At 59.7% G+C, this 57,188-nt stretch carries 53 protein-coding genes and 1 pseudogene (2 of these 54 only partly in view); 25 read left to right on the forward strand and 29 right to left on the reverse strand.

Features of this window, described 5'->3' with window-relative positions:
• Positions 1-290: the start of a sterol desaturase family protein gene (locus TU80_RS05645; protein ID WP_057003999.1), read on the reverse strand. The gene continues 946 nt to the left of window position 1, outside the view; the window shows 290 of its 1,236 coding nt (coding positions 1-290); the start codon lies at positions 288-290; the stop codon falls past the left edge of the window.
• A gap of 115 nt (positions 291-405) precedes the next feature.
• Here TU80_RS05645 and elbB point away from each other — a divergent pair, with 115 nt between their 5' ends.
• A complete protein-coding gene (gene elbB, locus TU80_RS05650; protein WP_057004000.1) occupies positions 406-1,071 on the forward strand; it encodes an isoprenoid biosynthesis glyoxalase ElbB in 666 nt (221 codons plus the stop codon).
• Here the strand turns inward: elbB and TU80_RS05655 are convergent.
• From TU80_RS05655 to TU80_RS05675, 5 genes are all read right to left on the reverse strand, one after another.
• Positions 1,068-1,523, reverse strand: coding sequence for a YaiI/YqxD family protein (locus TU80_RS05655; RefSeq protein WP_017845147.1), 456 nt, complete (start codon positions 1,521-1,523; stop codon positions 1,068-1,070). The genes elbB and TU80_RS05655 overlap by 4 nt on opposite strands.
• Positions 1,524-1,525: 2 nt before the next feature.
• On the reverse strand, positions 1,526-3,421 hold the full coding sequence (locus TU80_RS05660) for an FTR1 family protein (RefSeq protein ID WP_046381677.1): 1,896 nt from the start codon (positions 3,419-3,421) through the stop codon (positions 1,526-1,528).
• Positions 3,422-3,715: 294 nt separating this feature from the next.
• Complete coding sequence (locus TU80_RS05665) at positions 3,716-4,348, reverse strand: LysE family transporter (RefSeq protein WP_026139801.1); 633 nt, start codon at positions 4,346-4,348, stop codon at positions 3,716-3,718.
• An 88-nt stretch (positions 4,349-4,436) separates the two neighbouring features.
• Complete coding sequence (locus tag TU80_RS05670; protein ID WP_046381676.1) at positions 4,437-5,009, reverse strand: mechanosensitive ion channel family protein; 573 nt, start codon at positions 5,007-5,009, stop codon at positions 4,437-4,439.
• Entirely contained in the window at positions 5,009-6,919 is a 1,911-nt protein-coding gene (locus TU80_RS05675; protein ID WP_017845151.1) for an ATP-binding cassette domain-containing protein, read from the reverse strand. Before TU80_RS05675 ends, TU80_RS05670 begins: the two co-directional genes overlap by 1 nt.
• 50 nt (positions 6,920-6,969) lie before the next feature.
• Here TU80_RS05675 and TU80_RS05680 point away from each other — a divergent pair, with 50 nt between their 5' ends.
• A complete protein-coding gene (locus tag TU80_RS05680; protein ID WP_057004001.1) occupies positions 6,970-7,434 on the forward strand; it encodes a TIGR02444 family protein in 465 nt (154 codons plus the stop codon).
• On the opposite strand, the gene TU80_RS05685 is transcribed toward TU80_RS05680, so the two are convergent.
• The gene (locus TU80_RS05685) at positions 7,431-8,459 is read right to left on the reverse strand and encodes an AlgP family protein (protein ID WP_057004002.1); all 1,029 of its coding nucleotides are present in this window, start codon (positions 8,457-8,459) and stop codon (positions 7,431-7,433) included. The genes TU80_RS05680 and TU80_RS05685 overlap by 4 nt on opposite strands.
• A gap of 192 nt (positions 8,460-8,651) precedes the next feature.
• Between TU80_RS05685 and TU80_RS05690 the strand changes: the two genes are divergently transcribed.
• Positions 8,652-9,329 (forward strand): FKBP-type peptidyl-prolyl cis-trans isomerase, encoded by a 678-nt coding sequence (locus TU80_RS05690; RefSeq protein ID WP_046381674.1) that lies wholly within the window; start codon positions 8,652-8,654, stop codon positions 9,327-9,329.
• 54 nt (positions 9,330-9,383) lie between these two features.
• Here TU80_RS05690 and TU80_RS05695 read toward each other — a convergent pair whose 3' ends face one another.
• The 7 genes from TU80_RS05695 to TU80_RS05725 all read right to left on the reverse strand — a co-directional run bounded on the left by TU80_RS05695 (position 9,384) and on the right by TU80_RS05725 (position 15,773).
• The gene (locus TU80_RS05695) at positions 9,384-9,842 is read right to left on the reverse strand and encodes an Rsd/AlgQ family anti-sigma factor (RefSeq protein WP_017845155.1); all 459 of its coding nucleotides are present in this window, start codon (positions 9,840-9,842) and stop codon (positions 9,384-9,386) included.
• A gap of 209 nt (positions 9,843-10,051) precedes the next feature.
• Complete coding sequence (locus tag TU80_RS05700) at positions 10,052-10,573, reverse strand: disulfide bond formation protein B (RefSeq protein ID WP_046381673.1); 522 nt, start codon at positions 10,571-10,573, stop codon at positions 10,052-10,054.
• 237 nt (positions 10,574-10,810) lie between these two features.
• On the reverse strand, positions 10,811-12,052 hold the full coding sequence (locus tag TU80_RS05705; protein ID WP_017845157.1) for a heme biosynthesis protein HemY: 1,242 nt from the start codon (positions 12,050-12,052) through the stop codon (positions 10,811-10,813).
• A 5-nt stretch (positions 12,053-12,057) separates the two neighbouring features.
• Positions 12,058-13,173, reverse strand: a complete 1,116-nt coding sequence (locus TU80_RS33305; protein WP_046381672.1) for a uroporphyrinogen-III C-methyltransferase — start codon at positions 13,171-13,173, stop codon at positions 12,058-12,060.
• Between the two features lie 18 nt (positions 13,174-13,191).
• On the reverse strand, positions 13,192-13,950 hold the full coding sequence (locus tag TU80_RS33310) for a uroporphyrinogen-III synthase (protein WP_057004003.1): 759 nt from the start codon (positions 13,948-13,950) through the stop codon (positions 13,192-13,194).
• A complete protein-coding gene (hemC, locus tag TU80_RS05720; RefSeq protein WP_017845160.1) occupies positions 13,947-14,888 on the reverse strand; it encodes a hydroxymethylbilane synthase in 942 nt (313 codons plus the stop codon). Before hemC ends, TU80_RS33310 begins: the two co-directional genes overlap by 4 nt.
• 138 nt (positions 14,889-15,026) lie before the next feature.
• Positions 15,027-15,773, reverse strand: a complete 747-nt coding sequence (locus TU80_RS05725; RefSeq protein ID WP_046381670.1) for a LytR/AlgR family response regulator transcription factor — start codon at positions 15,771-15,773, stop codon at positions 15,027-15,029.
• A gap of 502 nt (positions 15,774-16,275) precedes the next feature.
• Here TU80_RS05725 and argH point away from each other — a divergent pair.
• Positions 16,276-17,670: an argininosuccinate lyase gene (gene argH, locus TU80_RS05730; RefSeq protein WP_046381669.1), complete on the forward strand. Its 1,395-nt coding sequence runs from the start codon at positions 16,276-16,278 to the stop codon at positions 17,668-17,670.
• Between the two features lie 40 nt (positions 17,671-17,710).
• Here the strand turns inward: argH and TU80_RS05735 are convergent, their stop codons facing one another.
• Positions 17,711-18,370, reverse strand: coding sequence for a glutathione S-transferase family protein (locus tag TU80_RS05735; protein ID WP_057004004.1), 660 nt, complete (start codon positions 18,368-18,370; stop codon positions 17,711-17,713).
• A 125-nt stretch (positions 18,371-18,495) separates the two neighbouring features.
• Here TU80_RS05735 and TU80_RS05740 point away from each other — a divergent pair, with 125 nt between their 5' ends.
• From TU80_RS05740 to TU80_RS05750, 3 genes are all read left to right on the forward strand, one after another.
• The gene (locus TU80_RS05740; protein WP_017845164.1) at positions 18,496-18,780 is read left to right on the forward strand and encodes a hypothetical protein; all 285 of its coding nucleotides are present in this window, start codon (positions 18,496-18,498) and stop codon (positions 18,778-18,780) included.
• Between the two features lie 152 nt (positions 18,781-18,932).
• Positions 18,933-19,187: a TIGR02647 family protein gene (locus tag TU80_RS05745; protein WP_017845165.1), complete on the forward strand. Its 255-nt coding sequence runs from the start codon at positions 18,933-18,935 to the stop codon at positions 19,185-19,187.
• 168 nt (positions 19,188-19,355) lie between these two features.
• Positions 19,356-22,196, forward strand: coding sequence for a class I adenylate cyclase (locus tag TU80_RS05750; protein ID WP_057004029.1), 2,841 nt, complete (start codon positions 19,356-19,358; stop codon positions 22,194-22,196).
• On the opposite strand, the gene rnk is transcribed toward TU80_RS05750, so the two are convergent.
• From rnk to cyaY, 3 genes are all read right to left on the reverse strand, one after another.
• Positions 22,193-22,603: a nucleoside diphosphate kinase regulator gene (gene rnk, locus TU80_RS05755; RefSeq protein WP_017845167.1), complete on the reverse strand. Its 411-nt coding sequence runs from the start codon at positions 22,601-22,603 to the stop codon at positions 22,193-22,195. The genes TU80_RS05750 and rnk overlap by 4 nt on opposite strands.
• 131 nt (positions 22,604-22,734) lie before the next feature.
• Complete coding sequence (locus TU80_RS05760; protein WP_026139803.1) at positions 22,735-22,953, reverse strand: DUF1289 domain-containing protein; 219 nt, start codon at positions 22,951-22,953, stop codon at positions 22,735-22,737.
• A gap of 2 nt (positions 22,954-22,955) precedes the next feature.
• Positions 22,956-23,303 carry an iron donor protein CyaY gene (cyaY, locus tag TU80_RS05765; RefSeq protein ID WP_017845168.1) on the reverse strand — a complete coding sequence of 116 codons (348 nt, stop codon included), beginning with the start codon at positions 23,301-23,303 and terminating at the stop codon, positions 22,956-22,958.
• Between the two features lie 238 nt (positions 23,304-23,541).
• Between cyaY and lptM the strand changes: the two genes are divergently transcribed.
• From lptM to TU80_RS05790, 6 genes are read left to right on the forward strand one after another with little or no spacing between them, the layout of a single operon-like run.
• The gene (lptM, locus tag TU80_RS31350; RefSeq protein ID WP_017845169.1) at positions 23,542-23,709 is read left to right on the forward strand and encodes an LPS translocon maturation chaperone LptM; all 168 of its coding nucleotides are present in this window, start codon (positions 23,542-23,544) and stop codon (positions 23,707-23,709) included.
• Positions 23,710-23,718: 9 nt separating this feature from the next.
• Entirely contained in the window at positions 23,719-24,966 is a 1,248-nt protein-coding gene (gene lysA, locus TU80_RS05770) for a diaminopimelate decarboxylase (protein ID WP_017845170.1), read from the forward strand.
• A gap of 3 nt (positions 24,967-24,969) precedes the next feature.
• On the forward strand, positions 24,970-25,800 hold the full coding sequence (gene dapF / locus TU80_RS05775) for a diaminopimelate epimerase (protein ID WP_046381666.1): 831 nt from the start codon (positions 24,970-24,972) through the stop codon (positions 25,798-25,800).
• A gap of 13 nt (positions 25,801-25,813) precedes the next feature.
• Positions 25,814-26,530, forward strand: coding sequence for a DUF484 family protein (locus TU80_RS05780; RefSeq protein WP_017845172.1), 717 nt, complete (start codon positions 25,814-25,816; stop codon positions 26,528-26,530).
• A 2-nt stretch (positions 26,531-26,532) separates the two neighbouring features.
• A complete protein-coding gene (gene xerC, locus TU80_RS05785; protein ID WP_046381665.1) occupies positions 26,533-27,432 on the forward strand; it encodes a tyrosine recombinase XerC in 900 nt (299 codons plus the stop codon).
• A complete protein-coding gene (locus TU80_RS05790; protein WP_017845174.1) occupies positions 27,429-28,124 on the forward strand; it encodes an HAD family hydrolase in 696 nt (231 codons plus the stop codon). Before xerC ends, TU80_RS05790 begins: the two co-directional genes overlap by 4 nt.
• A 114-nt stretch (positions 28,125-28,238) precedes the next feature.
• On the opposite strand, the gene sutA is transcribed toward TU80_RS05790, so the two are convergent.
• From sutA to glnK, 4 genes are all read right to left on the reverse strand, one after another.
• Entirely contained in the window at positions 28,239-28,565 is a 327-nt protein-coding gene (gene sutA / locus TU80_RS05795) for a transcriptional regulator SutA (RefSeq protein ID WP_017845175.1), read from the reverse strand.
• A 103-nt stretch (positions 28,566-28,668) separates the two neighbouring features.
• On the reverse strand, positions 28,669-29,094 hold the full coding sequence (locus TU80_RS05800) for a secondary thiamine-phosphate synthase enzyme YjbQ (protein ID WP_017845176.1): 426 nt from the start codon (positions 29,092-29,094) through the stop codon (positions 28,669-28,671).
• A gap of 212 nt (positions 29,095-29,306) precedes the next feature.
• Positions 29,307-30,644, reverse strand: coding sequence for an ammonium transporter (locus tag TU80_RS05805; RefSeq protein ID WP_057004005.1), 1,338 nt, complete (start codon positions 30,642-30,644; stop codon positions 29,307-29,309).
• 33 nt (positions 30,645-30,677) lie between these two features.
• Positions 30,678-31,016 carry a P-II family nitrogen regulator gene (gene glnK / locus TU80_RS05810; RefSeq protein WP_002555808.1) on the reverse strand — a complete coding sequence of 113 codons (339 nt, stop codon included), beginning with the start codon at positions 31,014-31,016 and terminating at the stop codon, positions 30,678-30,680.
• A gap of 422 nt (positions 31,017-31,438) precedes the next feature.
• On the opposite strand from glnK, the gene TU80_RS05815 reads away from it, so the two are divergent.
• From TU80_RS05815 to TU80_RS32605, 7 genes and pseudogenes are all read left to right on the forward strand, one after another.
• Positions 31,439-31,702 (forward strand): accessory factor UbiK family protein, encoded by a 264-nt coding sequence (locus tag TU80_RS05815; protein ID WP_017845178.1) that lies wholly within the window; start codon positions 31,439-31,441, stop codon positions 31,700-31,702.
• Between the two features lie 214 nt (positions 31,703-31,916).
• Positions 31,917-32,153: pseudogene (locus tag TU80_RS05820) on the forward strand (magnesium chelatase domain-containing protein); the annotation flags it as partial.
• Positions 32,154-32,288: 135 nt separating this feature from the next.
• Positions 32,289-33,575, forward strand: coding sequence for a site-specific integrase (locus TU80_RS05825; protein WP_057004007.1), 1,287 nt, complete (start codon positions 32,289-32,291; stop codon positions 33,573-33,575).
• Complete coding sequence (locus TU80_RS32600; protein ID WP_134939822.1) at positions 33,568-35,286, forward strand: site-specific integrase; 1,719 nt, start codon at positions 33,568-33,570, stop codon at positions 35,284-35,286. The genes TU80_RS05825 and TU80_RS32600 overlap by 8 nt, the downstream gene beginning before the upstream one ends.
• Positions 35,283-37,346, forward strand: coding sequence for a hypothetical protein (locus tag TU80_RS33315; RefSeq protein WP_186355009.1), 2,064 nt, complete (start codon positions 35,283-35,285; stop codon positions 37,344-37,346). Before TU80_RS32600 ends, TU80_RS33315 begins: the two co-directional genes overlap by 4 nt.
• Positions 37,327-37,779 carry a hypothetical protein gene (locus TU80_RS05835; RefSeq protein WP_057004009.1) on the forward strand — a complete coding sequence of 151 codons (453 nt, stop codon included), beginning with the start codon at positions 37,327-37,329 and terminating at the stop codon, positions 37,777-37,779. Before TU80_RS33315 ends, TU80_RS05835 begins: the two co-directional genes overlap by 20 nt.
• 61 nt (positions 37,780-37,840) lie before the next feature.
• On the forward strand, positions 37,841-38,044 hold the full coding sequence (locus TU80_RS32605) for a hypothetical protein (protein WP_131670690.1): 204 nt from the start codon (positions 37,841-37,843) through the stop codon (positions 38,042-38,044).
• Positions 38,045-38,194: 150 nt separating this feature from the next.
• Here the strand turns inward: TU80_RS32605 and TU80_RS05840 are convergent, their stop codons facing one another.
• Positions 38,195-41,260, reverse strand: coding sequence for an anti-phage protein (locus TU80_RS05840; RefSeq protein ID WP_057004010.1), 3,066 nt, complete (start codon positions 41,258-41,260; stop codon positions 38,195-38,197).
• 513 nt (positions 41,261-41,773) lie between these two features.
• Here TU80_RS05840 and TU80_RS05845 point away from each other — a divergent pair.
• Positions 41,774-43,063: a YifB family Mg chelatase-like AAA ATPase gene (locus TU80_RS05845; protein WP_057004011.1), complete on the forward strand. Its 1,290-nt coding sequence runs from the start codon at positions 41,774-41,776 to the stop codon at positions 43,061-43,063.
• A 10-nt stretch (positions 43,064-43,073) separates the two neighbouring features.
• Here the strand turns inward: TU80_RS05845 and glyA are convergent, their stop codons facing one another.
• Genes glyA through TU80_RS05860 form a run of 3 tightly spaced genes read right to left on the reverse strand, consistent with a single transcriptional unit; the run spans position 43,074 to position 46,418 of the window.
• Positions 43,074-44,339 (reverse strand): serine hydroxymethyltransferase, encoded by a 1,266-nt coding sequence (glyA, locus tag TU80_RS05850; RefSeq protein WP_046381661.1) that lies wholly within the window; start codon positions 44,337-44,339, stop codon positions 43,074-43,076.
• A 25-nt stretch (positions 44,340-44,364) separates the two neighbouring features.
• Positions 44,365-45,180 carry a YggS family pyridoxal phosphate-dependent enzyme gene (locus TU80_RS05855; protein ID WP_046381660.1) on the reverse strand — a complete coding sequence of 272 codons (816 nt, stop codon included), beginning with the start codon at positions 45,178-45,180 and terminating at the stop codon, positions 44,365-44,367.
• Positions 45,177-46,418, reverse strand: a complete 1,242-nt coding sequence (locus tag TU80_RS05860) for a benzoate/H(+) symporter BenE family transporter (RefSeq protein WP_057004012.1) — start codon at positions 46,416-46,418, stop codon at positions 45,177-45,179. The genes TU80_RS05855 and TU80_RS05860 overlap by 4 nt, the downstream gene beginning before the upstream one ends.
• A 142-nt stretch (positions 46,419-46,560) precedes the next feature.
• On the opposite strand from TU80_RS05860, the gene pdxR reads away from it, so the two are divergent.
• On the forward strand, positions 46,561-48,060 hold the full coding sequence (gene pdxR, locus TU80_RS05865) for a MocR-like pyridoxine biosynthesis transcription factor PdxR (RefSeq protein ID WP_057004013.1): 1,500 nt from the start codon (positions 46,561-46,563) through the stop codon (positions 48,058-48,060).
• 17 nt (positions 48,061-48,077) lie between these two features.
• Here the strand turns inward: pdxR and TU80_RS05870 are convergent, their stop codons facing one another.
• A complete protein-coding gene (locus TU80_RS05870; protein WP_046381657.1) occupies positions 48,078-50,054 on the reverse strand; it encodes a methyl-accepting chemotaxis protein in 1,977 nt (658 codons plus the stop codon).
• 177 nt (positions 50,055-50,231) lie between these two features.
• The gene (locus TU80_RS05875; RefSeq protein ID WP_026139908.1) at positions 50,232-51,152 is read right to left on the reverse strand and encodes a LysR substrate-binding domain-containing protein; all 921 of its coding nucleotides are present in this window, start codon (positions 51,150-51,152) and stop codon (positions 50,232-50,234) included.
• 152 nt (positions 51,153-51,304) lie between these two features.
• Between TU80_RS05875 and TU80_RS05880 the strand changes: the two genes are divergently transcribed.
• A complete protein-coding gene (locus TU80_RS05880; protein WP_017846029.1) occupies positions 51,305-52,708 on the forward strand; it encodes a NorM family multidrug efflux MATE transporter in 1,404 nt (467 codons plus the stop codon).
• Between the two features lie 50 nt (positions 52,709-52,758).
• Here TU80_RS05880 and TU80_RS05885 read toward each other — a convergent pair whose 3' ends face one another.
• Positions 52,759-54,423, reverse strand: coding sequence for a putative bifunctional diguanylate cyclase/phosphodiesterase (locus TU80_RS05885; RefSeq protein WP_017846030.1), 1,665 nt, complete (start codon positions 54,421-54,423; stop codon positions 52,759-52,761).
• Positions 54,424-54,678: 255 nt separating this feature from the next.
• On the opposite strand from TU80_RS05885, the gene rep reads away from it, so the two are divergent.
• Positions 54,679-56,688, forward strand: a complete 2,010-nt coding sequence (gene rep / locus TU80_RS05890) for a DNA helicase Rep (protein ID WP_046381655.1) — start codon at positions 54,679-54,681, stop codon at positions 56,686-56,688.
• A gap of 58 nt (positions 56,689-56,746) precedes the next feature.
• Positions 56,747-57,188, forward strand: the 5' portion of a protein-coding gene (locus TU80_RS05895) for a xanthine phosphoribosyltransferase (RefSeq protein ID WP_017846032.1). Its footprint extends 131 nt past the window's final position; the window shows 442 of its 573 coding nt (coding positions 1-442); its start codon is at positions 56,747-56,749; its stop codon lies off the right edge, out of view.

The raw sequence follows: 57,188 nt of genomic DNA on the forward strand, positions 1-57,188 counted from the left end.
CAGCGATGCAGCCAGTAATAGCAGAAGTCGTAGAACACAAAGGCGAACACCCAGGTCCAGACGCTCTCGGCCGACAGCTCGATCAGCGCCAGGTGCCTGAGGGCGAATGCGTAGGTCAGCAATCCCACGCCCTTGGTCAGCAGCCCGGTGGTGGTGGACAGCACGCCAGTGCTGAGGCTGTTGATGGCATCCGCCACCCGATAATTGCGCGCGCCGCGCCAACGGTCGACGAGCAGTTCAACCACGATCAAGGCGATGAAAAACGGTACCGCGTAAGGCACGAAGTCCATGGGCTAGTCCGGTCTGTTTTTATTGCATCAAGATTAGGGGCTGCGGCGAGAGTTCCCATTGGCAACAGATGACAAATTAGTAGACATTTAACGCCATGAATCAGGAGAAATGCCCATGAGCAAAAAGATTGCAGTGATCCTTTCCGGCTGTGGCGTGTACGACGGTGCAGAAATCCACGAAAGCGTGATCACCCTGCTGCGCCTGGATCAGCGCGGCGCTCAGGTCCAATGCTTTGCACCCGACATCGCGCAGTTGCACGTGATCAACCACCTCACGGGCGAAGAAATGCCCGAGTCGCGCAATGTGCTGGTGGAATCCGCCCGCATTGCCCGGGGCGACGTGAAAGACATTCGTGAAGCCAACGCCGAGGATTTCGACGCGCTGATCGTGCCTGGCGGGTTTGGCGCGGCGAAGAACCTGTCGAACTTTGCCAGCGAAGGCGCCGGTTGCAGCCTCAACCCGCAGGTATTGGCGCTGGCCGAAGCCTTTGTCGAAGCGGGCAAGCCGCTGGGACTGATCTGCATCTCGCCGGCCCTGGCCGCGAAGATCTATGGCCCGGGGGTGACCTGCACCATCGGCAACGATGCCGACACCGCCGCCGCGCTGGACAAGATGGGCGCCCACCACCAGGCATGCGCGGTGGAAGATATCGTCGAAGACACCGCGCGCAAGCTGGTCAGCACTCCCGCCTATATGCTCGGCAAGAACATCAGCGAAGTTGCGTCAGGCATCAACAAGCTGGTGGATCGGGTGCTGGAGTTGACCCACGAAAACGATTAACCGGCCCGCATCAAGCGTGTGAGCAGGCGGTCGAGTGCGTTGGCGAACGCTTGCTTGTCCTTTTCCCCATGGGGCGGTGGACCACCGCCCATCTGGCCTTGCTCGCGCAGATCGGTGAACAGGTTACGCACCGCCAGCCGCTCACTCATGTTCTGCGGGCTGAATTCCTTGCCGCGCGGGTCGAGAGCCGTCACGCCGTTCTTCACCAGGCGGTCAGCCAGGGGCACGTCGCTGCAGATCACCAGCTCACCGGGCACCGCGTGCTCCACCAGGTAGTCATCCGCCGCGTCCGGGCCGCTGGGCACCACGATCAGCTTAACGCAGGCGAAGGCCGGCTTGATCTGGCTCTGCCCGGCCACCAGCACCACCTCGAACTGACGCTTGAGGGCGAACTTCACCACCTGGTCCTTGGCCGCGCGCGGGCAAGCATCGGCGTCGATCCACACGCGCATGCTTATGCCGCCAGCCGGCGCTTGTCGGCGATCCGACTGCGGCCATACATCACCATAATCGCCAGGATCGCCACCACCTGCGCACTCAGCGAGTAGGCATCGGCGTGGATACCCAGCCAGTCGAAGTCAAAGAACGCCACCGGCCGCGTGCCGAAGATGCCGGCTTCCTGCAATGCCTTCACGCCGTGCCCGGCGAACACCACCGACAACGCACACAGCAGCGCCGCGTTGATCCCGAAGAACAGCGCCAATGGCAGCTTCGCCGAACCGCGCAGGATCACCCACGCCAGGCCCACCAACAGCACCAGCGCCGTGGCGCCACCCCCCAGCACGGCGTTGTGCCCGGCCGGGCCGGCTTGCAACCACAGGGTTTCGTAGAACAGGATCACTTCGAACAGCTCGCGGTACACCGAGAAGAACGCCAGCAGCGCGAAGCCGAAACGGCCACCGCCGCCCACCAGGCTGCTCTTGATGTAGTCCTGCCAGGCCGCTGCGTGGCGCCGGTCATGCATCCACACGCCGAGCCACAGCACCATCACACTGGCAAACAACGCCGTGCAACCTTCGAGCAATTCGCGCTGGGCGCCGCTCACATCGATCACATAGGCCGCCAACGCCCAGGTGGCCAAGCCGGCCAACAAGGCCAGGCCCCAGCCGACATGGACGCCGCGCACCGCCGATTCCTGGCCGGTGTTACGCAGGAAGGCGAGGACCGCCGCCAGCACCAGGATCGCTTCCAGACCTTCGCGCAGCAGGATCAGCAAGCCTGAGATAAAGCTCAACGACCAGCTCAGGCCATCGCCACCCAACAAGCCGGCAGATTCGGTGAGCTTGCCCTTGGCGGCATCCAGACGCTGCTGCACCTGTTCGAGCGGCAAGCCGTCCTGCAACGACTGCCGATAGGCCATCAAGGCCTTCTCGGTGTCTTTGCGCACGTTGGCGTTGACGTTGTCCAGGGAGCTTTCCACCAGCTCGAACCCTTCCAGATACGCCGCTACCGACAGGTCGTAGGCTTGCTCATGGTCACCGCTGCGGAACGCCGCAAGGCTCTTGTCGAGGGTCGCGGCGGTGTAGTCGAGCAACTGCGCCGGGCCGCGCTTGACCTGCGGCGGCTGAGCACGCTGGGCGCGGAACGTCGCAGCAGCGGCCGGGCCGTTGGCGGCCAACACTTCATTGGGGGTCTGGCGGGCCAGGTCGGCGAGGTTGAACGGTTGCGCGCTTTTCGCGGCAGCCGGGTCGGCCGTGAAGCCGGCGATGTAGGTGGCCAGGTCCCAGCGCTGGCGGTCGTCCAGTTGGTCGGCGAAGGACGGCATGTCCGTGCCTTCGACACCCAGGCCCAGCGTGTTGTAGATCGCATAGAGGCTCAGGCGGTCCAGGCGCTCCGCGTTCTGCAGGTTCGCTGGCGGCGGCGTCATGCCGACGCCCGCCGGGCCATCACCGGCGCCGGCCGTGCCGTGGCAGACCGAGCAGTGCTGGGCATACAGTGGTGCGCCGCGGGTCGGGTCGGGCGTAATCGCCGGGGCCTGGCTGACTTCATACGCCGCCGCCAGCTTGGCGCCCAACTGCCGGGACTGGCGGGCCACGCTGGCACCATCCTGACGAGCGGTCACGGCCGCGACCAATTCATCGACCCCTTTGACCAATTCCGCGCGCTCGGGCTTGGACGGCAGCTCAGCCACCAGGCCCTGCAATACCCCCAGAAATTCCACCTGCTCACGGTATTCCGATTCATCGACGACCTTGCCCGCCGCTACCGTCGGCGGATAGTCCGCGCCGATGTAGTCCAGCAAATGCAGGGCTTTCGTGGCGCCCTCGGCAGGCGCGGCCAACAGATTGAAGCTGCACGACATCAACGCCGGCAATAGCAGCCAGGCGAGAAAACGGAAGGGGGCAGTCATGAACGAATCTCAAAGGGAAATACGAAGTAACACATTGTTGAGCTTTATGAGATTTGACTCAAGGTGTAAGTGATTTGTATTTTGAGTAACAGAGCAGATTGAGCTGTAGCAATGACGCCACGCCCGACGATTCTGCGCTGCCCCCAACGCGCACAGGCAACGCAAAAACAATGTGGGAGCGGGCTTGCTCGCGATAGCAGTGGGTCAGCCGACTGACTCGGTGACTGACACTCCACTATCGCGAGCAAGCCCGCTCCCACATTGTCGATTCGGTTTCTTCAGCCCGGTCCGGGTTCAAGCCGTCGCGCGATGCAAGCTGGCGAGGAAGCCAGCAGCCCCCACGAACAACCCGGCAAACGTGCGGTTCATGCGTTTTTGCTGCTTGGGCGTGCGCAACAGGCGCAAGACTTTCGACGCCAGGCCGGTATAGCCCGCCATCACGATCATATCGACGCTGATCATCGTCGCGCCGAGGATCAGGTATTGGATCAGCAGCGGCGCCTGCGGGTTCACGAACTGCGGCAGCACCGCGAGCATGAACACCAACGCCTTGGGGTTGCTGGCGTTGACCAGAAAGCCACGGAACATCATCGCCATCGGCTTGCCGATCGGCCGTACTGCGGCGTCATCGGTCATGTCCATGGGCAGCGCGCGCCATTGCTTGACGGCCAGGTACACCAGGTACGCCACGCCAAACCATTTGATCGCATAGAACGCGGTGGACGACGCCGCCAGAATGGCTCCCAAGCCGCCCGCGACCACGGCGATCTGCATCGCCAGGCCGATTTGCAGGCCGATGGCGTTCCAGTAGCCGCGCAGGAAACCGTATTGCAGGCCACTGGACATCGAGGCGATGGCGCCTGCGCCAGGAGAAAGGGAAATGATCCAACTAGCGAGGAAAAAAGCCAGCCATGTGTCGAGTGCCATTGCACACCTCAGCAGCGAGTTTGCGGTTGTGCCTTAAGCTAACGCTGCCGACCGAAGGCTGGCTATAGTTTTTTGCAAGATGTGAACGCTAGCGCTGGCCCGGGAGGACAGCACTGTCGCGCCAGCGGCGCACCGAGCGTTGGAAGAACAGGCTATTGGGCACCTGCACCGTCACGCCGCCGGTCCCCGCCTCTTCGACTTCGATCAGCGTGGTGTAAAGCAGGTTGATCGCCACTACCCGGCCTTTGACGCCGGGCTTGTCGACGGTGTCCACCAGCTCGACCACATCACCGAGGCGGAACGGCCCGACGGTGAAGATCAGGATCGCGCACAACAGGTTGGACAACACCGACCACATGGCGAAAAACGCCACCGCCGCCACCGCGACAAACCCCGACAACGCGGTCCACAACACCGTGGCGGACACGCCCAGGCGCTCCAGCACGAAGATCAGCGCACTGCCCATGATCAGCCAGCGCAAGCCGCCACGCAGCGGCATCAACAGCTGCGGCGGGAAGGGGTAGTGCTCGCCGAGGCGGGTCAGGCCTTTGGCGACAAACCGCTGGGTCAGGTAGCCGGCCAGCAGGATCAGCAGGATTTGCACGCCGATCCACACGGGGGCGACCCATTGCGCCGGCAGCGGCAGTTGCAGCGCGTCCATCAGGACAGCGCCTCCAGCTCCGCTTGCAGGCTTTCGAGCAGTTCGAGGGCTTCCATCCAGCTTTCCTCCAACTGCCCTTCACGGACCTTGAGCTTGGCCTGCTCGGCCAGCAGATCGCGCAGTTCATCCTTGCGCGCGGCTTCGTACACGGCACTGTCGCCCAGGCTGGTTTCGATCTTGGCCAGGCGCTCGTGGACCTTGCCCAACTCGGCTTCCAGCTTGTCGGCTTCGCGCTTATGCGGCGCCAACTGCTGACGCAGGGCGGCAGCGGCCTGGCGCTGGGCCTTCTTGTCGGTTTTGTCCGGGTTGACCGGGGTGTTGCTGGTCGGCGCGTTGCGCAGGCGGTATTCCGTCAGCCAGCGCGCGTAGTCGTCGAGGTCGCCGTCGAACTCTTCGACTTTGCCGTCGGCCACCAGCAGGAAGTTGTCGGTGGTGCTCTTGAGCAAGTGGCGATCGTGAGACACCACCAGTACCGCACCGCTGAACTCCTGCAAGGCCATGGTCAGCGCCAGGCGCATTTCCAGGTCGAGGTGGTTGGTCGGCTCGTCGAGCAGCAACAGGTTCGGCCGGTCCCAGGCGATCAACGCCAGGGCCAGGCGGGCTTTTTCGCCGCCGGAGAAATTCAGCACCGGCTCATCGATGCGCGCGCCACGGAAGTCGAAGCCGCCGAGGAAGTCGCGCAGGGGCTGCTCGCGTTCGGTCGGCGCCAGGCGCTGCAGGTGCAGCAACGGGCTGGCCTTGGCGTCCAGGGAGTCCAACTGATGCTGGGCGAAGTAGCCGACCACCAGGTTCTCGCCACGGGTCAGGCGCCCGGCCAGGGGTTGCAGCTCGCCCGACAGGTTCTTGATCAGCGTCGACTTGCCCGCGCCGTTCGGCCCGAGCAGGCCAATGCGCGCGCCCGGCGTGAGTTGCAGCTTGACCTTCTCGAGGATGGTTTTCTCGCCATAGCCCAGGCGGGCATCGGACAGGTCGAGCAACGGGCTGGAGATCTTCACCGACTCGCGGAACACGAAATCGAAAGGCGAATCGACGTGGGCCGCCGACAGTTCTTCCATGCGCTCCAGCGCCTTGATCCGGCTCTGGGCCTGGCGGGCCTTGGTGGCCTGGGCCTTGAACCGGGCGATGTAGCTTTCCATGTGCGCGCGCTGCGCCTGCTGCTTCTCGAACGCCTGCTGTTGCTGGGCCAGGCGTTCGGCGCGGGCGCGTTCGAACGCGGTGTAGCCGCCACGGTAGAGGGTGATTTTCTTCTGTTCGACGTGGGCGATGTTGTCGACCACGGCGTCGAGGAAATCCCGGTCGTGGGAAATCAGCAGCAAGGTGCCCTGGTAGCTCTTGAGGAAATCCTCCAGCCACAGGATCGCATCGAGGTCCAAGTGGTTGGTCGGTTCGTCGAGCAGCAACAGGTCCGAGGGGCACATCAGTGCCTGGGCCAGGTTCAGGCGCATGCGCCAGCCGCCGGAGAAGTCGGCGACCGGGCGGTCCATCTGTTCGTTGGTAAAGCCAAGGCCGGCGAGCATCTTGCGCGCACGGGCGTCGGCGGTGTAGCCGTCAGCGCTGTCCAGTTCCGCGTGCAGGCGGGCTTGAGCGGCGCCGTCCTGGGCTTTCTCGGCCGCGGCCAGGTCGTGTTGCACCTGGCGCAGACGCAGGTCGCCATCGAGCACGTAGTCGATCGCGATGCGGTCCAGGGTGTCGATCTCCTGGCGCATATGGGCGATGCGCCAGTCGGCCGGCAGCAAGCAGTCCCCGGAGTCCGGGGTCAGCTCACCCAGCAACAGGGCGAACAACGTGGATTTGCCGGCGCCGTTGGCACCGATCAGGCCGGCTTTGTGACCGGCGTGCAGGGTCAGCTCGGCGTCTTCGAGAAGACGTTGCGGGCCACGCTGTAATGTTAGGCTTTGAAGTCGGATCATAATGGCGGCGGAGTCTACCAGCTTCGTTGGCCGCTGGCTTGGGTGTGAATATGTGCGCTGACCTGTGGAGCTTTGCCCTCTCGACTTACGCCCGCCCGGGCGTCGAGGCTGCGTGCCTGCGAGTGCAGGAACAAGGCGCGGATGTGTGCCTGTTGCTCTGCGGGGCGTGGCTGGAACAGCGGGGCGTGGCGCTGACGCGTGAACGCGCGCTGGCGCTGAGGCATATCGCCGAGCCCTGGCAATCGCAGGTGGTTGAACCGTTGCGACAGGTACGCCGGCAATGGCGGGCCGTGGCGCAGCAGGATGCGGCCTTGGCGGCGTTACGGGAGCGGGTCAAAGCCCTGGAGCTGGACGCGGAACGCGAGTTGCTGGCGCGCCTGGAAACGCTGGCAACGACATGGCTGACAGGCGAGGCGATGGGTCAACGATGGTTGGAAGGCCTGGCGGCTGAGGGAGCCGCCAACCTTGACCACGACGCGCTGCAGCAGCTGCGCGTCGCAGTCACCGGCACTTAGGAAGCGCTGGTTGGAGTGCTGTTGCTTGGCGCGACCGACGCAGGGGTGCTGGTCGATGCGCTTGGCGCTGCTGGGGTAGCAACCGATGCTGCCGGGGTGGCTGGCTTGGCCGGTGCTGGTTTTGCAGCAGCAGCTTTAGCCACTGGCTTGGCGGCTGGTTTTGCAGCAGCGGCTTTAACCACTGGCTTGGCAGCTGGTTTGGCAGCAGCGGCTTTAACCACTGGCTTGGCAGCTGGTTTGGCAGCAGCGGCTTTAGCCACTGGCTTGGCGGCCGGTTTTGCAGCAGCGGCTTTAGCAACTGGTTTGGCAGCGGGTTTTGCAGCAGCGGCTTTAGCCACTGGCTTGGCGGCTGGTTTGGCAGCGGCCGTTTTGGCAGCTGGCTTGGCAGCCGGTTTTACAGCAGCGGCTTTAGCGGCTGGCTTGGCGGCTGGTTTGGCAGCAACGGCTTTAGCCACTGGCTTGGCGGCTGGTTTTGCAGCAGCCGTTTTGGCAGCTGGCTTGGCGGCCGGTTTTGCAGCAGCGGTCTTGGCAACTGGCTTGGCAGCTGGTTTTGCAGCAACAGTCTTGGCAGCTGGCTTGGCGGCGGCCTTAGCCGGCGCTTTGGCGGCAACGGCTTTTGCCGGTGTACGAGCGCCCAGCACTTTCGATACAGCTTCCTTCACACGACCAACGCCCTGGGCCAGTTTCAGGCTTTCTTGAGCATCTTTTTTGAGTTGGGAAATGTAGGTGCGGGTTTCGGCTTGGCGATCCTTGAGGGCGTCCAGCAGGTCCTCAAGTTCTTTGACTGCGTCTTTGGCTTTGGCTTGAGCCTTGGCTTTGCCGGCAGTGGCGGCGTCTTGCAATTTGGTGCGGGACTTATGCAGTTTTTCTTGCGCTTTACCGCGTTGTTTTTCCAACTTGGCGAGCAGTTTTTCTGCATCAGCCAAGGCTTGGGAACACGCGCTTTCCAAATGTTCGAGCAGACTGCCCGAGAGTTGTTGGAGTAAGTGCAACGGGGTATTTACAGGCTTCTGTTTGGCCGACATGGTTTACCTCCTGGCTGACGTGGGTGCGGCTCATACTAGCCCTCTGCTCTTACCGCCGCTAGGGCATGTTGACAGTATCGTTTGCCTTGCGTTGCACCGTGCGAAAAATCTTATCGATATAACGAAAAACCACGCCACTTTTTACCCTCTCACACTGGCATAATCCGTCGCACTTTCGGCTGGAGAAGACCCATGTCGCGTTACCTTTTTCTTGCGCTTGGTTTGGCGATTTCCGTGGCCAATGCAAGCGAGCCAGCGTCATCCAAAACCACTGCCCCGGACGCGCACGACCTCGCGTACAGCCTGGGCGCCAGCCTCGGTGAGCGGCTGCGCCAGGAAGTCCCCGACCTGCAGATCCAGGCGTTGATCGAGGGTCTCAAGCAAGCCTATCAAGGTAAACCGCTGGCACTGGATAACGCGCGCATCGAACAACTCCTGGCGCAGCATGAAGCGCAGGACGAAGCCGATGCTCAGGTACCGCAAAGTGAAAAAGCACTGACGGCCGAACAGCAGTTTTTGACCCAGGAAAAAGCCGCGAGCGGCGTGCGCGAATTGGCCGATGGCGTTCTGCTCACGGAACTCACGCCCGGCAGCGGCAACAAGCCGTTGGCCAGTGATGAGGTTCAGGTGAAATACGTGGGGCGATTGCCCGATGGGACGGTGTTCGATCAAAGCACCCAGGCGCAATGGTTTCGTCTGGACAGTGTGATCAGCGGCTGGAGCAGTGCGCTGCAACAGATGCCGGTGGGCGCGAAGTGGCGCCTGGTGATTCCATCGGCACAGGCCTATGGCGCCGACGGTGCTGGCACGTTGATCCCGCCTTACACGCCTCTGGTATTCGAGATCGAATTGCTCGGCACCCGGCATTGATCCAATAAAAAACGGCGCGTCATACGCACCGTTTTTTTATCTCATCAGCAACGGTCAGGCCGGGGCGACAGCCACATCCCGGTGAGCATTGTGCAGCACTTCGATCAGGCAATCCTCCAACTCGAAACGCTCATGGAGCAGGCCGCCCAGCTCTTTGAATTTCTCGGCAACACACTTGCCGGCATCACACAGGTCATTGAACGCCAGCAGCTTCTCGGTGATCACATCGATGCGTGGGTAGAGGGTCTCGGCCAATTCAAGACCACGCTGATCGTCGAAGGCTTCCGCCTCCTTGGTCAACTGTTCGTAGACGCCGAAATGACCGGCAGACACGTAGTCCACCAAGACACCGCAAAACGCCTGCAGCGGCTTGCGATTCATCGCTAATGCTTCGGGCTTCTCGCCGAGAGCATCAAACGCCCGAACCAGTTCGTGGCGTGCCTTCAACCAGCTGTCGATCAGCTTGTGCACCCCACCCCAGCGTTCCTGAGCATTCTGACAACTTTCCAGCATGATGATCTCTCTTCCCTATAGGGGGCGCTGCCGCTGTGTGCCCGCGCAATACTTCAAAGATAAAGCGGCAGCCGGACAAAGCCGCATCTGACAACGGTTTCAATAACGCATGCGGGCCAGATTATGCCCGCATGACTATGGCTTCAAGGTACGCAGGAGAGAAAGTTCATACAAGTGTTTAATCCCGTCCTACAACTTGCGACCACTTTTCAGCGTGTCGACAGGCGCAAGCGTTGGCTGAATATCAGCCGTGAAAACTGCATGAAACCCAGGATCAACATCGCCACGAAAAACAACAGACTCCACTCCGGGAGGCTCAAATCGAACAGGGTCCAGGTGATTTCCACGCAGTCGACGGTACCGTTGAAGATCGAGCGCAGCGCCTGCGAGAACGACAGGTTTTCGAGCATGTACTGCAAACTGGGCCAACAATCGCCAGCCTGATCAGACGCAGTGTTCTGCAGCAACACCTGGCGCACTGCGGTAATTGCGCCTAGCGCGGCACAGCCCATGCTCACCAACCCGTACCCATAGATGCCGTAGCGCTTGGGGTTATGAACAGCCGCGACCAGGTTGATCAACGTAAAGGTGGCGAGGAATAGCCGCTGAACCTGGCACAGAAAGCAGGGCCGCAGCAGCGCGCCATATTCCAGGTAGAAAGACGCACCCAACGTCAGCGCACCGGCCATGAACGCCAGGAAAAACAAGGAGCGTGAGGGGGCCAAAGACATTGTTTATCCGTACCGCGAGAGATAGGCCGTTACGGTAGAGGAAAGGCCTGACCCCTTTCAATACGCGTTAGAGCAGACGATTCCGTTAAAACGTAGGGACATCCCGCCAGAGCTTGGAGGACATAACCTGACGCAACGTAGGAATGTATTACGAACCCAGTTAAATCGAGTCTTTACACAGAACCCAAGGGTTGGCTGTCGGATGCATCCGAGCCAACCCTCGTACCTGTTCCTGCTTCAACCCCGCACCGGCGCGGGCAACGGTGAGGCGAGCAGACGGTTGTCCAGCAGGCCCAGGCCTTCCTGGAACAGCTGGTTGCTGCGCTCGGTGTCACCCAACTGGGCCAGCAGGCGTGCCAGTTCGGCACACGCCTCGGGGTTACGCTGCACCTGCAGGCTGCTTTCCAGATAGTCCCGCGCCTTGCCCCACAGACTGTTTTGCAGGCACAGGCGCCCGAGGGTCAACAGCAAGCTGGCATCACCGGGATGATCCTTGAGCCAGCCTTCGGCAAACTTCAACTGACGGGCCGGGTCACTGCCGCGCAACAGGCCATACAGGCGGATCAGGTGGCTGTCATACGCACGCTTGAGCGCGCCGCGCAGCACCTCTTCGGCCTTGGCATCGGCGCCCAGCTGGCGCAGTTGCTCGGCGTAGGCCAGCACCAACGGCGGCTCCTGGCGCTGGGCGGACGTCAGTTGCTGCCAGGCGCGCTCAAGCGCCTGCAACCCCGCTTCGCCCTGCTCTTCACGCTGGGCGGCCAGGCTCAGGTTTTCACCCCAGGCGCGGCGCTCCAGCTCGGCCAATTCGCCGGCCGGCAATACTTTGTCCTTGCGCAGCTCAGGCAACAGACGAATCACCGACGACCAATCGCCCCGCTGCTGATGCAAGCGTTGCAACTGGCGCAGCACCTGGGCGTTATGCGGATGACGCTCGTGCATGGCCTGCAAGGTGGTCAGCGCGCCGTCGGTGTCGCCACGGTCCGTCTGCAATTGCGCATGGCTCAAGGCAATCGCCAGTTCGGCCTGGGGCTGTCGCTCGAGGGCGCGCTCCAGCAGTCCGTCGCACTCTTCATATCGCCCTTGCTCGTTTGCCGCCCGGGCCGCGCCAAGGTAATACAGCAGCGGCTGGCGTTCGGCTTCGGCGGCACGATGCAGGTGGCGTTCGGCACTGGCCCAGCGGCCTTCGGCGAGGTCCATCTGGCCGTGCTCGATCGCGATCTGCACGCGACGGCTGCGGTTACGCCGCGACCATGGGTTGACCACGCCGCCCGAGGTGCTCAACAGGCTCAACAGCACACGAATCAGGTAGATCGCCAGGCCGATGACAAATACCGCCACCAGGGTAGCCCACAGGCTCGACTCGTAATGCAGCAGATGGGGATAGGTAATCAACACGTAGCCGGTGTGTTTCGAAATGCCCACGGCCAGCGCCAGGGCGACCGCAATCGCCAGCACCAGGATCACATAGAAACGCTTCATCGGCTCTACTCCTGGCTCGCCGGCGTGCCGGCCGAAGCTTTGGCTTCTTCGGCAGGCAAGTGACGACGTTCAAGGTATGCCTGCACGGCGGCCAGGCTGGCGGCCAGGTCCGGAGTCACGACCGAGACGGCCTTGGGCTCAAGCTCGGCGATACGCGCGAGCATCGCTTTGCTCTGCGGGTTGTCCTGGTTGAAGTTGTCCTGCAACACGCTGCGCGCTTCACCCAGCGAACGGCTGTACACCGCCGCCTCGCCATTGAGCGCAGCCCATTGCGCCTGCTCGAGGGCCAGGCTCAGGGCCAGGCGAACCTGGTTCAGGCCTTGGCCGGCGAGCAGTGGGCGAATGTTGTCATCGGGGTTGAAGTCGATGCGGAAGTAACGCGAGAGCTGCTCCCACCATTGGCTCAAGCGGTTTTCCGTATCGGTGGTCGGACGCCCATGGGATGTCGGCTCCTGAAGCTGGTACTCCGGCGCAATCGCCGCCAGTTGCACGACTTGATCGCGCAAGGCCGCCAATTGCAGGTAGAGCCCGGTACGGTCCGGTTGTTCGGTACTGCGCAACGCGGCAAGGCTCTTGGCCAATTGCTCGCGCGCGGCGTAGGAACCCGGATCGCTCTGCTCGCGAAGAATCTCGTCGGCGCCCTGGACCAGCGACTGCGCGCTGTTGATGTCCTGCAGGGCAGACAAGCGCAGGCTCGCCAGACGAATCAAGTGTTCGGCTTCCGCCAGGCGCCAGTCCTTGCGGCTGGCCCCGAGCACGGTTTCCAGGCGTTGGCCCAAACGCTGCTGGTCGCCCTGCAACTGGGCCAGCAAGCGGCGGCGCTCCTCCAGCTCGTCCGCGCCCGGCAGTTGCGCCAGGCGTGCAGCCAACTGTTGCTGGCTTTGCTTGAGGGTCTGGGACTGGTCGTCGAGGCTCTTTACCTGGCTCAGCTGTTGCTGGTTGCTGGCTTGCAGGGTGCGGACCTGCCAGATCCCCCACCCGCCGGCGGCAACGCCCGCAGCACCCAGCAGCAAGGCGACGATTGCCAGGCCATTGCCACGGCGCGGCGCGGTGACCGGTGTCTGGCCCGGCGCATCGAGCGCGGGCTGAGCTTCATCTTTAGGCAAGGCTGTTTCGCTCACGTATCCATCCTTTGCGTATCAGAGAGTGGGAACGGAATGGCTCCGTAACGCCACTAACAAAGCCGCGGCACTCGCGCCGCGACAATCCACAACTTTTTCTGCGCCAGCCGCCCGCGCCATCTCATAGACTCGCGGGCTGGGCACGAACAACGGCAGCCGGGCCACCTGTGGCCAATCCGAACCGGCCAGGGCCTGCAGGTGCAAAAAACCCTGCCCACTGCTGACCACCAGGCCGTTCAAGCGTTCCAACTGGATGCGCTGCATCAGTACACCCGGGTCGTAGGCCGGAAGGAAACGGCGATACAACTCCAGATAGTCGACACTAGCACCTTGCTCGCGCAAACGCTCCGCCAGCAGCTCTCGCCCGCCCTCGCCGCGCAGGATCAGCACCCGCGCATCGGTGCGCGCAATGGCCTCGCGCAAGGCGGGCAAGGCCAGCAAGGCCTCGCTGTCGTCGCCGCTGGGCGGATAATGAACGTCCAGGCCCTGATCGGCCAGTACCTGGGCGGTGGCGGCACCCACGCTGAACCACGGCAACCGCGGCCAGTGTCGCTCCAGGCGTTGCACGCCAAGGCGCGCCGCCGGTTTGCTGACCACAATTACCGCGCAATAGCGGCCCAGGTCAGCCCAGACCGCCTGCTGCTCAGGCGTGACCGGCAAGGCTTCGATCTCCAGCAACGGCAGGCTGCTGCTGAAAATCCCGACATCCGACAACGACGCCGCCAACAGCGCAGACTCCTCGGCAGGCCGCGTCAGCAGCACACGCCAATCGGTCACTGCGGGCCGGCCTCGCCGTAGACTTTTTGCAGGATGGCACCGGCGCCCTGGTCCAGCAGCTCTTCGGCGACCTGGATCCCCAGCGCCGTCGCATCACGCTGCGGCCCGCGCACTTGCGCGGTGATCAAGTTGCCGCCTTCCGGGTCGCCCACCAGGCCACGCAACCACAGGTTTTCGCCTTCGAGCACCGCATAGCAGGCGATCGGCACCTGGCAGCCACCATTGAGGTGTTTGTTCAGGGCACGTTCGGCGGTGACACGGACGTCGGTGTCGTGGTGGTCGAGCGGTTTGAGCAAGGCGTGGATTTCACTGTCGGCGGTGCGACATTCGATGCCCACTGCGCCCTGCCCGCCGGCAGGCAAGCTGTCTTCGACGCTGATGACCGAGGTGATGCGGTCTTCGAAGCCGAGCCGGATCAAACCGGCCGCCGCGAGGATGATCGCGTCATATTCACCGGCATCGAGCTTGGCCAGACGCGTGTTGACGTTGCCGCGCAGGAAGCGGATCTGCAGATCCGGGCGACGCGTCAGCAACTGGGCCTGACGACGCAGGCTGGAAGTGCCGACGATGCTGCCCAACGGCAGCTCATCCAAGGACGCGTAGGTATTGGACACAAAGGCATCGCGCGGGTCTTCGCGCTCGCAGATGCAAAACAGGCCCAGGCCTTCGGGGAAGTCCATGGGCACGTCTTTCATCGAATGCACGGCGATGTCGGCTTCGTTTTCCAGCAGCGCGGTTTCCAGTTCCTTGACGAACAAACCCTTGCCGCCGATCTTCGACAGCGGCGAGTCGAGCAGCTTGTCGCCGCGACTGACCATGGGCACCAGGGATACCTGGAGCCCAGGGTGGGCCTGCTCGAGACGTGCTTTGACGTATTCGGCCTGCCACAAGGCCAGGGCGCTTTTACGGGTGGCGATGCGGATTTCGCGAGAGGACATGGATCAATCCGTACTGAATAGATACGGCAGATAATAACAGCTCAGGCAAATTCGCTTTGATTTGAATCAGCAAGTGCGGGGCCTCCCTGGCCACAGCGCACCGGGATCACGACGATAGAGCGCGCTGCAGCCCTTGGACTAAAGCTGCTGCATCATCTTGCGCACGCCGGCGACATGGCGGCGGCTGACGATCAAAGCATCGCCGTTAAGCCCTTTCAGGAACAACTGAAAGTGCCCCAGGGGCGTGCGTTGCAGGCGCTCGATGCGCTCGCGGGCCACCAGCGCGTTGCGGTGGATACGCACGAAACGGTCGCCGAATTCATCCTCAAGGGCCTTGAGCGGCTCATCGAGCAGCACTTCGCCAGACTCGTGACGCAGGGTCACGTACTTGTGATCGGCGATGAAGTAGATCACCTGGCTCAGCGGGATCAGTTCGATACCCTTACGGGTGCGCGCGCTGATATGGCTGCGCGGCCCGTTACCGCTCTGGGCGGCGGGCTGGGTCAGGGCGGCGAGCTGGACGCGATTGGGGCGCTCGGCTTTTTTCAACGCCTTGAGCAACACCTCGGCAGTCACCGGCTTGGCCAGGAAGCTGACACCGCTGGCTTCCAGGGTTTCGGCAGGGAATTCTTCCTCGGCGGCACACAACACCACGGCCGGCGGCGATTCGCGCTCGCTCAGGCGGGCGGCGACTTGCAGGCCATCCAGGCCCGGCATGCGGATGTCGAGCAGCACCACATCCGGCTTGAGGCTGTCGATCAACGTCAACGCCTCCTCACCCGTGCTGGCGCTCGGTTCAAGGACTGTATAACCCTCGAGTTCGCTGAGCAGACGGCTCAGTCGCTCGCGGGCTTGGGGTTCGTCATCAACGATCAGGACATTCATATTGCGCTGGATTCCTGCGTGAGTCTCGCACAAGGATAGCGTAGACAGGTGCGGTGACTTGCGTCACAGCGATCCACGCTAAGACTAGCGCGAGCGGCAAAAAGTGCCCTGAGAGTGGCACTCATATTTATCCGGACCTGTTCAATAGCGCCCAAAACCTGCCGCCCTTGGGCATCGTCGTAGGGTTTGCTGATACACAATCCGAATACCCCCCTTGTTTAATGGTAGTCAGGGTTATGACCGCATCACCTGACTTTGGTGCATTCACACACTACTCAGTCCAACTGTAGACGCTCGCCGAGACGACATTGCTCATTCGTCAAATATCGTTTCAATAAGCACCTCTGCCCAGTCTCTTCCCGGACGCGGTCGGCGGCAAGGCACTTAGCCATGCTTGGCACAAATAAAATGCCGACCACCCGCAGCACCGCCTCCACGGGCAACCCTGTTATTATCGTCGGCACACCTCCACGCCTCTTTTAAGCAGATCACGAGCGAATCCATGAGCACCGACAAGACCAACCAGTCCTGGGGCGGCCGCTTCAGTGAACCCGTCGACGCCTTCGTCGCCCGCTTCACCGCCTCCGTCACCTTCGACCAGCGCCTGTACCGCCACGACATCATGGGCTCGATCGCCCACGCCACGATGCTGGCCAAGGTCGGCGTGCTGACCGACGCCGAGCGCGACAGCATCATCGACGGCCTGACCACCATCCGCGGTGAGATCGAAGCCGGCACGTTCGACTGGCGCGTCGACCTGGAAGACGTGCACATGAACATCGAAGCCCGCCTCACCGATCGCATCGGCGTGACCGGCAAGAAACTGCACACCGGGCGCAGCCGTAACGACCAGGTGGCCACCGATATCCGCCTGTGGCTGCGTGACGAAATCGACCTGATCCTGGCCGAAATCACCCGCCTGCAAAAAGGTTTGCTGGAACAGGCCGAGCGTGAGTCGGACACCATCATGCCCGGCTTCACCCACCTGCAGACCGCACAGCCGGTAACCTTCGGCCACCACCTGCTGGCCTGGTTCGAAATGCTCAGCCGCGACTACGAGCGCCTGGTGGACTGCCGCAAGCGCGCCAACCGCATGCCGTTGGGCAGCGCCGCGCTGGCGGGCACCACCTACCCGATCGACCGCGAGTACACCGCACAACTGCTGGGTTTTGACGCCGTGGGCGGCAACTCCCTGGACGGCGTGTCGGACCGCGACTTCGCCATCGAATTCTGCGCCGCCGCCAGTATCGCGATGATGCACCTGTCGCGCTTCTCCGAAGAACTGGTGCTATGGACCAGCGCGCAATTCCAGTTCATCGACCTGCCCGACCGCTTCTGCACCGGCAGCTCGATCATGCCGCAAAAGAAAAACCCCGACGTGCCGGAGCTGGTACGTGGCAAGAGCGGCCGCGTATTCGGCGCGCTGATGGGCCTGCTGACCCTGATGAAAGGCCAACCCCTGGCCTACAACAAGGACAACCAGGAAGACAAGGAACCGCTGTTCGACGCCGCCGACACCCTGCGCGATTCGCTGCGTGCCTTTGCCGACATGATCCCGGCGATCAAGCCCAAGCACGCGATCATGCGTGAAGCGGCGCTACGTGGGTTCTCCACCGCGACCGACCTGGCGGACTACCTTGTGCGCCGTGGCCTGCCGTTCCGCGACTGCCACGAAATCGTCGGCCATGCCGTGAAGTACGGCGTGGAAAGCGGCAAGGACCTGGCGGAAATGAGCCTGGAAGAACTGCGCCAGTTCAGCGACCAGATCGAGCAGGACGTGTTTGCCGTGCTGACCCTGGAAGGTTCGGTGAATGCGCGCAACCACGTGGGCGGTACCGCGCCGGCCCAGGTCAAGGCCGCCGTCGTGCGCGGTCAGGTCCTGCTCGCCAGCCGCTAGGTCGAAAATGTGGGAGGGGGCTTGCTCCCTCCCACATTGATCACTTCTTCGCCGCCACCATCGCCATGAACGCCGGCATCGCCGCTTCCCTGTCCGCCGCCACCTTCAGGGCGTTAGGCATGGCGTGCAAACGCTCCAGCAATGCCTTGGCCGTCGGCAATTCAGCCAACAGGTCCAGGCCGAACAGCTTCTCGGCCACGCCGCAGGCGAGGTTCAGGCTGTACATGAAATACAGATCGGCAATCGTAAAGCTCTCCCCCGCAACGTAAGGCGCGAACTTGCCGTGCCGACCTAACGTCCCCACCCCCAGCAGCAACTCGACCCGGGCTTTGTCCTTGATCGCCTCCGGCACCGGCATGCCGAAATACGCTTCGGCGAAACACGCGCGGGCGGGCAGCTCGATGTACAGCTCGATTTCCCTGCACAATGTCAGCACCTGAGCGCGCTGAAACGGTTCGGCCGGCAACAGCGAGGGGCCCTCCTGGGTTTGCTCGATGTATTCGAGGATCACGCTGGTTTCGTTGATAAAGCCCTGTTTGACACCCAGCACCGGCACCTTGCCCCGCGGGCTGATCGCCAGGGCGGCGGGTGTTTGTCCGGCAAAAAAAGGCACCTCTTCGAATGCCAGGCCTTTCTCCAAGAGCGCCAGCTTGACCATGTTGTAGTAATTGCTGACCGAAAATCCGTAGAGCTTGAGCATCGCAAAGCCTCCAGGCCATGTGCGGGGTTGGCTGCATGAGTTATAGATCCGCCCGACCAACCTGGCTAGCAGCATCACCTGCCTGAATGGGGGTAGACTGGCGCCCTTTTCTTGAGGAGCCTGCCATGAGCGAGCCGACCGATATCGACAACGACGAAGAAGCGTTCACCGAAAGCACGCTGACCCAGGCCATCGAAAACCAGATCGAAAGCGACAATCCGCCCGCCGCCAAGGCCACGTTCAACAAGCTGACGCTGGTGGGTTACGAGCGCGAAGAGATTTTGAACATGATGGCCCATGTGCTGGCGGTGGAAATCGACAAGATGCTCGACGAAGACCGCGCCTTCGATACCCAATGGTATGAATCCGCCTTGCGCGCACTGCCCGAGCTGCCGCCTGAAAACGCCTGAAGCGAGCGCCCGTGTGGCCGGGAAGCCTGCTTCCTCGCCACAACACTGCGCCATATCAACAGCCGCGAGTTTCCCACTGGACAGCCCGCCAAAGTACGTTCACCTTAGGGCCTGCTAGCCTCTAACAAATTCTTAGAAAGTCTGGAGTCCCTATGTCGTATACCCCTGAGTTGGTTGCCGAACTGGAAATCCTTGCACTCTTCAACCTGGACAGCTCCCAGGAAGGTCTGAAAGTCCATCAGACTGCCGCACCGACTGCTATCGCCGCCGCCAAACGCCTGTTCGAGAAAAAACTGATCGACCAACCGGACGGCGGTTACCTGACCAGCCTTGGCCGGGACGCTGCAGAACAAGCCCAAACCCTGCTGACCATCCTGACCACCGCCGCAACCAAAGAAGCTGCCTGATTCCGGATACTGCCCATGGAGTCCGCCGCGGCGGATTCCGAGGGCATTGCCGCGAACCGGATAAAATTCTGACGCCAAAAACCGTTTCCCCTCTAAACCTCCTACGCTTCTGAATGTAAACTCCTACACGGCCGCCCATGTCGGGCCTTGCGCGCCGCCGAGTTCGACATGACCCGCACCCATGAGATCCGCCCCGACCTGGATGAAGGCATCGACCGCAAGGTGCTGGCCCAACTGCGCGCGCGGTTCATGGCGCTTAACGCAGGGCGCATGGCCCGGGCCGTCGAAGGGCTGACGCCACGCCAGCAAAGCGTATTGACCCTGCTGCCGCTGTTTTTCCACGTCAATCACCCGCTGTTGCCCGGTTACGTGTCGGGCAGCACCCCGGCCGGGCTGTCGAATTTCGAACCCGACGCGCAGGCCCTGAGCGAAGCCCAGCGCCTGACCCGTTCGTTCTCCTACAAACCACGCCACGGCAACCCGCCGCAGCCGATCCATGGGCTGTTCCTGATGGGCAGCCTCGGCACATTGGCCCAAGCCGACCAGAGCGACATGGACGTGTGGGTATGCCACGCCCCCGACCTGAGCGACAACGAACTGGTCGAGCTGCGCAAGAAATGCCAGTTACTGGAAGCCTGGGCCCAGAGCATGGGCGCCGAGGCGCACTTCTTCCTGATCGAGCCGAGCCGGTTTGTCTTGGGCGAACGCGACACGCAACTGAGCTCCGACGACTGCGGCACCACCCAGCATTATCTGTTGCTGGATGAGTTCTATCGCACCGCCATCTGGCTCGCCGGCCGCACACCGATCTGGTGGCTGGTGCCGGTGTATGAAGAAGTGCGCTACGCCGAGTTCACCCACACGCTGATTTCCAAACGCTTTATCCGTGCCGATGAAACCCTCGACCTCGGCCACCTGGCGCGCATCCCGCCCGGCGAATTCATTGGCGCCGGGCTGTGGCAATTGTTCAAGGGCATCGAATCGCCCTACAAGTCGCTGCTCAAGCTGCTGCTGACCGAGGTCTACGCCAGCGAGCACCCGAACGTGCAGTGCCTGAGCCTGCGCTTCAAACGGGCGGTGTTCGCCAACCGGATGGACCTGGACGAGCTGGACCCTTACGTCGTGGTCTACCGGCGCATCGAGGAATACCTCAACGCGCGCAACGAGCCGGAACGCCTGGAACTGGTACGGCGCGCGCTGTACTTGAAGGTCAACCGCAAGCTCAGCGCCGGCCAGCGCACCGTCGGTTGGCAGCGCCTGTTGCTGGAACGCCTGGCCCATGAATGGGGTTGGGACCAGCGTCAACTGGCGCTGCTCGACAGCCGCAGCCAATGGAAAGTACGCCAGGTCGCCTCCGAGCGCCGCGCCCTGGTCAATGAGCTGAACTACAGCTATCGCTTTCTGACCCAGTTCGCCCGCACCGAACAAACCGTCAGCCTGATCAACAAGCGCGACCTCAATGTGCTTGGCCGTCGCTTGTACGCGGCGTTTGAACGCAAGGCCGGCAAGGTCGAATTCATCAACCCCGGCATCGCCCCGGACCTGGCCGAAGACACCCTGACCCTGGTGCAATCGGCCAACCGCAAGGAACCGGGCCAGCATCATTGGGGCCTGTACAACGGCAACCTCACCGCCCTGGAATCGGAGCACTTCGCGCCGATCAAGCGCAGCCGCGACCTGCTGGAAATGCTCACCTGGTGCCACCGCAACGGCGTGATCGACAGCAGCACGCGCCTGGCGCTGCACCCAGGCGTCAGCGACATGACCGAATTCGAACTGTTCAACCTGCTGGGCAGCCTGCAACAGACCATCGCCCTGCCCCTGGCCAGCGTCGATGAAGAGCGCCTGCTGCGCTCGGCGGTGCCGGAAGAAGTGCTGTTGCTGATCAACGTCGGCGTCGACCCGCTCAAGCACCATCGCGACCTGAACATCCTGATGACCACCGAGCGCACCGACTCCCTGAGTTACGCCGGCGTGCGCGAAAACCTGGTGCTGACCCTCGACCAGGTCACGCTCAACAGCTGGAACGAGGTGATGGTCAGCCGCTACGACGGTCCCCATGCCCTGCTCGACTGTCTGCGCGACTACCTCAACCAGTTGCCGTCGGACCACCTGCCACGCCTGCGGGTGCGCTGCTTCTGCCACAACCGCGCACAGTTCATTGCCCAGCGCGTGGAAGAAATCTTCGACACCGCGCAGAACCTGCTGCTGGGCCAGGGCAACCATCGCTACTTGCTGCAGGTGCAGCAGCACTATCACGTGATGGAGCTGATGCCCGGCCAGGCCACCCACGTCTCACTGGCGACCCAGGACGCGCTGATCGCCTACCTCAGCGAAGAACTGGCCAGCTACAGCCCGTTGCACTTGGACGCCATGGCCCTGGAAGACCACGACCTGGCGCTGCTGCTGCCGATGGGCATGGCCGAATGCGTGCAGGTGTTTTACCGGGTCAACGAAGGCTTCGCCGAGCTGTATGTGCTGGATGAGTTCAACGCGCTCTGGCAGCAACGCTTGCCGTTCCATGATGAACAGAGCCTGCTGGCGCCGTTGCAGCGTTTTCTGCAGTCGATCATCTATCGCCGGGACGCGCTGTCGCCCCTGGACCCGCAAGAACCGCTGGGCGCGGTGCAAACCTTGTATTACCAACTGTTGCCGTCGGGCAGCAATCGCGCACGCGGTATCGAGCCTCGGCCGGCCCCGCAAAACCCGGCCAACAAGCCGTTTTATGACGTGCAGGCGATTATCGGCAAGGCGGCGCCGGGCCAGGTGGGGATCACCCTGTACTGCAATCAGCGGGAGTTTTCCGAACTGGAGTTTGGCGACCAGCTGTTTGCAGTGGTCGCCCGGGAGATCGTCGGGCAGCGCCGCGAAACCGAGCGCTACCGCTGCTATATCACTGATCTGGATCTCTCGGGCCTGCTCGGCGACGTACAAAGCCCGAGCAATCTGTACCTGCGTTACAAGGCCGAGCTGGAACAGGCGCTCAATGACGCGCTGAAGCAGATTTAAAGCGAAAAGGCGCCGCCGTCTTTGGGCTGGCCTTCAACACTGAGCAGTTCGAGCTTGAGGGTCTTGCCGCCGGGTGCTGGCCAGTCGATGTGCTGGCCCACTTTCAGGCCGAGCAACGCGCTGCCCACCGGCGCCAGGATCGAAATCTTGCCCGCGTCGGCATTCGCATCCTTGGGGTAAACCAGGGTCAGGTGATAGTCCTTGCCGCTGCCTTGCTCGCGGCAATGCACGCTGGAGTTCATGGTCACGACGCTTGCAGGCACTTCATCGTGGCCAACCACTTCTTCGGCGCGGTCGAGTTCGTGCTGCAGGGCTTCTACACCTGGCGAATTCTCGCCGACACGGTCGATCAGTTGCTCAAGACGCTGCACGTCGAGACGGGTAAGAATGATGGAAGGTGCGGTCATGATTCAGGCAGACTCCTTTTTTCTGCACAAAAAAGCAAAACCCCGCCAGGAAAAGGCGGGGTTCTCACGGACCTCGATGAGTTGAGGTGTACCCGGACACTACCACAGCACCGCAAATAAACAAGACGGGCTCAAGGCCCGACTTTGCGCCGCTCGGCCTGGGCCACGATCACGCGTCGCCGCTGATCATCGGCGGAGCGCCATTCACGGATGTCTTCCACATGGCGAAAGCAGCCAAGGCAGACTTTTGCCTCGTCCAGCCGACACAAACTGATACAAGGTGATGGCACCGCCGGGCTGACATTACTGAACAACGGCTTGGGCGGACGCACGATTGCAGGCTGGCTCACCATCAATTCTCGTCGGGGTTCAGCTCATCGAAGCCGAGCTCGACGCCGGCTTGTTCCTGAACCAGCCGCGCGAGCATTTCGCTGAGCAGCTCATCGCTGGTATCGCACTGCCAATTGCGGTCTTCTTCGTTGTAATCGAAGTGAAAACCACCGGAACGTGCCGCCAGCCACAGTTGGCGCAGCGGTTCCTGGCGACTGAAGATCAGTTGAGTGCCGTTCTCGAACTTGACGGTCAGCACCCCGGCCGAGCTTTCCAGGTCCACATCCAGGCCGCTGTCGTCGAAAATATCTTCCAGCGCGTTCTGGGTCGAATCCACCAGGTCGTGAAAACGGGCTTCGGTCAAACTCATTGCGGCAACCTCAAAAGTGTCTGGTTTTGCTCAAGCGCCGCACGATACGGACGCGCTCCGCCGATTGCAAAGGATACCGAGTTCATTACCGATGGCGGTAAGAAATATCCCTGACTAGCGTAGCCAGCTTCGCAGTTATGTCGGCAAACCCCCGCCGGACGGGTATTCCGGCGCATAGGCAAGCTGGCGGGTGGTCGGTATACTCGGGCGCAATTAATGCATATTCAAGGATTTCGCCATGAAGCGCCTGATCTCTTCCCTTGCTGCGCTCGTCGCGGTCGCTTGCCTCGTTAGTGCCTGTGGTCAAAAAGGCCCGCTGTATCTGCCCGATGACAGCAAAGACCCGAATGAACAGGCGCAATCGTCGCAAAAGCCTGCCAAAGCGCATAAGCACGACACTTACTAAGGGAACCCCATGGACGCTTTTAACTACCGGAACGGCGAGCTGTTCGCGGAAGGCGTGGCGCTGTCCGCAATTGCCGAGCGCTTTGGCACCCCGACCTATGTGTACTCGCGCGCGCATATCGAAGCCCAATATCGCTCTTTCACCGACCCGTTGAACGGCGTGCCGCACCTGGTGTGCTACGCGGTCAAGGCCAACTCCAACCTGGGCGTGCTCAATGTCCTGGCGCGTCTGGGCGCCGGTTTCGACATCGTCTCCCGCGGCGAGCTGGAACGTGTCCTGGCGGCTGGCGGCCAGGCTGACAAGATCGTCTTCTCCGGCGTCGGCAAGAGCCGCGAAGACATGCGCCGTGCCCTGGAAGTCGGCGTGCATTGCTTCAACGTCGAATCCACCGACGAGCTGGAGCGCCTGCAAGTGGTCGCCGCCGAGATGGGCGTTCGCGCGCCGATTTCCCTGCGCGTCAACCCGGACGTCGACGCTGGCACCCACCCGTACATTTCCACCGGTCTGAAAGAGAACAAGTTCGGCATCGCCATTGCCGACGCCGAGGACGTGTACATCCGCGCCGCCCAATTGCCGAACCTGGAAGTGCTGGGTGTCGACTGCCATATCGGCTCGCAACTGACCACCCTGCCGCCGTTCCTGGATGCCCTCGACCGTCTGCTGGCGCTGACCGACCGCCTCGGCGAGTGCGGCATCTACCTGCAGCACATCGACCTCGGTGGCGGCGTGGGCGTGCAGTATCGCGATGAAGAGCCGCCGCTGATCGGCGACTACATCAAGGCCGTGCGCGAACGCCTGGAAGGCCGCGACCTGACGCTGATGTTCGAGCCGGGCCGCTACATCGTCGCCAATGCCGGCGTGCTGCTGACCCAGGTCGAGTACCTCAAGCACACCGAATACAAGGATTTCGCCATCGTCGATGCGGCGATGAACGACCTGATCCGCCCGGCGCTGTACCAGGCCTGGATGAATGTCACCGCCGTAACGCCTCGCGACAGCGCAGCGCGCGCCTATGACGTCGTCGGCCCGATCTGCGAAACCGGCGACTTCCTGGCCAAGGATCGTCAGTTGGCCCTGGAAGAAGGCGACCTGCTGGCCATTCATTCGGCCGGTGCCTACGGGTTTGTCATGAGTTCCAACTACAACACCCGCGGGCGTGCCGCCGAGGTGCTGGTGGACGGTGATCAAGCGTTTGAAGTGCGTCGCCGCGAGACGGTAGCCGAGTTGTATGCTGGCGAAAGCCTGCTGCCGGAGTAAGCCATGCTGCTGCGTTTTACCAAGATGCACGGGCTGGGCAATGACTTCATGGTCCTTGACCTGGTCAGCCAGCACGCGCACATCCTGCCCAAGCACGCCAAACAGTGGGGCGACCGTCATACCGGCATCGGCTTCGACCAGTTGCTGATCGTTGAGGCGCCGAGCAACCCGGAGGTGGATTTCCGTTACCGGATCTTCAACTCCGACGGTTCCGAAGTGGAACAGTGCGGCAACGGTGCGCGCTGCTTCGCCCGCTTTGTGCTGGACAAGCGCCTGACCGCCAAGCGGCAGATTCGTGTCGAGACCAAGAGCGGCGTGATCGAGCTGGATGTCCGCAGCGACGGCCAGATCAGCGTCAACATGGGCGCGCCACGTCTGGTGCCGACGGATATTCCGTTCCAGGCCACCGAGCAGGCCACCCACTACACCGTCGATGTCGACGGCCAGGCTGTCGAACTGGCGGCGGTGTCCATGGGCAACCCCCATGCGGTGCTGCGGGTCGACGACATCAATAATGCGCCGGTGCACGAGCTGGGGCCGAAGATCGAACATCACCCGCGCTTTCCGGCACGGGTCAATGTGGGCTTCCTGCAGGTGATCGACCGCTCCCGCGCGCAATTGCGCGTATGGGAACGCGGCGCCGGCGAAACCCAGGCCTGCGGCACCGGTGCTTGCGCCGCTGCCGTGGCCGCGATCAGCCAGGGGTGGATGGATTCGCCGCTGCTGATCGACCTGCCCGGCGGACGTTTGTCCATCGAATGGGCAGGCCCCGGCCACCCGGTGATGATGACCGGGCCGGCCACGCGCGTATACGAAGGACAGGTCCGTCTATGAGTGAGCCAAGCAAATGACCGATAAGCCTCAAGTACCCGCACAAGCATCCCCGAGCGAAAGTCTGGAGGCCGCTGCCGTCGCGGCGTACCTTGAGGCTAACCCGGACTTCTTCGTCGAACACGAAGAACTGCTGCCGGCCCTGCGCATCCCCCACCAGCGTGGCGACACCGTGTCGCTGGTGGAGCGGCAGATGAAGATCCTGCGCGAGCGCAACATCGAAATGCGCCATCGGCTCTCGCACTTGATGGACGTCGCCCGCGATAACGACCGCCTGTTCGACAAGACCCGTCGCCTGATTCTGACGCTGATGGACGCCACCAGCCTGGAAGAAACGGTGATCGCCGTGGAAGACAGCCTGCGCCAGGACTTCCAGGTGCCCTTCGTCAGCCTGATCCTGTTCAGCGACAACCCGATGCCGGTCGGGCGCTGGGTCAGCGGCGGCGAAGCGCAAACGGCGATCGGCGGCCTGCTTTCCGAAGGCAAGACCATCAGCGGCACCTTGCGCGAGCATGAACTGGACTTTTTGTTTGGCGCCGAGCAGCGCAAGCAGATCGGTTCGACCGCCGTGGTCGCCCTCAGCCATCAAGGCCTGCATGGGGTACTGGCCATCGCCAGCCGTGATCCTGCGCACTACAAAAGTTCGGTGGGCACGTTGTTCCTGACCTACATCGCCGAAGTGCTGGGCCGCGTATTACCGCGCTTCACCACCGCCCTGCGCGCGGTGCGCTGACCATGGAACGGCAACTGGACGCTTACTGCGCACACCTGCGCAGCGAGCGTCAGGTGTCGCCCCACACCCTGGAAGCCTACCGGCGGGACTTGAACAAGGTTCTGGCCTACTGCGAAAAGCAGCAGATCCCCAGCTGGAAGGCCTTGGACATCCAGGGCCTGCGCAGCCTGATCGCGCGCCTGCACCAGCAGGGCCAATCTTCGCGCAGCCTGGCGCGCCTGCTGTCGGCGGTGCGCGGCCTGTATCACTACCTCAACCGCGAAGGCCTGTGCGACCACGACCCGGCCAATGGGCTGGCCCCGCCCAAGGGCGAGCGGCGGCTGCCCAAGACCCTCGACACCGACCGCGCCCTGCAATTGCTCGATGGCGCCGTCGAGGACGACTTCCTGGCCCATCGCGACCAGGCGATCCTGGAGCTGTTCTATTCTTCGGGCCTGCGCCTGTCGGAACTGACCGGGCTGAACCTCGATCAGCTCGACCTCGCCGACGGCCTGGTGCAAGTGCTCGGCAAAGGCAGCAAGACCCGCGTGCTGCCGGTGGGCAGGAAGGCCCGGGAAGCGCTGCAACTGTGGCTGCCCCTGCGCGCACTGACCAACCCGGCGGACGACGCCGTATTCGTCAGCCAGCAGGGCCGGCGCCTGGGGCCGCGGGCGATTCAACTGCGGGTCAAGGCGGCCGGCGAGCGCGAGCTGGGGCAGAACCTGCATCCGCACATGCTGCGGCACTCGTTTGCCAGCCATTTGCTGGAGTCGTCCCAAGACCTGCGCGCGGTGCAGGAACTGCTCGGCCACTCTGATATCAAGACGACACAGATCTACACCCACCTGGACTTCCAACACCTGGCAACGGTGTACGACAGCGCCCATCCACGGGCCAAACGCATCAAGGGCGGCGACTCATGAGTATCAAGCTGATCACCTTCGACCTCGACGACACCCTCTGGGACAACGTCCCCGTCATCATCAGCGCCGAAGCGTCGATGCGCGAATGGCTGGCCACCCATGCCGCCAAGGTCGGCGAACTGCCCCTGGAACATTTCGCCAGCCTTCGCCAGCAGGTGCTGGAACGCCATCCCGAACTCAAGCACCGCATCAGCATGCTGCGCCACCGCGTACTGATGCACGCGTTTGAAGAGGCCGGTTATCCACAACCTGAAGCGACGGAAATGGCCGATGTGTGCTTTGAAGCGTTCATTCATGCGCGCCACCAGCTCACCGTATTCCCCGAAGCCGAGCCGATGCTGCAAGCGCTGCGCAAACACTTCCTGCTGGGCGTGATCACCAACGGTAACGCTGACGTACAGCGCGTCGGGTTGGCGGACTACTTCCACTTCGCGTTGCGCGCCGAAGACATCGGCATCGCCAAGCCGGATGCACGGTTGTTTCAGGAAGCGCTGCAACGGGGCGGGGTGGACGCCAGCGCGGCGGTGCATATCGGCGATCATCCCGGTGACGACATCGCCGGAGCGCAACAGGCGGGGCTGCGTGCCGTGTGGTTCAACCCGACAGGCAAGGTCTGGGAAGGGGATAAACTCCCGGATGCGCAGATTCGCAGCCTGACGGAACTGCCTCCGCTGCTCAAAAGCTGGCAGTAAGTGGGAGGGGGCTTGCTTCCCCTATATTGGCAGGCGGTGAGCCGTAGGAATTTGTTTCAGGCATGAAAAAGCCCGCAGCGACGGCGGGCTTTTCCAGCAAGCCAGAAGCAGACCTCAGATAGGTCGGCTGCCGTACTTGTTATCCGGCTTCTTGGGTGGATCTGCCACCACGTTGGCCTCGACTTCCTGCACTTTGCCGCCTTTAGCGAGGAATTCCTCCATCGCACGGGCCAGCGCGTCGCGCTCTTTGTTCTTGGCTTCAACACTTGGCAGCTCATCGACCGAAACAGCGGCCTTGGCTTTGCCTTTGGCAGCCGGAACAGGAACGTCATCGCCACCGTCGTCGTCAGCAACGTCTTCCGCTGCCGCCTCAAGACCTTCTTCGGTGTCGTCTTCGTCGCCTACTTCCAGTTCGTCGTTTTCCAGATCATCGTCGCTCATGTTCTACCTCATGACTTGCGAAAAGCAGATTAGTTATAGCCCAGCTTCACCATCTGTCGAAGGTCGCCGGAAAAAAATCAACATCCACCGGATAACCAGTGGCTTATGCCCCATCACCGTGCAAAGTGGCGAGGACTTTACGAGCACCGCCATGATCACGGTGCTCGCCCAGATAAACACCTTGCCAGGTCCCCATCGCCAAGCGGCCGGCCTTGACCGGCAAACTCAGCTGGCAACCCAGGAGACTGGCCTTGAAGTGCGCCGGCAGATCGTCCGGGCCTTCGTCGTTGTGTTCGAACCCGGCTCGGCCTTGCGGCACCAGCGAGTTGAAAAAACGCTCGAAGTCACGACGAACCGCCGGATCGGCATTCTCGTTGATGGTCAACGAGGCCGAGGTATGCTGCAACCACAGATGCAACAGGCCCACGCGACACGCCTTCAATTCAGGCAAGCCGGCAAGCAACTCGTCGGTTACCAGGTGAAAGCCCCGGGGCTTGGCCCGCAGGGTAATCAGGGTCTGTTGCCACATACAGTTCTCCGCCCATCGGCGCGCATTCTAGCGCGCTCAGGGAAAAAACAAAGTGCCGAATACGCCTACATGCCTGTAAGACATTCGCACCCGGAAAAGCGCCGTGCGCGCGCCATCACACACGCGACGCAAAAAACCGGCCCCCCGTGTCATGACGGGCAAACACCAGACAAAAAAATGCCCGGCAAGCCGGGCATGTTTTTTTCGCCTACTTACAAGTTGTAGCCGCGTTCGTTGTGTTGTGCCAGGTCGAGGCCGACAGCCTCTTCTTCGTCGGTAACCCGCAGGCCCATGACCATATCCAGCACCTTGAGGATGATGAAGGTCACGATGGCGGTGTAGATCACAGTGAAGCCGACGCCTTTGCACTGAATCCAGACTTGGGCCGCCACGTCAGTCACGGTGCCGAAGCCACCCAGGGCCGGTGCTGCAAACACACCGGTCAGGATTGCGCCGAGGATACCGCCGATACCGTGGACACCGAAGGCGTCCAGGGAGTCGTCATAGCCCAGTTTGCGTTTCAGGGTCGTGGCGCAGAAGAAGCACACCACACCCGCCGCCAGGCCGATGATCAGCGCGCCCATCGGGCCCACGGTACCGGCAGCCGGCGTAATGGCCACAAGGCCCGCTACCACACCCGAGGCGATGCCCAGGGCACTTGGCTTGCCGTGGGTGAGCCACTCGGCGAACATCCAGCCCAGGGCGGCAGCGGCGGTAGCGACCTGGGTCACCAGCATCGCCATACCGGCAGTGCCGTTGGCCGCGGCAGCGGAACCGGCGTTGAAGCCGAACCAGCCGACCCACAGCATGGCTGCACCCACCAGGGTGTAACCCAGGTTGTGAGGCGCCATTGGCGTGGTCGGGAAGCCTTTACGCTTGCCGAGGACCAGGCACGCTACCAGGCCAGCCACACCGGCGTTGATATGCACCACGGTACCGCCGGCGAAGTCCAGCACGCCCCAGTCACCCAGCAACGAACCCGGACCGCCCCACACCATGTGGGCAATCGGCGCGTAGACCAGGGTGAACCAGACGCCCATGAAGATCAGCATCGCGGAGAATTTCATACGCTCGGCGAAAGCACCGACAATCAGCGCCGGGGTGATGATGGCGAAGGTCATCTGGTAGGTGACGAACACCGCCTCAGGGAACAGCGCCGCAGGGCCGGTAATGCTGGCCGGGGTCACACCCGACAGGAACAGCTTGGACAAGCCGCCCACGAAGGAGTTGAAGTTGACCACACCCGCTTCCATGCCGGTGGTATCGAACGCCATGCTGTAGCCGTAGACGAACCACAGGATGGTGATCAAGCCGGTGATGGCGAAGCACTGCATCATCACCGACAGAATGTTTTTGGAGCGAACCATACCGCCGTAGAACAGCGCCAGGCCGGGAATGGTCATAAACAGCACCAGCGCGGTGGATGTAAGCATCCACGCGGTGTCGCCGGAATTGAGGACTGGAGCAGCCACTTCGTCTGCCGCCATGGCCAGGCTTGGCATTACGATGGACAACAGGGCTCCGAGCCCTGCGAATTTACGCAGAGTCATATTGTTTTCTCCTGGGGCGTTGGGTTTGGCGGCTTAGATTGCGTCGGTATCGGTTTCGCCGGTACGGATGCGAATAGCCTGTTCCAGATTGACCACAAAGATCTTGCCGTCACCGATCTTGCCGGTGTTGGCGGCCTTGGTTATCGCCTCGATAACCCGATCAAGATCCTTGTCGTCAATGGCGACATCAATCTTCACCTTCGGCAGGAAATCAACCACGTATTCCGCGCCGCGATACAGCTCGGTGTGACCCTTCTGCCGCCCGAAGCCTTTGACCTCAGTAACGGTAATGCCCTGCACGCCGATTTCGGACAACGACTCGCGTACATCGTCCAACTTGAACGGCTTGATGATGGCAGTGACTAGCTTCATGAAAACTCTCTCCCGAATTGGTGGACTTGCCCCAGGAAAACAAACCCGTCTCAAGTCTAAGCGCAGCGCCTGGCTTTGTAACGCGTCGTCGCAAGAGCAGTTGCCATTGCGACGCCAGCGAACCACTGGTGACGAAACCTGTACCGCTGATCCGTCGGCGCACTGCATTCGTCACAGCGACTGCATCAGTGCATGGGTCATGTTCGTCTAAGCAGAAACCTTGCCAGCTCCGTAAAAACCACTGAAATCAGTCCCTTGCCCACTTATGCCCACCTGCGGGGCTTTTTGGCGGGGTGATTGCGCACGAAAACGGTGCGCTACCGCCCGACACCCTGCGCGAAAAGCGTGCGCCCGAGGTCGTGGAAATGACTATAGACGCTGCGTGATACACTGCCCGCCAACAGTTTTCCGGAATATTTCCCATGCTCGCGCCCAAAGACCTCCTCGACGCCCTGAGCGGCCATGCCTCCCGCCTGTTCAGCGGCGAGACCCCGCTGCCCCGCAATGAAATCGAAAGCCAGTTCAAGGCCTTGCTGCAAAGCGGCTTCAGCAAGCTCGACCTGGTCAGCCGGGAAGAGTTCGACAGCCAAATGGTGGTGCTGGCCCGCACCCGAGCACGCCTGGAAAGCCTGGAGGCGAAAGTGGCGGAGCTGGAAGCACGGTTGACCCCGGCAGCCTCCGAATAAACCCCGGCCAATGTAGGAGCTGGCTTGCCTGCGATGGGATCGACTCGGTCCCTCTGATACGCCTGACCACCCCTATCGCACGCAAGCCAGCGCCCTCACCTGTTCTGCGTCACTCTGCGGATACGTTCTGTAAAACCTCCCGCGTCCCGCTCCACCCCACCTCGTCTACCCTTGAAAAACCGCAGGAAGCGGCCCGCCCTTTCAAGGAATGAGCATGTCCCTCGCCATCGTCCACAGTCGCGCCCAGATCGGCGTCGAAGCCCCTGCCGTCAGCGTCGAAGTACACATGGCCAATGGTCTGCCATCGCTCACCCTGGTGGGCTTGCCGGAAACCGCCGTCAAGGAAAGCAAGGACCGCGTGCGCAGTGCCATCCTCAACTCCGCGCTGCAATACCCGTCCCGCCGCATCACCCTCAACCTCGCGCCCGCCGACCTGCCCAAGGACGGCGGGCACGGATTAGATAGCTGTATGGACATCGCATAGTAAAACGTTCACCTATGGACGTTGCTCTATCTCGGGCTACGCTTTGCAGACTGTGGTTATTTAACCAAAGGTTTCGTGGCACAGCAGATTAGGAGCGCGACCATGGCGAGACTTGAACCAGTTAGCTTCATCCCACATCGCTCAACGCTGGACCTTGGTCGAATTCTTTGGACCCCTGTTTCTCATGGTCGCGTTATCAATGCATTGCCACAAATTTTCTGGGCGGGTGGAAGCCCGTGGCGTGAAGCAAATCTTTGGCTCATGGAGCAAGCGGTTAGACGAGACGTCGATATCAAGACAGTAAATGCAAAGGCGACTTCCTTGCATGCTTACGCAAACTGGCTGGAGAAATCTGAAAGCAAATGGTGGGACTTCCCCGTACGGAAGGAAGATCGCTGCTTAGTGCGCTACCGTGGCGCACTGTTGGACGCTAGGGACAGCTCAGAGATCGCTCCCTCTACCGCTACCCAGCGCATGCGAGTAGTCGTTAATTTTTATCGATGGTTAAAAGCCACTAGGCTCCTTTCACCCGAGTGGCCATTGTGGGAGGAACGGACGGTCGGGATACATCTTACGAATCCGTTCGGATTTGAGCGCACCTTGACAGTCACAACTACGGATCTATCCATTCCGAATCGGGCTAGACCAGGTGAGCGGTTAGAGGATGGTTTGCTGCCTGTTTCAGCCGACGATCGAAACAGAATCCTTACGTTTGCCCGAGAGCACGCCTCAGAAGAACTCTTTCTGCTTTTAACAGCAGGATTCTTCACTGGCATGAGGCTCCAAACTTTAGCTGATTTGAGAATAGAAACTTTAACTAGTGCTGTACCAGACCCCGCAGATCCGAAGCTTTATCGTTTAGCGGTAGGGCCAGGCGCTAGTCCACCAGTAGCGACTAAATTTGGAGTGTCAGGCCAAATATGGATAACAGAAAGCTTGCTTGCAGAGCTACTAGATTATGCGTACGGCCAGCGCCGCCTTCTGCGAGAAGCGAAAGCATCCGGCAATAATAAAAACTTGTTGTTTTTGACACGCTTTGGAAATCCGTATGCTCAGCGTGGATCGGATAAATCAATAGCGATCAATGTGGAAATGCATAACTTCAAGAAAAGCGCAGTGCGCAATGGCATTGCAACGATGCGTTATTTTCGATTCCACCAAACTCGCTGTACATTTGCGACTGAGTTAGCAAGCTTGGCAATAAGTATTGCGGGAGGAATACATGCGGTTGCAGTGATCAAGGATGCACTATTGCATAAAAATGAGTCTACGGCGTTGAAATATATAAAATTTATAGAAAAAACACCGATTAAAAAGGAGCTGGCAAACTCTTTCACTAGAGCATTTTTAGGCATTACATCAGGGATCGAGGAAACGCTCGATGCCTGACCAACGGTTACCTGACCTAACATTTCGCAACGTGAAATATGGTCCAAGAGAGACGCCCCTAAATTTATCCTTATTACTCTATAATGGCGGAGCAGCTACTGATATACGAGAATTTTACAAATTAGTATCAAATGGACGCCTAGGCGCTCCCCTGATGAATCGACTTCCATTAATAGTCAAAATTCACTCGGTTATTCAAGGACAGCTTGCCGGGGGCAAGAGTCGGCTTACAGCAAAATCCACTATCCAATCTATTCGTGAGTTTTATACCTGGTTAGACCGTAACGGACAGTCCCCCGAAATAGACTCAGTTGCCAAACTGTACATCTCATGGACTGACCACCTGCTTTTAAGGCAGCGGACCCTGGGCAATCTAAAAACGGCTACCGTTGCAGCAAAAGCGACCACAGTGGGCTCCATTTTAGATCAAGCATTGGACTTAACGATCGGTCTATATCGCCGCACCTCACTACCTAAGCGATACAACAAAAAAAAGGTTTTAGGAACACAGGCAGACAAGACAAAGCTGAAGGACTCCTTTGAGTTTGGCCATGCACTTCTAGACATTTCTAACGCCCTCACTGTTGAGGCAATCCGGGGGGCCTTGCCGGTAAAAATTCAATTTCGTTCTGGCAAAGTTCTTGAGGAGTGGTCTGGCCTGAGGCCTGCGAGCACCGTAAAATATTTAATTCCTAACTACGGAAACTCTAATGGCAGAAGAAGGGTTAAAGAAAATCGAGAAAGATGGGAAAAAGATAAATCATGGCGCACAAGATTCCCGTTGATAAATCTTAGAATTCAAGCCGAAATGTTGATTTTTATTTCACAAACAGGAATGAATCTTGCTCAAGTAAACAGACTTAAATCGGGAAAGTGCACATACCAAAGTTACCTCGATGGATATCAAGTTCGACGCGTTTATAAAGGCAGAAGACAAGGAGAGGTTGAATTTGAAATTTTCAGTGATTACAGAATAATATTCGAACGGTATTTAAAGTGGCGAAAGGAGATATTTCAGGATGACGAGAATGGATTGCTTTTTCCGGAGTCCTCACCTCAACAGCGCTCCTTAGACCTTTCGCCTAAGTTTTACGCTACCCAAAAGAGATGCAAAGCACTTGGCGTTCGCTATATCCCAGCAAGTGAGCTTAGAAAAACACGAATCAATTGGCTTGTCAGAACCTCTCACGACCCCGTCTTAACCGCCGAGATAGCCCAGCATACGCAAGAAACTTTACTCCGCATATACGACCAACCTCATCATCAAAGTGCAACAGTAGAGATCAGCAAATTTCATAATTTACTGAGCGGGACGTATGAACCGCCAAGTCCAGGGGTATGCATCAACCCTATCGCAACCTTAGAGGAGAACGCACCGAAAAGAGCACCATCTCCAAACTGTGCTAATCCAGCTGGATGTCTGTTCTGTACCCACCACCGGGATATCGACACAGCAGATCACATATGGTCACTTGCAAGCTATAGGCATTACAAGACCTTAGAGCTCACATTTAACCATCTCACGAACAAGAGTGAAAAAGAACATCCAGCACACGTTACCATTGAGCGAATTACTGGAAAACTAAAACAATTTAAATCAAGCAGTTCATTGCGTGCCTCTTGGGTAAGCGAAGCATTGGATCTTATCGACGAAGGAAGTTTTCATCCCAAATGGGACGGGTTTATTCGTCTTATAGAGGCACGAGAATGACGCTAAAAATTGCTTTGAAGGGATTAGGCATAGATTCTCTTTTAGTATTGCCCACATCCGAAAATTACAGGCTGCCGAGCTGGCCTCCCCCTGACGACTTTCCCGTTGTCATCGACTCAACAGGCAGGGTTGTTAGCCGATACAGGGACACAGTGTGGGATCTCACACCTTGGGCCAAACAGGCGTTGCGATTGAACTTCGGGGACAACCCGACTCGTAAGGACGATCCAATCGCCACACCAGAAAACGCCGACATTGCTCGCCAAATTGCTGCGTGGTGGCTGTGGGGCCCACACTCGGTTAGGAGCGCAGTATCTCTTAAGGCTCGGTTCGTATGTTTATTTCCATTGTTTGCCCTATGCTCCACGGAGGGCATCTCTGCGGCCGAGTTGTGGAAATTCCCCAGAGTTGCAGACCAATTAGCTCAAGCATTCTCCCCCTCGAACGCGGTGGAGGCACTAACCCATTTACATGCTCTTTTCGAACAACGAGAACAGTTAGGATTTGTGATCCTTGACCGAGAAGGTTTACGTCGGCTAGAAGCGTCGCTTCCTAACCATCAGGTAAAACAAACTCCTTATATTCCACCTAGAATTTGGTCTTACCAAGTAGAACGTCTACGTACGTTTCTAGAAGACTTTCATTATTATCGTGAGAGGCTCGAAGCCTGCTTTCAATTCTGCGTTGATATATACACTAAATATTATGGGACATTGACTGGCGCCTTCGACAGAACTCATCACTCCAAAAAAAGACACTTCTCGCCATTCGACCCCCGCAGCCGAAATGCATTTGGTATTCAGTTTGAGTATGAGGGCAGATTTTCAGAAATCGCTCAACGATTTGGAATTAGTGACCTGCTGCGAAAGTGGGTATTGCCGAAAGGCCAATCACTTGACGGTGCTGGACGCAGCATAATTACACTCTCCAGTTACTTCACAATGGTAGGTAAAGTTGGTACAGCATACGTACTAAATTTTTCAATGATGCGAATTGAAGAGGCATGGGCACTCAGGGCAGACTGCCTGGACGTGGAGGAAGACGATGATTTCGGGAAAATATATTTGTTGCGAGGTGTCACTACTAAAACTATCGAGGACGATGATGCTCGCTGGATAACATCACAATTTACCGAAATAGCAATTGAAGCAATGGCCTGTGTGTCGCGGCTCAGAATGGTTTGCGCAGAGGCCAACTTAAAGGTCCCTATTACACCGACAGATGTGCACGCCCCTTACCTCGTTTTGAGGCCTTACGAGCCTTGGTCAAATGCAAAAAACACAGGCGAACCTCTTTCCGTACGGCCTGCATATCCTAGCTATCAATCGATAATCGAAATGTACCCTCAACTGTTTGATCTTGAGCAGCTAAAAATCACGAATGAGGACTTACAGATTGCCCGCCTAATTACTACGACGTTGGATAGGGACATCTTTAGCGTAGGAAAAATCTGGCCACTCGCCTGGCACCAACTGCGCAGGACCGGGGCAGTCAACATGCTTGCATCTGGTTTGGTATCAGACGCTTCTGTTCAGTATCAACTAAAACATACAACCAGAGCGATGTCGTTATACTACGGCCAAGGTTATTCAAAAGTACGCTTAAACGAAGATACGCTCAATCACTACGTTAGAACGCTGTACGAAATTTTAAGTAAAGAAATCGTTCTCCTATTCTCAGATCGTTTTGTTAGTCCGTATGGAGATAGTCGTAAAGCTGAAATTCTAAAAATTGTTGACCCTAAAGATGTGAAGAAGCTAACTAAATACGCTAAGACTGGTGAAATATCTTGGCGCCAGACGTTACTCGGTGGATGTGCTAAACGTGGATCTTGTGAGTTCGGGGGCATCGACAACGTGATTAGATGTGGTGGAGGGGACCGGCTAGGGCCGTGTGCTGACGCATTATTCGATCGACACAAAAAAAATAGTATTCAAAAGTTGGCTAGCCTTATTGATGAACGATTGAGTGAAGCGCCATTGGGCTCGCCATATCACGAGTCGCTTTGTGCTCAAAAAAATGCGGTGGAGAATGCCCTAAATGTCTTATCAACCAATTAATTCCTCCAAGGTAGGCAAAGCTGAGAATTCTTTCCGTGAAGCTTTTGAGCGGCTAAAAATGCGCAAACCGGAGATCTTGCCTAAAACAGCACAAGTCTCGCAGAACAATGTAGCCAGAGAAGCTGGAGCTGATCCATCGGCGCTAAAAAAAGCTAGATATCCCGAACTGGTTCGGGAGATTCAGCAATGGATTCTGGAAAACTCAAATAGCCCAGTCACATCGATCCGTCAGAAAACTCTCAATAAGCGTAAGAAAAACCGTTCTCTAAGAGACACCATATGCGATCTAAAAATACAACGCGACAGAGTAGCAACACTTTTGGTGGAGGCCGACTCTAAAATATTAGAGCTGACAATGGACAATTCACGCTTACAGGCGTTGCTAGGCCCCAACAATATCAATCCCTTGCGGGCCCCAAAAGACCAAAAATAATTCGCTTTAAAATTATTCAAGTTATCAGTAGCTATGCGCCGACAACTGGTAGGAGCCGATTATGATTGAAGAAACCAGAGAAGTAACCAGCACCGGAAGTGAAATTAATGCAAACATTTTATTAAGAGGTGGCTGGACTCTTTTGCTTGTTTCGAACCGAAAAAATAAAGACATGCAATGGACACATTTTGTGTTCGGTTGGCAAGTCGAAACTCCTCCCCCCGTACTACATTTTACAGGGGTTGAGCCAAACATTGAAATCTAACTTGCGCTCCCGAAATTGCAGCTTGAATCACTACTCGCTTGAGTCTGATCTAACTAGCAACACTGCAAAACTCGATATCTACCCCACTCGCTATAACGAGTGGAGTAGATTCTAAGCATAATCTCTACAAGAAGTAGTCAATAAACACAATCACAACGAGTCCGCCTTGGATTTTCGCGATTTGTGATCTATAGCACGTGATTGCTGAATACTGATCTGAGCAATCGACGACAACCGTTGCTTATCTTTATCGGTCGTATGAAACATATGCAAGTGATAATAGATAAGACTCTGAAGAATTGTGAAGGCAAATGTATTTGATTTTAGGTCTCTAGCCAGTTTGTCCAAGTAGTCAAATGGAATTTGCCCTGGCTGAGTTAAGCACGACGCCATTTCAATAAGCCGGTAAGCATTTCCTTGCTTCTCAGCCACGGAGCGTGAAACATCTTCTCGAATTTTATCCGAGCTGACCAGATTTCCAGTTCGAGCTATAAATGAAGTTGTAATTAGACCTACAAGCTGAAATGCAAATTTTTTAGCTTGAGCTGTCCGCTCTTCCGCCAACATTTTCGGAAACCTCTCAGCCAACTCCTTCTCTATCTCAGCAACGAACCTATCGGGCTGTTCAAGAATCTCCGAGAACAGCTTACTCAGCGTGCGCAGAGAACTATCAAAAATGCTTTGAATGTACTGTTGTTTTCGATCTTTCTTAATGGAACCATAGTAATTTTTTACGATGTGAGCCAAAATTTCAGAGGTTTTTATTGTTAAATTTATGTCTGAGCTTATTCCAAGAACCGTCTGCGTCTCTTCTCCATGCTCATTCTCGCGCACACGCACATTACGCTCGTCGTCTTCGGCCTGGTCAGACTCATACCGATCCTGATTTTTTTTATTGTTTTGTTGATTCTCGCCTACGTTAAGGTCCTTTATAACTAAGCGGGCTGCCGATTCAACTAGGCTATTTATGGCGGCCATATCTCCGTTTAGATGAAGCGGCTCATTATCGGAGAAGCAAGAATCAAGACTCGAAGATATTTTGTTTATTACTCTCGGGTCGCTGGAATAGTGCGTGAGAAACATAATTATGTTGGCATTCTCACGAATATACAATTGCTCACAATATTGCTCTACTATCTGCATGACTTCTTCTTCATGCAGGTTGTCGCTTAGGTATTTACCCACAAGCAAATAATATATGTATGCATAAGTAAATCTGTAGTAATCACCATTTTTCGCTATTATTTTAGCGCTGTATAGCAAATTAATTCTTTGGTCAAAGTCAACCGAAGTAAACTCATCTGAGAATTTTGTATTAAACTCTCTTAGTTCGGCAGTGCTCAGCTCTTTACGGCCATTTTCTTTGAAGTGCCACGCCATCTGAGAGAGATATGAAAACATCTCATCAAATTCATCTGATCTATACCCAGCATCTTTTAAGCTTTTGGTAATCAGGTACTGATAGTAGTAAGAAAAACTACTATTCTGAAGCTCGCCCTGCTCGTTTTGCTCGCTGCTTTGTAAAAAAATCAGCAAATATACAGGTTTTGCTGGAACAATGCTTTTTCCCAAGATCCCATTAACTAATGTTTCAGCACCGTAAACTTTTCTGTCAAAGTCGACGAGGGTCTTGACCTCCCCTAGCATGCACCATTTCTTAATTAAGGTGTTCCTGAGCAAATGACCAAAGGGTCTTATCTTATAGGAGGCATACTCAATAAGATATTTTGATGCCTCACCACCTAGAAGCTCATTTATTTTATATCTGGTGTGGCCAGTTAGTATCACTGAAATAAAACGATCTTGCAGGATCTCGATTAATCGCTCCTGAACTTTCAAGTCACCTTTAATTCGGTCAAGATCGTCAATTAATACTACCTTTGTACTTTTTTCTGCATATTTAAATTCATCAGGATTTACGTACTGCTGCGATGCTACCTGATCAATCAGCTTGTCTATATCACGTTCGGTTACTGATTTTATATCCTCACTTTTAATGTATAGGGGAAGGCCACCCTGTTCGTGGATATCACAAAAGTACTTGCGAAGAAGAAAGGTCTTCCCACCCTCGTCATCTGCCAGGATCAGAATCCTTTTGCCAATTTCCCATCCGGCACAGATCTCATCTCCAAAAACAGTTTTCTTAGCTACGTCAGAATCGTTCTCCTCAAGCTGAGGATAGACAAAAATCTCCTCAGCGCTCAACGGGCCACGAAGCGGGTGTGTAAAGTTACCGCCCGGATCCATCAATACTTTTAGAAAGGCAGGATGGATCTTATTCAACCTTGAGCACTTCGGGCTTGTGTCGAAACTATGTTCTAGCTCATCACCTAACTGCTCAGGCAAATGCTCAGTTGCCTTAAAGCGCGCCTCGTACACTACTTTGTTTTCGGTTTCGAATAATAAACATGTAAACTGGGGTTCGAGATTGCTTTCATGAGGCTGTAGTGCCGGAGCCTCAAGCATCAGAGTACTGCCATTCAAATCTGACACAACTTCAGAGCCGATTGAATGTTCATGCCCAGACAAGATAGCATTACAATGGGTTTTTAGCGCCCTACGCATTGGGTGATATGTATTTTGGCAGTACCAATTCAAAGGATGATGAATTAGCGCCAATCGCAGTGTACTCGGCTCTTCCAAATGCTCAATGTATTTCTGAATAGGAAAAACGAGTTGACCGGCACTTTCGTGAAGCTTCGACATCCATGCTGCGTTGATCGATGAAATTCGAAGAATACCATCGCCCACTGGCAACTCAAATTCTTTCCACAACCGGTCTTCAAAGACAGGCGCCAAGAGACGGGTATTCGCTTCAAACTTAAAATACTCAACTTGGGCTTCAGTGCATTTATCTATATAAGCTGGATTGACTTCCTCACCCTGCATTTCAATGACTTTATCAATAGTAAGTGTTCGTATCGCATCTTCAGGAATCAGGGCACAGTCGTGATTACCAGGCGCCAAGAACACGTTAATTGGTCTACCAATTTCTGCTTGCAGCTTTGTTGAAATTGTTGACAGCAATTCACTCGCATACTTATATTCAGTCGCCTGCCCACCGAAAGCAATATCGCCCGTCACGACAACCACAAACTCGTCACTTCGACGAGCTATTTGATAACATGCTTTGGCTACGCATTCACCATACTTTCTAGCTGGATCAGTGTCACGGCGGAAATGAATGTCGCTTAAATGCAATACACCCAACTTCATATATTGTCTCTCCCTGGCGCTAGCGACTGAACACTAAGTTATTATTTACCAACAATCAGCTTAACTAAATCTGTCACCCCAACAGTCACTCTAAAACTCATTTCCGTGCTGCATTCAACCTAAAATAAACCATTTTATACATTTCAGGTATTTGCTAGATCGCGAGCTGAAAAAATTCATCCCATAGGTTTCAGTTAAGGATCAACCATTGGTACTCCAGCAGCGCTTACCTGCTGCGCACGGAGAGCTGCTCGCACTTTATCATGCCTATGTGCGGCGCGAGGCGCGCCGAAGAGCGAGGCGGCTTCGCTAAGTTTTGTACACGTCATCTGTCGTTAGTAATTCATTTCAATGCTGATGGAGGGAAGTACACATAGCCGAAAGAAGGCGCCTGTCGTGGACATTTCATAGCTTTTCGGCCGATTTCTAGCCATCGACCATGGACCTGGAATCTTCCAGAAAGGCTCATAGCTGGCTGGTAAGACAGCTATGTCCATGGATAGGAACTAACCCGTGTGCCGTCGTTTTGACCTGGCGATAGCCCTCGGGATTCTCGCGGCGAGCGTGCAGGTGCCGACGCAGATGCTCGACGACGTGGAATGCCTGGGGGAATTGGCGCTATCGGGCGAGGTACGCGCAGTGAAAGGTGTGTTGCCGGCAGCGCTCGCGGCGCGCAAGGCCGGGCGCAGCGTGATCGTGCCCCGGGCGAATGCCGAAGAGGCCTGCCTGGCATCGGGGTTGAAGGTGATTGCGGTGGACCACCTGCTACAGGTGGTGGCGCACCTGAATGGGCATGTGCCGATCGAGCCCTTCAAGTCCGACGGTCTGCTGTACTTGAACAAACCTTACCCGGACCTCAGCGAAGTCCAGGGCCAACTCGCCGCCAAACGCGCACTGCTGATCGCTGCGGCAGGCGCGCATAACCTGTTGTTCAGCGGCCCGCCCGGCACCGGCAAGACCTTGCTCGCCAGCCGCCTGCCGGGTTTGCTGCCGCCGCTGAGTGAGCACGAAGCGCTGGAAGTGGCAGCGATTCAATCAGTGGTCAGCCTGGCGCCCCTGAGTCATTGGCCCCATCGGCCGTTTCGCCAGCCGCACCATTCGGCCTCCGGCCCGGCGCTGGTGGGTGGAGGGTCAAAGCCGCAACCGGGGGAAATCACCTTGGCCCACCATGGGGTGCTGTTCCTGGATGAGCTGCCGGAGTTTGATCGCAAGGTGCTCGAGGTTTTGCGCGAGCCACTGGAGTCGGGGCATATCGTGATCTCCCGCGCCCGCGACCGCGTGAGTTTCCCGGCGCGCTTTCAACTGGTCGCCGCAATGAACCCCTGCCCTTGCGGTTACATGGGCGACCCCAGCGCGCGCTGTCGCTGTACGCCGGAGCAGGTCCAGCGCTATCGCAACAAACTCTCCGGGCCGTTGCTGGACCGGATCGACCTGCACCTGACCGTCGCTCGCGAAATCACCGCGCTGAACCCGGCCCCGCAGCCCGGCGACAACACGTCCACCGCCTCGGCACTGGTAGCCCAGGCCCGGGACCGCCAGCAACAGCGCCAAGGCTGCGCCAATGCGTTCCTCGATCTACCGGGGTTACGCGAGCATTGCGCGCTGTCGAGGCCGGATGAAGCCTGGCTGGAAAGCGCCTGCGAGCGCCTGACCCTGTCCCTTCGCGCGGCCCACCGCCTGCTCAAGGTCGCCCGCACGCTGGCGGATCTGGAACACACAGACAGCATCCGCCGCAGCCACATCGCCGAAGCCCTGCAATACCGCCCCTCAGCCTCCAGTCAGGTCGACAGCGCCAACGTTTAGAAGGGAAAAGTCAGCGATAAACCGGGTGTCGGCGGCACAGCGCAATCACCTGTTCACGCACCTGCAGCGCAACGCTATCGCTTTCCCCACGTTGCAGGGCGTCCAGGACATCGCACAGCCAAGCGGCCAGTTGCTCGCACTCGAACACGCCGAAACCGCGGGTGGTGACGGCCGGCGTGCCGATGCGCAGCCCCGAGGTGACAAAGGGGGAGCGCGGATCGTTGGGCACCGAATTCTTGTTGGCGGTGATGCCGGCGTTGCTCAAGGCCGCATCGGCGTCTTTGCCGGTGTAAGGCCGGTCGGACAGGTCGATCAACATCATGTGGTTATCGGTGCCACCCGAGACAATCCTGTAACCGCGCCGCTGCAACACGGCCGCCATGGCCCGGGCATTGACCACGACCTGGGCCTGGTAGGTTTTGAACTCGGGCCTCAAGGCTTCCTTGAAGGCCACCGCCTTGGCGGCAATCTGATGCATCAACGGCCCACCCTGAACACCCGGGAACACCGCCGAATCGAGTTTTTTGTAAAACGCTGCGTCCTGGCCCTTGGACAAAATCAACCCGCCTCGCGGGCCACGCAAGGTCTTGTGCGTGGTGCTGGTGACCACATGGGCGTGCGGCAACGGGTCCGGGTACTCGCCAGCGGCGACCAAGCCGGCGACGTGAGCCATGTCGACCCAGAAAATCGCACCGACCTTGTCGGCAATCGCCCGCATGCGCGCCCAGTCTTTGTACCGCGAGTAGGCCGAAAACCCGCCGATCAGCATCTTCGGCCGCGTTTCCACAGCGATGCGCTCCATCTCGTCGTAGTCGAGCAAGCCCGTCTGCGGGTCGAGCCCGTAAGGCACGATGTGGTAATGCCGGCCCGAGAAGTTGGAGGGATTGCCGTGGGTCAGGTGCCCACCCTGGGCCAGGTTCATGCCCATCACCGTATCGCCGGGGTTGATCAAGGCCAGGAACACCGCGGCGTTTGCCTGGGCGCCCGCATGGGGCTGCACGTTGGCGTAATCGCAGTCGAACAGGGCCTTGACCCGTTCGATGGCCAGGCGCTCGGCCACATCGACGTATTCGCAGCCGCTGTAGTAGCGCTTGCCGGGGTAGCCCTCGGCGTATTTGTTGGTCAGTACCGTGCTCTGGAGGCTCATGACCAGCGGGCTGGCGTAGTTTTCGGAAGCGATCAGCTCGACATGGTCTTCCTGACGGCGCTCCTCGTTATGAATCGCCTCACACAGCTGCGGGTCGAAGCTTTCAAGTGTCAATGTTGAGTCGTACATGATGAACAGGTCCTTGCTGAAAAAGTCAGGTCGTTGACGGTTGATCGGCGCTCGGCCAGTAGTAGTCATCCGGCATGGCGCGGGCGCCGAAGATGGCCTGGCCGACGCGGACAACGGTCGCGCCTTCCTCGATGGCAATCTCGAAATCCCCGGACATGCCCATCGACAATTCCTCCAGGCTGACGCCCGCCGGGGCGTGATCGCGCAGGCGCTCGCGCAGTTCGCGCAGCCGCACAAAGCACGGGCGCACGCGGGCCACATCGGCCGAAAACAGCGCCAGCGTCATCAGCCCGCGAACGCGCAAGGCCGGGAACGCTGGCAGGGCCTGCAGAAAACCCGCGACGGCGTGCGGCTCCAGGCCGTATTTGCTGGCTTCCCCGGAGGTATTCACCTGCACGAACACATCCAGTTGGCGCCCTTCGATCTGCAGGCGACGATCCAGCGCCTCGGCCACTCGCAGGCTGTCCAGCGCCTGGAACTCACTGGCAAAGCGCGCGACCTGCTTGGCTTTGTTGGTTTGCAGGTGGCCAATCACCGACCACTGCAGATCGGCCAGATCGCTCATGGCCTGCCATTTGCGCTGGGCTTCCTGCACCTTGTTCTCACCCAGCAGCCGACAGCCCGCCGCATACGCCAGGCGCAGGTGCGCCTCGTCAAAGGTTTTGCTGACCGGCAACAAGCGCACGCTCGCCGGGTCGCGTCCGACCCGCCCACAGGCACTGGCGATACGTTGCTGTACGGCCGCCAGATTGCGCCGGAAGTCCTCCACGCTGGTGGCCTGCGGGTAACGCCCGTGACGCGCATGCAGGGTGGCGCTGGCTGGCGGTTCGGCGCGCATCATTGGGCCGCTCCCTTGGCCGCCGCCACCGCCTCGGAAGCCGGCGCACGGCGACGTGGCAAGCGGCCGTTGAGCAACGCATACGCCGCCAACCCGATCAACAACCCCCAAAACGCGCCGCCGATCCCGAGCAGGTTGATGTTGGCGGCGCACGCCAGAAAGGTGATCAGCGCGGCTTCACGCGACCTGACGTCCGCCATCGCGCTGGCCAGGCTGGCGCCGATGGTGCCCAGCAGGGCCAAGCCGGCCAGCGTGGTGATGAATGCCGGCGGGAACGCCATGAATACGGCGGCCAGCGTTACCCCGAACACCCCGACGAGGATGTAGAACACCCCAGCGGCAACCCCGGCGACCCAGCGCTTGGACGCGTCCTCCGAGGCTTCCTTGCCCGTGCAGATGGCCGCCGTGATGGCCGCGACGTTGAACGCGTGCGAGCCGAACGGCGCCATCAGCAGCGACCCCAACCCGGTCACCGTCAGGATCGGGTTGGCGCTGGTCTTGAAACCATCGTTGCGCAACACCAGCATGCCCGGCATGTACTGGCCCGTGAGGGTGATCAGAAACAGCGGCAGCGCCACACTGAGCAACGCATTGAGCGAAAACTCGGGCCGGGTGAATACCGGCGCCGCCAGTTGCAGGGACAGGCCCGACAAGTCCACCCGCCCCTGCACCAGCAGGAATCCCAAGCCCAGCAGCAGAATGCCGACGACCGCGTAGCGCGCAGTAAAGCGCTTGAGCCCGACGTAAGCGGCGATCAACACGCCGACCAGCACCGGGTCGAGGCTCATGCCACCAAACGCGCCGATGCCGAACTGCAGCAGAATCCCCGCCAGCATGGCCGCCGCGATGCCCGGCGGAATCAGCCGGATGACTTTTTCGAAACAGCCGGACAGCCCCAGCAGCACAAACGCCACGGCTGAAACCATGTACGCGCCGACCGCCTCGGCGTAAGGCGTGGCAGACAGCGCGACCACCAGAAACGCCGCAGCAGGGGTCGACCAGGCGGTGATGATCGGCTCACGGCTCACCCAGCTGAGAAACAGCCCGGTCACCCCCACGCCGATCGATACCGACCAGACCCACGAAGCCGTCAGCTCGGGGCTGAGCCCGGCCACCTTGGCCGCCTGGAACACCAGAATGAACGTACCGCCATAATTGACGATGACTGAAATCAGCCCGGCCACGATGGGGTGCAACAGGTCGCGCGGGCGCAGCGGCGACGGCGATATTGACGAAGACATAGGGACTTTGCTCCTTGCCAGACGAGGGGTTGAGCCTCGCGTGATGGGTCATTGGCCGGCGTGAAGGCAGTGGCACAGGTGAAAGTCTACGGATAGACTGGCCTGCTATTACCGGCCAATTCTTCAGGACGAGGCAGACCGCATGGCGAAATCCTTCGAGTTGGAAACCCTGCAGATGCGCCTCAACGACGCGCAATTCCAGCGGTTGGGCCTGCACCAGCGCATTCAACGCGCGCTGCGCGCCTTGATCCTCGACGGCGCACTCTCGCCGGGCCTGAAGCTGCCGGCGACGCGGGTGTTGGCCACGTCGTTGGGGGTCGCGCGCGACACGGTGGAGAACGCCTACGTGCAGTTGCACCGCGATGGTTTTATCGTGCGGCGCGAGGGCTCCGGCAGTTACGTGTGCGAGGCCATCGGCACCGAATTGCGCGGTGCCTCGCGCCGCCGCATCAAGGCACAGGCCGTCAAAACCAGCCAGGCCGCACCGGGCGCCGGCTTGAGCCTGCGCGGGCGGATGATCCTCGACAGCGGCGGCGTGAACGATCAACAGGTGATCAAGGCATTCGCCACGGGCCTGCCCGAAACCCGCTCGTTCCCGACCGATGTGTGGGAGCGCCTGCAGCGCCAGGTGATGAAGGACTATCGCAGCAGCGTGCTGTTGCACGGTGACCCGCAAGGGGCCGAGTCGTTACGCAAAGCCATCGCGACGTACTTGAACCTTGAGCGTGGGGCGAAGTGCTCGCCCGACCAGGTCCTGGTGCTGAGCAGTACGCGCCAAGCGCTGTTTCTGTGTGCGCAACTGCTGGTGGACGTCGGCAAACCGATCCTGCTGGAAAACCCGGGCTACTACGGCGCCAGGAAGGCCTTCGAAACCGCCGAGGCCAAGGTCGTGCCCATCGATGTCGATGCGGCGGGCATCCGCACCGACCTGCTGCACGCCGACCGCAGCGGCGCCCATTGCGTGTATGTCACGCCGTCTCATCAATACCCGACCGGCGCCACGCTGACCCTGGAGCGGCGTCTGGAGTTGATCAACTGGGCCGCGGAAAAAGGCAAATGGGTCATCGAAGATGACTACGACAGCGAGTTCCACTACGAAGGCAAACCCACGGCCTGCGTGCAGGGCCTGGACAAATACCAGCGCACGCTGTACCTCGGCACCTTCAGCAAGACCCTGTTCCCCGGCCTGCGCATGGGCTACATGGTGCTGCCCCCGGAACTGGTCAAGGCCTTCACCTATGCGCGCAGCATGATGGACGGCCACACCCCGCAAATCCTGCAACTGACGCTGGCGCGCTTCATGGAGGACGGGCATTACAACGCCCATGTCCGGGCGATGCGCAAACTCTACGCCGGGCGCCAAGCCATCATGCTCGACGCCATCGGCAAGTACCTCGGCGATGTGGTCACCGCATGCCGGCCCCAGGGCGGGCTGCAAATCCCTTGCGTGCTGCATGAGGGGCGGTCGGAAGAAAAAACCATCCGCCAGGCCGCCAGCGCGGGTGTGCAACTGTCCGGCCTCAGCCGGTTGTATGCCGGTGCGGCCACGCAACAGGGATGGTTATTGGGCTACTCGTCCCTGACCGCCCATGAAATCGAAACCGCCATGCAGCGCCTGGCTAACGCGCTCAAGGCACGCTAGCCGTTCCAGGCGCGCCTTCAACGAAACCGATCGACCTCTTGGCGCAAGCCTGCCGCCAGCGTCTCCAGCTCCTTGGCGGTAATCGCCAGGTTCGACACCACTTCGCGTTGCTCGCTGTTGGCCAGCGCAATGCTCTGCAGGTTGCTGCTCAGCAACGTCGCCGTGCTGCTCTGCTCCTGGGTGGCGGTGGTGATCGCGGCGAATTGCTGCCCGGCCGAGCGGCTCTGCTCATCGATGCGTGCCAGGGCCGACGCCACGTCGGCGTTGCGTGACAGGCCTTCCTGCATCAGCGCATTGCCCTGTTCCATGGTGCTGATGGCGTTACCGGTTTCCTGCTGGATGCTTTGGATCATCCCGGAAATCTCATCGGTGGCCTGGCGAGTGCGCGAGGCCAGGTTGCGCACTTCGTCGGCGACCACCGCAAACCCACGGCCCTGCTCACCAGCGCGGGCGGCTTCGATGGCGGCATTGAGCGCCAGCAGGTTGGTCTGTTCGGCGATCGAAGTGATCACGCCGACGATGCCGCCGATTTCCTGGGAACGCTGGCCCAAGGTGTTGATCACCGTGGCCGTGCTGTTCAGGGCGGTGGCGATGTGTTCCAGGGACGACGACGCCTCCTGCATCGAGTTGCGGCCGATGCGGGTCTGCTGGGCGTTTTCCTGGGCCAGGCGTTCGGTGTTGCCCATGTTGTCGGCGATGTTCAGCGAAGTGGCGCTGAATTCCTCCACCGCGCCGGCCATGCTGGTGATTTCGCCGGACTGCTGCTCCATGCCTTCATAGGCACCGCCGGACAAACCGGACAACGCCTGCGCCCGGCCGTTGACCTCTTCGGCGGCCCTGCGGATGTGCGACACCATGGTCGACAGCGCTTCCCCCATCTGGTTGAAGCTGCGCGCCAGTTGGCCGATCTCGTCATGGCTCGACACGTTCAGGCGCGCGCTCAAATCACCGCCGCCCAAGGCTTCGGCCTGGCGTACCAAGTCGCTCAACGGCGCCAGTTTGCTGCGCAACAACCACACTGTTGCGCCCACCGCCAGCAGCATCGCCAGCATGCTGCCGATCACCAGGCGAATGCCCACCGACCACGTGACCGCGCGGATCTCGGCTTTCGGCATGCTCGCCACCACCGACCAGGGGCCGCCGGCAAACGGCACCGAGACGCTGTAGAAATCTTCCTGCTTGTCGCTCCAGAAGCGGCCCTTGCCGGGCGCCTTGGCCAGGTCCAGCATCACCGGCACAGCCTGGTCCGGCGCCTGCACCCCGGCCGGTGGTACCAGCCAGTGTTTCTGTTCATCCAGCAGCGCCAGCGAACCGGTCTGGCCGATGCGGAAGCGCTTGAGGTTGTCGAACTGGGCATTCTGCTCATCGGTGTAGTCGAAGCCGATGAACAGCACCGCGATGACTTTGCCGCTGGCGTCGCGCACCGGGCTGTACTGGGTCATGTAGGAGCGATCGAACAGCACGGCGCGGCCGATGTACGTCTGCCCACCGACCACCCGCGAGTAGGCCGGCCCCTGGCGATCCAGCACTGTGCCGATGGCACGGCTGCCGTCCTGCTTGGTCAAGGACGTGCTGATGCGGATAAAGTCGTCGCCGCTGCGCACGAACACCGTGGCCACGCCGCCGGATATCTGCTTGAACTCGTCGACGTCACCGAAGTTGTTGTTCAGCAGCGCCTTGCCCAGGTACAGGCTCGGGGTCTGCACGCCGGCCACGGCGACCGGCTGATCCGCCTGCACGCTCAAGCCGGCGCCGAAGCGTTTTTCAAACAGCCCGCTCAAGCGCTGGGTGCTCTCGCGCAAGGTGCCGTGGAAGGTACTGAGTTGATCGGCAAGCAGCCGCGCCTCGCTGGCCAGATGTTCTTCCCGGGTATCGAGGTTGGCGGAGTCGAGGGAACGCAAGGCAAAAACCGTACTGCCGCTGATGACGACAGCCAGAATCACGGCTAACGCGAGGCCTAGCTGGGAGGCGATCCGAGCACGAGGTTGAGACATGACAGCTCCTGGCCGAGGCCTGGATCATCCTGATCTCATAGCGTTGCTCGGCAAATTATCTAGTGAGATTCGTTGGTGCACGATAGTTCCAACACCCCTACTTCGGCGGCGCCGGGCAATACTTGAGCGAAGTGCAGGGGTATCACGCAAACGATTGCTCTCTCACGCTGAAGCGATTCAATCGAGACGCTCGACGACAGGCAACACCATGGCCTGCACTTCGCCCTGCAGAAACTCCGCCAGCCGGCGCAGACGCTCGCCGCCCGGGCGGGTTTTCGGCCACACCAGGTAATAATTTTCCCCACTGGCGACGGCGGTCGGCCACGGCAGGCTCAAGCGCCCCTGGGCCACGTCTTCGGCGACCATCAGCAGATCGCCCATGGACACGCCGTAACCCCGGGCGGCGGCGATCATGCCCAGCTCCAGGGTATCGAACACCTGCCCGCCCTTGAGCGACACCTGGGCGGACAGCCCCATACGCTCCAACCAGTTACGCCAGTCGCGGCGGTCGGGGGTGGGGTGCAGCAACTCGGCGCTGGCCAGGCGATTGACGTCCCATGGGCCGTCGCTCAACAAATTGGGCGCGCCGACTGGAATCAACAGTTCCGGGAACAGGTAACTGGCTTCCCAATCCGCCGGAAAGTGCCCGTCGCTCAACAACACCGCGCAGTCAAAAGGCTCCTGGTTGAAGTCGACTTCATCCACGCTCATCCACGCGCTGGTGAGCTGCACTTCGTTGCCCGGCTGCAAATGCCGGAAACGACTGAGCCGCGCCAACAGCCAGCGCATGGTCAGGGTCGAGGGTGCCTTCATGCGCAAGATGTCATCTTCGGCGTTCAAGGTATGACAGGCCCGCTCCAGCGCGGCAAAGCCCTCGCGCACCCCGGGCAGCAACAGGCGTGCGGCCTCGGTGAGCTGCAGGTTGCGCCCGCTGCGCAGGAACAGGCGGCAGGCGAAATGCTCTTCGAGGGTGCGGATATGCCGGCTCACCGCACTTTGGGTGATGGACAGCTCCTGCGCCGCACGGGTGAACGAGTTGTGTCGGGAAGCGGCCTCAAAAGCCCGTAGCGCATAAAGCGGAGGAAGACGACGAGACATAAGGAAAGCTCCGACAGCAGGATGCTGAAACCCTACCAGAATCAATCAGGCATGAGTTTTAATCATGCGACCAATCGCTTTTATCCCTTTGTGCAATGAGCTGAGAGCGCCGAGAATCGACGTTCTCCCCCTCCTCCGAAAATTTGAGCGTGATGATCATGCAACATCCGGCACGTACCGAACTCTGGGCCATTCTGCGGCTGTCAGGGCCGTTGATTGCCTCACAGTTGGCGCACATGCTGATGGTGCTGACCGACACCCTGATGATGGCCCGCCTGAGCCCCGAGGCCCTGGCCGGCGGTGGCCTGGGCGCGGCGAGCTACTCGTTCGTGGCGATTTTCTGCATCGGCGTGATTGCTGCCGTGGGCACCCTTGTCGCCATCCGCCACGGCGCGGGCGATATCGACGGCGCCACCCGCCTGACCCAGGCCGGGCTGTGGCTCGCCTGGCTGATGGCCTTGGCGGCGGCGCTGCTGCTGTGGAACCTCAAGCCGGTGCTGCTGATGTTCGGCCAGACCGAGACCAACGTGGACGCGGCGGGGCAATTCCTTACGATCCTGCCGTTCGCCCTGCCCGGCTACCTGAGTTTCATGGCCCTGCGCGGCTTCACCAGCGCGATCGGCAAAGCCACACCGGTGATGGTGATCAGTCTCGGCGGCACAGTGGTCAACTACCTGCTCAACCACGCGTTGATCGAGGGCATGTTCGGCCTGCCGAAACTCGGCTTGATGGGCATCGGCCTGGTCACGGCCATCGTCGCCAATGGCATGGCGCTGGCACTGATGGCGTACATCCGCAGCAACCGCGCGTACTCAGCCTACCCGCTGAGCGCAGGCCTGTTGCGTCTGAACACCCACTACTTGCGCGAGCTGTGGCGGCTGGGCCTGCCGATTGGCGGCACCTACGCGGTGGAAGTCGGGTTGTTTGCCTTCGCCGCGCTGTGCATGGGCACCATGGGCAGTACGCAATTGGCGGCGCATCAGATCGCGCTGCAAATCGTCTCGGTGGCGTTCATGGTGCCGGCGGGAATGTCCTACGCGGTGACCATGCGTATCGGCCAGCACTATGGCGCCGGGCAACTGCTGCAGGCGCGCATGGCGGGGCGTGTCGGCATCGGCTTTGGCGCGGCGGTGATGTTGGGATTTGCCGCGGTGCTGTGGCTGTATTCCGATCCGCTGGTCGGGCTGTTCCTCGACCATAACGACCCGGCATTCCACGAGGTGATCGTGCTCGCCGTCAGCCTGCTGGCCGTGGCGGCCTGGTTCGAGCTGTTCGACGGCGTGCAGACCATCGCCATGGGCTGCATCCGTGGGCTCAAGGACGCCAAGACCACCTTCCTGGTGGGCCTGGGTTGCTATTGGCTGATCGGTGCGCCAGCGGCCTGGTGGATGGCCTTCACCCTGGGCTGGGGGCCGACCGGCGTGTGGTGGGGCCTGGCGCTGGGCCTGGCCTGTGCGGCGATCAGCCTGACCTGTGCGTTCGAGGCGAAGATGAAGCGCATGATTCGGCAGGAGCCAGACGCTCAACGCTCATTCCATGCCGCGCAGACCGACTAGAAGTCTTGCGCGGTTGAAATGTGGGGGCGGGTTGGCAAGAAAAGGATGAGCTAGCCCAACAAAGCCTGCTGGTCCTTGCCGAACGTCAGGTAGTCCACCAACTCCGGCAATGGCAGCGGTTTGCTGATCAGGTAACCCTGGGCCTGGTCGCAACCGAACAAACGTAACAGCGCCAGTTGTTCCGCGGTTTCCACGCCTTCGGCCACCACTTCCAGGTTGAGGTTGTGGGCCAGGTTGATCATGGCGTGGACCAGCTTGCGGTTTTCTTCACGCTCTTCCATGCCGCCGACGAAACTCTTGTCGATCTTCAACAAGGCAATCGGCAGGCTGTTGAGGTGGACGAACGATGAGAAGCCGGTGCCGAAGTCGTCGAGGGAAAAGCGCACACCGAGGCGACCGAGGGCGTCCATGGTCTGCTTGACCAGGTCACTGCGGCGCATCACGGCGGTTTCGGTCAGCTCGAATTCCAGCCATTGCGCATCCACCCCGCGCTCGACAATCAGCCGGCTGAGGGTTGAGAGCAGTTGGCTGTCCTGGAACTGGCGGAACGACAGGTTGACCGCCATATGCAGCGGCGGCAGGCCGCGTTCGCGCAGGTCCTGCATGTCGCGCAGGGCCCGGGAGATCACCCAGTAACCCAGCGGTACGATCAACCCACTCTGTTCGGCCAGCGGCACGAATTCGCTGGGCGGCAACAGGCCGCGCTCGCCATGGCGCCAGCGCACCAGGGCTTCGAGGCCGACGATATGGCCGTCGTCCAGGTCGAGGCGCGGCTGGTAGTGCAGTTCCAGTTCGTCGCGACGCAGCGCGCGGCGCAATTCGCTTTCCAGGTCGGCCAGGCTGCGGGCGTTGCGGTTGATACGTTCGTTGAAGATATGAAAGGTGCAGCCCTGGGTGCTTTTGGCTTGCTGCATGGCGATATGGGCATGCCACATCAACGGGTCGGCGCCGGCACGCGCGCGGGCATGCGCGACGCCCAGGCTGCAACCGATCAGCAGGCTCTCGCCATCCACCCAATACGGTTCGGCCATGGCTTCGGTGATGCGCTCGGCCATCCATTCGGCACGCTGGGGCGCGCGGCGGGTGTCGATCAGCAAGGCAAACTCATCGCTGCCCAGGCGCGCCAGTTGGTCGCCGGCTTCGAGCTGGCTCTTGAGCCGCGAAACCACTTGCAGGATCAGCCGGTCGCCGGCCTGGTGGCCGAGGGCATCGTTGGCGTGACGGAAGTTGTCGAGGTCCAGGTGGCCCAGGGCCAGGCCGCGCCCTTCGTTGTCTGCCAGGCGTGCGGCCAACAGGGTCTGGAAGCCCTGGCGGTTGGCGATACCGGTCAGCGGGTCTTGTTCGGCCAGGCGCTGCAAGGTGTTTTCCAGCACGCCACGTTCGCGCACATGGCGCAGGCAGCGGCGCAGGGTGTCGGCGTCCATGGCAAGACGGATCAGCCAGTCACTGACTCCCAGGGGCGCCACCAACGGCTCCTGTTCCAGCAACAACACGCACGGCAAGCTGCAACGGCCCGGGCCGGGTTGCAGGTTGGGCGTGGTCAACAGCACGGCGCTGTGGTCGTCATCGAACAGACGACTCACCGAGTCCCAGTTGGGCGCGCTGATCAGCACAGCCCCGTCGCCCATCGGCACCAGGCACTCGCGCAACAATGCTGCCCACTCAGGCGTATCGGCCAGTAGCAGCAAACGCAAGGGTTCGACAGGCGTGGACAAGCTAGCTCCCTAGACTCTGCAAGATTTCGTTGGCGGCAAGTATTATGACGTCAGGTCGAGCATTCACAAATGATAAAAGTTATCAAATACGAGCAGTACGCACAAAAGTCGCAAATACCCCCACATCCTGCGGCAAAGTAGCAAAAGCGGCAAATTTAGATCGAGTGGTACGTCACACCGTCGATCCAAGGCAGCAGAATCTCACCAGCCTGTTAAAATGCCCGCCCTTTTGAACAACGACTCCCTGAACTCTGTATGTCCCGACTCAATCCCCGGCAGCAAGAAGCCGTGAACTACGTCGGCGGCCCTCTATTGGTGCTCGCCGGTGCTGGCTCCGGCAAGACCAGCGTGATCACCCGCAAGATCGCGCACCTGATCCAGAACTGCGGCATCCGCGCCCAGTACATCGTCGCCATGACCTTTACCAACAAGGCGGCGCGGGAAATGAAAGAGCGGGTCGGCACCCTGCTCAAGGGTGGCGAAGGCCGCGGCCTCACGGTGTGTACGTTCCACAACCTGGGGCTGAACATCATCCGCAAGGAGCATGTGCGGCTGGGCTACAAGCCGGGTTTCTCGATCTTCGACGAGACCGACGTCAAAGCCCTGATGACCGACATCATGCAGAAGGAATACGCGGGCGACGACGGCGTCGACGAGATCAAGAACATGATCGGCGCCTGGAAAAACGACCTGGTCCTGCCGCCCGAAGCCCTGGAAAACGCGCGCAACCCCAAGGAACAGACCGCCGCCATCGTCTACACCCACTACCAGCGCACGCTCAAGGCGTTCAACGCGGTGGACTTCGACGACCTGATCCTGCTGCCGGTAAAGCTGTTCCAGGAACACGCCGACATCCTTGAGAAGTGGCAGAACAAGGTACGTTACCTGCTGGTGGACGAATACCAGGACACCAACGCCAGCCAGTACCTGCTGGTGAAGTTGCTGATCGGCAAGCGCAACCAGTTCACCGTGGTGGGCGACGACGACCAGTCGATCTACGCCTGGCGCGGCGCCCGCCCGGAAAACCTGATGCTGCTCAAGGACGACTATCCGTCCCTGAAAGTGGTGATGCTGGAACAGAACTACCGCTCCACCAGCCGCATCCTGCGCTGCGCCAACGTGCTGATCTCGAACAACCCCCACGAGTTTGAAAAACAACTGTGGAGCGAGATGGGCCATGGCGACGAGATCCGCGTGATCCGCTGCCGCAACGAAGACGCCGAAGCCGAGCGCGTGGCCGTGGAAATCCTCAGCCTGCACTTGCGCACCGACCGGCCCTACAGCGACTTCGCGATCCTCTATCGCGGCAACTACCAGGCCAAGCTGATCGAGCTGAAACTGCAGCACCATCAGGTGCCGTATCGTCTGTCCGGCGGCAACAGCTTTTTCGGACGCCAGGAAGTCAAAGACCTGATGGCCTACTTCCGCCTGATCGTCAACCCGGACGACGACAACGCCTTCCTGCGCGTGATCAACGTACCGCGTCGGGAAATCGGTTCGACCACCCTGGAAAAACTCGGCAACTACGCCACCGAACGCAAGATCTCGATGTACGCCGCCACCGACGAAATCGGCCTGGGCGAACACCTGGACACGCGCTTCACCGATCGCCTGTCGCGCTTCAAGCGCTTCATGGACAAAGTGCGCGAGCAATGCGCCGGTGAAGACCCGATCAGCGCCCTGCGCAGCATGGTCATGGACATCGACTATGAAAACTGGCTGCGCACCAACAGCTCCAGCGACAAGGCCGCGGACTACCGCATGGGTAACGTCTGGTTCCTGATCGAAGCGTTGAAGAACACCCTGGAAAAAGACGAAGACGGCGAAATGACCGTCGAAGACGCCATCGGCAAGCTGGTGCTGCGCGACATGCTCGAGCGCCAGCAAGAAGAGGAAGACGGCGCCGAAGGTGTACAGATGATGACCTTGCATGCGTCCAAGGGACTGGAATTTCCCTACGTGTTCATCATGGGCATGGAAGAGGAAATCCTCCCGCACCGCTCCAGCATCGAAGCCGACACCATCGAGGAAGAACGGCGCCTGGCCTACGTGGGCATTACCCGCGCACGCCAGACATTGGCCTTCACCTTTGCCGCCAAGCGCAAGCAATACGGCGAAATCATCGATTGCGCCCCCAGCCGATTCCTCGACGAACTGCCGCCGGACGACCTGGCCTGGGAAGGCAACGATGACACCCCGACCGAGGTCAAGGCCGTTCGCGGCAACACCGCCCTGGCGGATATTCGCGCGATGTTAAAGCGCTAGAATCGACTATTTTTTAATCTACTTTCGGCGCACCGTGCGCCATTAGAGGAAGCGTTCCGTGGAAGCACTGCACAAGAAAATTCGCGAAGAAGGCGTCGTGCTTTCCGATCAGGTACTCAAAGTCGACGCCTTTCTGAACCATCAGATCGACCCGGCACTGATGAAACTGATCGGCGACGAATTCGCCGCGCTGTTCAAGGATTCGGGGATCACCAAGATCGTCACCATCGAAGCCTCGGGGATCGCCCCGGCAATCATGACCGGCCTGAACCTCGGCGTGCCGGTGATCTTCGCGCGTAAGCAACAGTCCCTGACCCTGACCGAAAACCTGCTGTCGGCAACGGTGTATTCCTTCACCAAGAAAGTCGAAAGCACCGTAGCGATCTCGCCGCGCCACCTGACCAGCAGCGACCGCGTGCTGATCATCGATGACTTCCTGGCCAACGGGAAGGCGTCCCAGGCGCTGATCTCGATCATCAAGCAGGCCGGCGCCACCGTTG

It is taken from the genome of Pseudomonas veronii, from assembly GCF_001439695.1.
GTDB lineage: Bacteria > Pseudomonadota > Gammaproteobacteria > Pseudomonadales > Pseudomonadaceae > Aquipseudomonas > Aquipseudomonas veronii.

Bases quoted from the DNA above. Each gene is read 5' to 3' on its own strand.
- elbB (WP_057004000.1), top strand. From the start codon at position 406: ATGAGCAAAAAGATTGCAGTGATCCTTTCCGGCTGTGGCGTGTACGAC.
- TU80_RS05745 (WP_017845165.1), top strand. From the start codon at position 18,933: ATGTCGTATACCCCTGAGTTGGTTGCCGAACTGGAAATCCTTGCACTC.
- lysA (WP_017845170.1), top strand. From the start codon at position 23,719: ATGGACGCTTTTAACTACCGGAACGGCGAGCTGTTCGCGGAAGGCGTG.
- glnK (WP_002555808.1), bottom strand. From the start codon at position 31,016: ATGAAGCTAGTCACTGCCATCATCAAGCCGTTCAAGTTGGACGATGTA.
- TU80_RS05705 (WP_017845157.1), bottom strand. From the start codon at position 12,052: ATGAAGCGTTTCTATGTGATCCTGGTGCTGGCGATTGCGGTCGCCCTG.
- TU80_RS05735 (WP_057004004.1), bottom strand. From the start codon at position 18,370: ATGCTCAAGCTCTACGGATTTTCGGTCAGCAATTACTACAACATGGTC.
- dapF (WP_046381666.1), top strand. From the start codon at position 24,970: ATGCTGCTGCGTTTTACCAAGATGCACGGGCTGGGCAATGACTTCATG.
- glyA (WP_046381661.1), bottom strand. From the start codon at position 44,339: ATGTACGACTCAACATTGACACTTGAAAGCTTCGACCCGCAGCTGTGT.
- TU80_RS05805 (WP_057004005.1), bottom strand. From the start codon at position 30,644: ATGACTCTGCGTAAATTCGCAGGGCTCGGAGCCCTGTTGTCCATCGTA.
- TU80_RS05665 (WP_026139801.1), bottom strand. From the start codon at position 4,348: ATGGCACTCGACACATGGCTGGCTTTTTTCCTCGCTAGTTGGATCATT.
- sutA (WP_017845175.1), bottom strand. From the start codon at position 28,565: ATGAGCGACGATGATCTGGAAAACGACGAACTGGAAGTAGGCGACGAA.
- TU80_RS32600 (WP_134939822.1), top strand. From the start codon at position 33,568: ATGCCTGACCAACGGTTACCTGACCTAACATTTCGCAACGTGAAATAT.
- TU80_RS05695 (WP_017845155.1), bottom strand. From the start codon at position 9,842: ATGCTGGAAAGTTGTCAGAATGCTCAGGAACGCTGGGGTGGGGTGCAC.
- TU80_RS05670 (WP_046381676.1), bottom strand. From the start codon at position 5,009: ATGGACGCGCTGCAACTGCCGCTGCCGGCGCAATGGGTCGCCCCCGTG.
- TU80_RS05685 (WP_057004002.1), bottom strand. From the start codon at position 8,459: ATGTCGGCCAAACAGAAGCCTGTAAATACCCCGTTGCACTTACTCCAA.
- TU80_RS05700 (WP_046381673.1), bottom strand. From the start codon at position 10,573: ATGTCTTTGGCCCCCTCACGCTCCTTGTTTTTCCTGGCGTTCATGGCC.
- TU80_RS05880 (WP_017846029.1), top strand. From the start codon at position 51,305: ATGATCATGCAACATCCGGCACGTACCGAACTCTGGGCCATTCTGCGG.
- TU80_RS05860 (WP_057004012.1), bottom strand. From the start codon at position 46,418: ATGTCTTCGTCAATATCGCCGTCGCCGCTGCGCCCGCGCGACCTGTTG.
- TU80_RS05790 (WP_017845174.1), top strand. From the start codon at position 27,429: ATGAGTATCAAGCTGATCACCTTCGACCTCGACGACACCCTCTGGGAC.
- TU80_RS05740 (WP_017845164.1), top strand. From the start codon at position 18,496: ATGAGCGAGCCGACCGATATCGACAACGACGAAGAAGCGTTCACCGAA.
- cyaY (WP_017845168.1), bottom strand. From the start codon at position 23,303: ATGAGTTTGACCGAAGCCCGTTTTCACGACCTGGTGGATTCGACCCAG.
- TU80_RS05855 (WP_046381660.1), bottom strand. From the start codon at position 45,180: ATGATGCGCGCCGAACCGCCAGCCAGCGCCACCCTGCATGCGCGTCAC.
- TU80_RS05825 (WP_057004007.1), top strand. From the start codon at position 32,289: ATGGCGAGACTTGAACCAGTTAGCTTCATCCCACATCGCTCAACGCTG.
- TU80_RS05875 (WP_026139908.1), bottom strand. From the start codon at position 51,152: ATGTCTCGTCGTCTTCCTCCGCTTTATGCGCTACGGGCTTTTGAGGCC.
- TU80_RS05835 (WP_057004009.1), top strand. From the start codon at position 37,327: ATGTCTTATCAACCAATTAATTCCTCCAAGGTAGGCAAAGCTGAGAAT.
- TU80_RS32605 (WP_131670690.1), top strand. From the start codon at position 37,841: ATGATTGAAGAAACCAGAGAAGTAACCAGCACCGGAAGTGAAATTAAT.
- lptM (WP_017845169.1), top strand. From the start codon at position 23,542: ATGAAGCGCCTGATCTCTTCCCTTGCTGCGCTCGTCGCGGTCGCTTGC.
- xerC (WP_046381665.1), top strand. From the start codon at position 26,533: ATGGAACGGCAACTGGACGCTTACTGCGCACACCTGCGCAGCGAGCGT.
- TU80_RS05655 (WP_017845147.1), bottom strand. From the start codon at position 1,523: ATGCGCGTGTGGATCGACGCCGATGCTTGCCCGCGCGCGGCCAAGGAC.
- pdxR (WP_057004013.1), top strand. From the start codon at position 46,561: ATGGCGAAATCCTTCGAGTTGGAAACCCTGCAGATGCGCCTCAACGAC.
- hemC (WP_017845160.1), bottom strand. From the start codon at position 14,888: ATGTCCTCTCGCGAAATCCGCATCGCCACCCGTAAAAGCGCCCTGGCC.
- TU80_RS05725 (WP_046381670.1), bottom strand. From the start codon at position 15,773: ATGAATGTCCTGATCGTTGATGACGAACCCCAAGCCCGCGAGCGACTG.
- TU80_RS05815 (WP_017845178.1), top strand. From the start codon at position 31,439: ATGCTCGCGCCCAAAGACCTCCTCGACGCCCTGAGCGGCCATGCCTCC.
- TU80_RS05840 (WP_057004010.1), bottom strand. From the start codon at position 41,260: ATGAAGTTGGGTGTATTGCATTTAAGCGACATTCATTTCCGCCGTGAC.
- TU80_RS33315 (WP_186355009.1), top strand. From the start codon at position 35,283: ATGACGCTAAAAATTGCTTTGAAGGGATTAGGCATAGATTCTCTTTTA.
- TU80_RS05750 (WP_057004029.1), top strand. From the start codon at position 19,356: ATGACCCGCACCCATGAGATCCGCCCCGACCTGGATGAAGGCATCGAC.
- argH (WP_046381669.1), top strand. From the start codon at position 16,276: ATGAGCACCGACAAGACCAACCAGTCCTGGGGCGGCCGCTTCAGTGAA.
- TU80_RS05680 (WP_057004001.1), top strand. From the start codon at position 6,970: ATGTGCGCTGACCTGTGGAGCTTTGCCCTCTCGACTTACGCCCGCCCG.
- rnk (WP_017845167.1), bottom strand. From the start codon at position 22,603: ATGACCGCACCTTCCATCATTCTTACCCGTCTCGACGTGCAGCGTCTT.
- TU80_RS05870 (WP_046381657.1), bottom strand. From the start codon at position 50,054: ATGTCTCAACCTCGTGCTCGGATCGCCTCCCAGCTAGGCCTCGCGTTA.
- TU80_RS05780 (WP_017845172.1), top strand. From the start codon at position 25,814: ATGACCGATAAGCCTCAAGTACCCGCACAAGCATCCCCGAGCGAAAGT.
- TU80_RS05675 (WP_017845151.1), bottom strand. From the start codon at position 6,919: ATGATCCGACTTCAAAGCCTAACATTACAGCGTGGCCCGCAACGTCTT.
- TU80_RS05800 (WP_017845176.1), bottom strand. From the start codon at position 29,094: ATGTGGCAACAGACCCTGATTACCCTGCGGGCCAAGCCCCGGGGCTTT.
- TU80_RS05660 (WP_046381677.1), bottom strand. From the start codon at position 3,421: ATGACTGCCCCCTTCCGTTTTCTCGCCTGGCTGCTATTGCCGGCGTTG.
- rep (WP_046381655.1), top strand. From the start codon at position 54,679: ATGTCCCGACTCAATCCCCGGCAGCAAGAAGCCGTGAACTACGTCGGC.
- TU80_RS05690 (WP_046381674.1), top strand. From the start codon at position 8,652: ATGTCGCGTTACCTTTTTCTTGCGCTTGGTTTGGCGATTTCCGTGGCC.